General features: G+C 72.4%; 49 protein-coding genes (2 of these 49 only partly in view). 26 read left to right on the top strand and 23 right to left on the bottom strand.

Annotated elements, in window-relative coordinates:
* Nucleotides 1-670, top strand: the 3' portion of a protein-coding gene (locus KK087_RS07495; protein WP_214564718.1) for a lysylphosphatidylglycerol synthase domain-containing protein. 362 nt of this gene lie to the left of the window's left edge; only the last 670 of its 1,032 coding nucleotides appear in the window; the start codon falls outside the window, past its left edge; it ends in the stop codon at nucleotides 668-670.
* A gap of 280 nt (nucleotides 671-950) precedes the next feature.
* On the opposite strand, the gene KK087_RS07490 is transcribed toward KK087_RS07495, so the two are convergent.
* Both KK087_RS07490 and KK087_RS07485 read right to left on the bottom strand, forming a co-directional pair.
* A complete protein-coding gene (locus tag KK087_RS07490) occupies nucleotides 951-2,507 on the bottom strand; it encodes a DUF2142 domain-containing protein (protein ID WP_214564717.1) in 1,557 nt (518 codons plus the stop codon).
* A 15-nt stretch (nucleotides 2,508-2,522) separates the two neighbouring features.
* Nucleotides 2,523-3,023: a GtrA family protein gene (locus KK087_RS07485; RefSeq protein WP_214564715.1), complete on the bottom strand. Its 501-nt coding sequence runs from the start codon at nucleotides 3,021-3,023 to the stop codon at nucleotides 2,523-2,525.
* Nucleotides 3,024-3,137: 114 nt separating this feature from the next.
* On the opposite strand from KK087_RS07485, the gene KK087_RS07480 reads away from it, so the two are divergent.
* The 6 genes from KK087_RS07480 (at nucleotide 3,138) to KK087_RS07455 (ending at nucleotide 9,182) form a co-directional block, all read left to right on the top strand.
* Nucleotides 3,138-4,274, top strand: a complete 1,137-nt coding sequence (locus tag KK087_RS07480; protein ID WP_214528380.1) for a 5-(carboxyamino)imidazole ribonucleotide synthase — start codon at nucleotides 3,138-3,140, stop codon at nucleotides 4,272-4,274.
* A gap of 206 nt (nucleotides 4,275-4,480) precedes the next feature.
* Nucleotides 4,481-6,136 (top strand): glycoside hydrolase family 6 protein, encoded by a 1,656-nt coding sequence (locus KK087_RS07475; protein WP_214564714.1) that lies wholly within the window; start codon nucleotides 4,481-4,483, stop codon nucleotides 6,134-6,136.
* A 106-nt stretch (nucleotides 6,137-6,242) separates the two neighbouring features.
* Nucleotides 6,243-7,340: a glycosyltransferase gene (locus KK087_RS07470; RefSeq protein ID WP_214564712.1), complete on the top strand. Its 1,098-nt coding sequence runs from the start codon at nucleotides 6,243-6,245 to the stop codon at nucleotides 7,338-7,340.
* Between the two features lie 54 nt (nucleotides 7,341-7,394).
* The gene (gene purE, locus KK087_RS07465; RefSeq protein WP_214564765.1) at nucleotides 7,395-7,862 is read left to right on the top strand and encodes a 5-(carboxyamino)imidazole ribonucleotide mutase; all 468 of its coding nucleotides are present in this window, start codon (nucleotides 7,395-7,397) and stop codon (nucleotides 7,860-7,862) included.
* A 42-nt stretch (nucleotides 7,863-7,904) separates the two neighbouring features.
* Nucleotides 7,905-8,177 (top strand): hypothetical protein, encoded by a 273-nt coding sequence (locus KK087_RS07460; protein ID WP_214564711.1) that lies wholly within the window; start codon nucleotides 7,905-7,907, stop codon nucleotides 8,175-8,177.
* A gap of 249 nt (nucleotides 8,178-8,426) precedes the next feature.
* Nucleotides 8,427-9,182, top strand: a complete 756-nt coding sequence (locus tag KK087_RS07455; RefSeq protein ID WP_250896355.1) for a family 16 glycosylhydrolase — start codon at nucleotides 8,427-8,429, stop codon at nucleotides 9,180-9,182.
* Between the two features lie 13 nt (nucleotides 9,183-9,195).
* Here the strand turns inward: KK087_RS07455 and KK087_RS07450 are convergent, their stop codons facing one another.
* From KK087_RS07450 to KK087_RS07425, 6 genes are all read right to left on the bottom strand, one after another.
* Nucleotides 9,196-10,338, bottom strand: a complete 1,143-nt coding sequence (locus KK087_RS07450; RefSeq protein WP_214543559.1) for a glycosyltransferase family 4 protein — start codon at nucleotides 10,336-10,338, stop codon at nucleotides 9,196-9,198.
* A gap of 190 nt (nucleotides 10,339-10,528) precedes the next feature.
* The gene (gene rfbD, locus KK087_RS07445; protein WP_214564709.1) at nucleotides 10,529-11,380 is read right to left on the bottom strand and encodes a dTDP-4-dehydrorhamnose reductase; all 852 of its coding nucleotides are present in this window, start codon (nucleotides 11,378-11,380) and stop codon (nucleotides 10,529-10,531) included.
* 11 nt (nucleotides 11,381-11,391) lie between these two features.
* Nucleotides 11,392-12,378 carry a dTDP-glucose 4,6-dehydratase gene (gene rfbB / locus KK087_RS07440; RefSeq protein WP_110892679.1) on the bottom strand — a complete coding sequence of 329 codons (987 nt, stop codon included), beginning with the start codon at nucleotides 12,376-12,378 and terminating at the stop codon, nucleotides 11,392-11,394.
* Nucleotides 12,375-13,931, bottom strand: a complete 1,557-nt coding sequence (locus KK087_RS07435; RefSeq protein WP_214564708.1) for a glycosyltransferase family 39 protein — start codon at nucleotides 13,929-13,931, stop codon at nucleotides 12,375-12,377. Before KK087_RS07435 ends, rfbB begins: the two co-directional genes overlap by 4 nt.
* Nucleotides 13,928-15,487, bottom strand: a complete 1,560-nt coding sequence (locus KK087_RS07430) for a glycosyltransferase family protein (protein ID WP_214564707.1) — start codon at nucleotides 15,485-15,487, stop codon at nucleotides 13,928-13,930. The genes KK087_RS07435 and KK087_RS07430 overlap by 4 nt, the downstream gene beginning before the upstream one ends.
* A complete protein-coding gene (locus KK087_RS07425; RefSeq protein ID WP_214528364.1) occupies nucleotides 15,477-16,418 on the bottom strand; it encodes a glycosyltransferase family 2 protein in 942 nt (313 codons plus the stop codon). Before KK087_RS07425 ends, KK087_RS07430 begins: the two co-directional genes overlap by 11 nt.
* Before the next feature lie 98 nt (nucleotides 16,419-16,516).
* Here KK087_RS07425 and KK087_RS07420 point away from each other — a divergent pair, with 98 nt between their 5' ends.
* Genes KK087_RS07420 through KK087_RS17890 form a run of 3 tightly spaced genes read left to right on the top strand, consistent with a single transcriptional unit; the run spans nucleotide 16,517 to nucleotide 19,838 of the window.
* Entirely contained in the window at nucleotides 16,517-17,125 is a 609-nt protein-coding gene (locus tag KK087_RS07420; RefSeq protein ID WP_214528362.1) for a dTDP-4-dehydrorhamnose 3,5-epimerase family protein, read from the top strand.
* Between the two features lie 14 nt (nucleotides 17,126-17,139).
* Entirely contained in the window at nucleotides 17,140-18,003 is an 864-nt protein-coding gene (rfbA, locus tag KK087_RS07415; protein WP_214528361.1) for a glucose-1-phosphate thymidylyltransferase RfbA, read from the top strand.
* A gap of 8 nt (nucleotides 18,004-18,011) precedes the next feature.
* Complete coding sequence (locus KK087_RS17890; protein ID WP_214564706.1) at nucleotides 18,012-19,838, top strand: glycosyltransferase family protein; 1,827 nt, start codon at nucleotides 18,012-18,014, stop codon at nucleotides 19,836-19,838.
* Between the two features lie 109 nt (nucleotides 19,839-19,947).
* Here KK087_RS17890 and KK087_RS07405 read toward each other — a convergent pair whose 3' ends face one another.
* From KK087_RS07405 to KK087_RS07385, 5 genes are read right to left on the bottom strand one after another with little or no spacing between them, the layout of a single operon-like run.
* The gene (locus KK087_RS07405) at nucleotides 19,948-20,802 is read right to left on the bottom strand and encodes a glycosyltransferase family 2 protein (protein WP_214528359.1); all 855 of its coding nucleotides are present in this window, start codon (nucleotides 20,800-20,802) and stop codon (nucleotides 19,948-19,950) included.
* Nucleotides 20,799-22,028, bottom strand: coding sequence for a glycosyltransferase family 4 protein (locus KK087_RS07400; RefSeq protein WP_214564705.1), 1,230 nt, complete (start codon nucleotides 22,026-22,028; stop codon nucleotides 20,799-20,801). The genes KK087_RS07405 and KK087_RS07400 overlap by 4 nt, the downstream gene beginning before the upstream one ends.
* On the bottom strand, nucleotides 22,025-23,140 hold the full coding sequence (locus tag KK087_RS07395; protein ID WP_214564704.1) for a glycosyltransferase family 2 protein: 1,116 nt from the start codon (nucleotides 23,138-23,140) through the stop codon (nucleotides 22,025-22,027). The genes KK087_RS07400 and KK087_RS07395 overlap by 4 nt, the downstream gene beginning before the upstream one ends.
* Nucleotides 23,059-24,288, bottom strand: a complete 1,230-nt coding sequence (locus tag KK087_RS07390; RefSeq protein WP_214564703.1) for an ABC transporter ATP-binding protein — start codon at nucleotides 24,286-24,288, stop codon at nucleotides 23,059-23,061. Before KK087_RS07390 ends, KK087_RS07395 begins: the two co-directional genes overlap by 82 nt.
* Before the next feature lie 3 nt (nucleotides 24,289-24,291).
* On the bottom strand, nucleotides 24,292-25,194 hold the full coding sequence (locus KK087_RS07385; protein ID WP_214528355.1) for an ABC transporter permease: 903 nt from the start codon (nucleotides 25,192-25,194) through the stop codon (nucleotides 24,292-24,294).
* Nucleotides 25,195-25,383: 189 nt separating this feature from the next.
* Here KK087_RS07385 and KK087_RS07380 point away from each other — a divergent pair, with 189 nt between their 5' ends.
* Both KK087_RS07380 and KK087_RS07375 read left to right on the top strand, forming a co-directional pair.
* Entirely contained in the window at nucleotides 25,384-25,980 is a 597-nt protein-coding gene (locus KK087_RS07380) for a hypothetical protein (protein WP_214528353.1), read from the top strand.
* Nucleotides 25,980-28,541 (top strand): hypothetical protein, encoded by a 2,562-nt coding sequence (locus tag KK087_RS07375; RefSeq protein ID WP_214564702.1) that lies wholly within the window; start codon nucleotides 25,980-25,982, stop codon nucleotides 28,539-28,541. Before KK087_RS07380 ends, KK087_RS07375 begins: the two co-directional genes overlap by 1 nt.
* 80 nt (nucleotides 28,542-28,621) lie before the next feature.
* Here KK087_RS07375 and KK087_RS07370 read toward each other — a convergent pair whose 3' ends face one another.
* The gene (locus KK087_RS07370) at nucleotides 28,622-29,908 is read right to left on the bottom strand and encodes a glycosyltransferase family protein (protein ID WP_214564701.1); all 1,287 of its coding nucleotides are present in this window, start codon (nucleotides 29,906-29,908) and stop codon (nucleotides 28,622-28,624) included.
* Between the two features lie 138 nt (nucleotides 29,909-30,046).
* On the opposite strand from KK087_RS07370, the gene KK087_RS07365 reads away from it, so the two are divergent.
* Both KK087_RS07365 and KK087_RS07360 read left to right on the top strand, forming a co-directional pair.
* Nucleotides 30,047-32,533 (top strand): glycosyltransferase, encoded by a 2,487-nt coding sequence (locus KK087_RS07365; protein ID WP_214564700.1) that lies wholly within the window; start codon nucleotides 30,047-30,049, stop codon nucleotides 32,531-32,533.
* Complete coding sequence (locus tag KK087_RS07360; protein ID WP_214564699.1) at nucleotides 32,530-33,276, top strand: polyprenol monophosphomannose synthase; 747 nt, start codon at nucleotides 32,530-32,532, stop codon at nucleotides 33,274-33,276. Before KK087_RS07365 ends, KK087_RS07360 begins: the two co-directional genes overlap by 4 nt.
* Before the next feature lie 283 nt (nucleotides 33,277-33,559).
* Here the strand turns inward: KK087_RS07360 and KK087_RS07355 are convergent, their stop codons facing one another.
* Nucleotides 33,560-34,846: an O-antigen ligase family protein gene (locus tag KK087_RS07355; protein ID WP_214528345.1), complete on the bottom strand. Its 1,287-nt coding sequence runs from the start codon at nucleotides 34,844-34,846 to the stop codon at nucleotides 33,560-33,562.
* Between the two features lie 107 nt (nucleotides 34,847-34,953).
* On the opposite strand from KK087_RS07355, the gene KK087_RS07350 reads away from it, so the two are divergent.
* On the top strand, nucleotides 34,954-36,330 hold the full coding sequence (locus tag KK087_RS07350) for a hypothetical protein (RefSeq protein WP_214564698.1): 1,377 nt from the start codon (nucleotides 34,954-34,956) through the stop codon (nucleotides 36,328-36,330).
* A 58-nt stretch (nucleotides 36,331-36,388) separates the two neighbouring features.
* Here KK087_RS07350 and KK087_RS17885 read toward each other — a convergent pair whose 3' ends face one another.
* Nucleotides 36,389-37,768 carry an O-antigen ligase family protein gene (locus KK087_RS17885; RefSeq protein WP_214564697.1) on the bottom strand — a complete coding sequence of 460 codons (1,380 nt, stop codon included), beginning with the start codon at nucleotides 37,766-37,768 and terminating at the stop codon, nucleotides 36,389-36,391.
* Between the two features lie 66 nt (nucleotides 37,769-37,834).
* On the opposite strand from KK087_RS17885, the gene manA reads away from it, so the two are divergent.
* The 5 genes from manA to KK087_RS07320 all read left to right on the top strand — a co-directional run bounded on the left by manA (nucleotide 37,835) and on the right by KK087_RS07320 (nucleotide 44,920).
* On the top strand, nucleotides 37,835-39,043 hold the full coding sequence (gene manA / locus KK087_RS07340; RefSeq protein WP_214564696.1) for a mannose-6-phosphate isomerase, class I: 1,209 nt from the start codon (nucleotides 37,835-37,837) through the stop codon (nucleotides 39,041-39,043).
* Nucleotides 39,044-39,067: 24 nt separating this feature from the next.
* Nucleotides 39,068-40,030, top strand: coding sequence for a UDP-glucose 4-epimerase GalE (gene galE, locus KK087_RS07335; RefSeq protein WP_214528338.1), 963 nt, complete (start codon nucleotides 39,068-39,070; stop codon nucleotides 40,028-40,030).
* Between the two features lie 189 nt (nucleotides 40,031-40,219).
* Nucleotides 40,220-40,552 (top strand): WhiB family transcriptional regulator, encoded by a 333-nt coding sequence (locus KK087_RS17630; protein ID WP_374114433.1) that lies wholly within the window; start codon nucleotides 40,220-40,222, stop codon nucleotides 40,550-40,552.
* Between the two features lie 130 nt (nucleotides 40,553-40,682).
* On the top strand, nucleotides 40,683-43,520 hold the full coding sequence (locus KK087_RS07325; protein ID WP_214543573.1) for a glycosyltransferase: 2,838 nt from the start codon (nucleotides 40,683-40,685) through the stop codon (nucleotides 43,518-43,520).
* A complete protein-coding gene (locus tag KK087_RS07320) occupies nucleotides 43,517-44,920 on the top strand; it encodes a DUF5719 family protein (RefSeq protein WP_214528335.1) in 1,404 nt (467 codons plus the stop codon). Before KK087_RS07325 ends, KK087_RS07320 begins: the two co-directional genes overlap by 4 nt.
* A gap of 22 nt (nucleotides 44,921-44,942) precedes the next feature.
* On the opposite strand, the gene KK087_RS07315 is transcribed toward KK087_RS07320, so the two are convergent.
* Nucleotides 44,943-45,383: a metallopeptidase family protein gene (locus tag KK087_RS07315; RefSeq protein WP_214528334.1), complete on the bottom strand. Its 441-nt coding sequence runs from the start codon at nucleotides 45,381-45,383 to the stop codon at nucleotides 44,943-44,945.
* Nucleotides 45,384-45,442: 59 nt separating this feature from the next.
* On the opposite strand from KK087_RS07315, the gene KK087_RS07310 reads away from it, so the two are divergent.
* Together KK087_RS07310 and ahcY are read left to right on the top strand one after the other, a co-directional pair.
* A complete protein-coding gene (locus KK087_RS07310; protein ID WP_214528333.1) occupies nucleotides 45,443-45,658 on the top strand; it encodes a DUF3499 family protein in 216 nt (71 codons plus the stop codon).
* Between the two features lie 105 nt (nucleotides 45,659-45,763).
* Entirely contained in the window at nucleotides 45,764-47,242 is a 1,479-nt protein-coding gene (gene ahcY / locus KK087_RS07305; protein ID WP_214564695.1) for an adenosylhomocysteinase, read from the top strand.
* 113 nt (nucleotides 47,243-47,355) lie between these two features.
* On the opposite strand, the gene KK087_RS07300 is transcribed toward ahcY, so the two are convergent.
* Nucleotides 47,356-48,225, bottom strand: a complete 870-nt coding sequence (locus KK087_RS07300) for an RDD family protein (protein WP_214564694.1) — start codon at nucleotides 48,223-48,225, stop codon at nucleotides 47,356-47,358.
* Between the two features lie 42 nt (nucleotides 48,226-48,267).
* Between KK087_RS07300 and KK087_RS07295 the strand changes: the two genes are divergently transcribed.
* Nucleotides 48,268-49,266 carry a stage II sporulation protein M gene (locus KK087_RS07295; protein ID WP_214564693.1) on the top strand — a complete coding sequence of 333 codons (999 nt, stop codon included), beginning with the start codon at nucleotides 48,268-48,270 and terminating at the stop codon, nucleotides 49,264-49,266.
* Nucleotides 49,267-49,280: 14 nt separating this feature from the next.
* Here KK087_RS07295 and KK087_RS07290 read toward each other — a convergent pair whose 3' ends face one another.
* From KK087_RS07290 to KK087_RS07270, 5 genes are read right to left on the bottom strand one after another with little or no spacing between them, the layout of a single operon-like run.
* Nucleotides 49,281-50,633 (bottom strand): DUF58 domain-containing protein, encoded by a 1,353-nt coding sequence (locus KK087_RS07290; RefSeq protein WP_214564692.1) that lies wholly within the window; start codon nucleotides 50,631-50,633, stop codon nucleotides 49,281-49,283.
* Entirely contained in the window at nucleotides 50,633-51,649 is a 1,017-nt protein-coding gene (locus KK087_RS07285) for an AAA family ATPase (RefSeq protein WP_439647644.1), read from the bottom strand. Before KK087_RS07285 ends, KK087_RS07290 begins: the two co-directional genes overlap by 1 nt.
* The gene (locus tag KK087_RS07280; protein WP_214564691.1) at nucleotides 51,646-52,869 is read right to left on the bottom strand and encodes a DUF4350 domain-containing protein; all 1,224 of its coding nucleotides are present in this window, start codon (nucleotides 52,867-52,869) and stop codon (nucleotides 51,646-51,648) included. The genes KK087_RS07285 and KK087_RS07280 overlap by 4 nt, the downstream gene beginning before the upstream one ends.
* Complete coding sequence (locus KK087_RS07275; protein ID WP_214564690.1) at nucleotides 52,866-53,507, bottom strand: DUF4129 domain-containing protein; 642 nt, start codon at nucleotides 53,505-53,507, stop codon at nucleotides 52,866-52,868. Before KK087_RS07275 ends, KK087_RS07280 begins: the two co-directional genes overlap by 4 nt.
* Nucleotides 53,504-54,742, bottom strand: a complete 1,239-nt coding sequence (locus KK087_RS07270) for a glycerophosphoryl diester phosphodiesterase membrane domain-containing protein (protein WP_214564689.1) — start codon at nucleotides 54,740-54,742, stop codon at nucleotides 53,504-53,506. Before KK087_RS07270 ends, KK087_RS07275 begins: the two co-directional genes overlap by 4 nt.
* Before the next feature lie 337 nt (nucleotides 54,743-55,079).
* On the opposite strand from KK087_RS07270, the gene mtrA reads away from it, so the two are divergent.
* The 3 genes in view from mtrA to KK087_RS07255 are tightly spaced (at most 5 nt apart) and all read left to right on the top strand, a layout consistent with a single transcriptional unit that may run on beyond the window.
* Nucleotides 55,080-55,754, top strand: a complete 675-nt coding sequence (mtrA, locus tag KK087_RS07265; protein ID WP_017888813.1) for an MtrAB system response regulator MtrA — start codon at nucleotides 55,080-55,082, stop codon at nucleotides 55,752-55,754.
* A 5-nt stretch (nucleotides 55,755-55,759) separates the two neighbouring features.
* Entirely contained in the window at nucleotides 55,760-57,496 is a 1,737-nt protein-coding gene (gene mtrB / locus KK087_RS07260) for an MtrAB system histidine kinase MtrB (RefSeq protein WP_214528325.1), read from the top strand.
* Nucleotides 57,496-57,671, top strand: the 5' portion of a protein-coding gene (locus KK087_RS07255) for an LpqB family beta-propeller domain-containing protein (protein ID WP_214528324.1). The gene runs 1,507 nt beyond the window's last position; 176 of the gene's 1,683 nt are visible here — the first part of the coding sequence; it begins with the start codon at nucleotides 57,496-57,498; its stop codon lies beyond the right edge, outside the window. The genes mtrB and KK087_RS07255 overlap by 1 nt, the downstream gene beginning before the upstream one ends.

Raw genomic sequence — 57,671 nt, 5'->3', positions numbered from 1 at the left:
GGTCTACTTCGCCTCGAAGCACGGCGTCTCCAAGGCTCGGCTCGGCGTGAGCGGGCTGCTCGAGGGTGCCCTGCAGATCGCCGCGACCCTGGCCCTGGCCCTCGTGCTGTTGCTCATCGACCCGCGCACGCACGACCTCGACCCGTGGCTGATCGTCCTGATGATCACGGCGTTCGTGGGCTGCGTCGTCTGCCTGATCCCGCGCGTGTTCGTGTTCCTGATCGGGATCGCGCTGAAGATCCTGCGTCGCAAGCCGCTCGAGGCCGACGTCCGCCCGAACCTCGGCACGGTCCTCGGCGGTGCCGGCCTGTACGTCGCCGGCGCGGTGCTCTCCGGAACGGCCTACTACTTCATCACGCTGGCGGTGTACCCCTCGCTGAAGCTCTCCGACGCCGCGTTCGTGATCGGTGCCGCGAGCATGGCCTCGGCGATCAGCATGCTGGCGGTCTTCGCCCCCGGCGGGCTCGGCGTCCGCGAGGGCGTGCAGGCCCTCCTGCTGGCGCTCGTGATGCCGGTGCCGGTCGCCCTCGTGGTGGTCGTGGTCACCCGCATCTGGAGCCTGGCGGTCGACGGACTCTTCCTGCTCTGCGCCGCAGCCCCCACCTGGTTCCGGCGCAACCGCCCGAGCGACGACCCGTCGGCGGTCGAGGGCGGCGCCCCAGCCGCCTGACGCGACAGCGACTGAGCAGAAGACGTCGGGTCCCACACCGGGACCCGACGTCTTCTGCTCACCGGGTGGGGCACGGGGCGTGCGTGACGGCGGACGGGAGGCCCGGTGCCGGCTGGCACGGGGCCTCCCGTCCGTCTCGTGGGGCGTCCACCCCACGCCGTGCGCGTCCGCCGAGGGGGCACGACATGTCGCCTGTGGCCGCGCCCGGCGGCGGTTCGTGCACCCCCGGCGTCGCGCCGGCGGCATGTCCTGCGCACCCGGCGGCCGGCGGCCGGGCGGGTCAGGCGGCGGGCACCGTCACCGGGAGCGCGCGGCGGTCGGCCCGGGCGACCTGCACGACCGACGCGACGAGCCCCACCGCGACCAGGAGCACGACGACCACGAGCACCGCGGGCGACACCGGCCCGATCTCGGAGTACCGCAGCAGCCCGCGGCCCGTCACCGGGAACACCGCCGCGTTCCAGAACCAGGCCGACGCCACCGCGAATCCGTACACCCCGACGGCGGGCAGCACGACCGCCAGCGCGATCGCCGCCCGTGTCCGGGTCGTTCCGGCCGGCACCAGCCGTCGCCAGGCGAGCGCGCTCAGCACGATGAGACAGACGATCGCAGGGAAGTAGTAGCGGCCCTGGGTGGCGGCGACCTCGGTCGTGGTCAGGTACGAGTGCGCGCTCGTGCGGTTCTGGATGCCGATCAGGAGCGCCGGGAACACCGCGAGGCACAGCGCCACCCGCAGATCAGGGCCTCGGCGGAACGCCCAGCCGACGAGGACCACGAGGGCGACCAGGGTCAGGACGGCGGTGAGCAGGTCACCGATCGTCACCTGGGCGCGGCCCCCGAAGCTGCCCCAGAACGTGCGCGTCAGGGTGCCCCAGCTGACGTCGAGGAAGTGTCCGAGCGTGGGGCTCTCGCCCGGTGGGAAGTCCTTGGGAGGACGCATCGCCGTGTAGCCGTTCGGCTGGACGCGGCCGTACGACACGAGGTTGTGCAGCCACCACCAGGCCCCGATGCCGCCGGAGACCGCCATCGCGACGACCGTGCGGAGGATCCGCTGCCGCAGGGACAGCACCCCGGCCCCGGCGAACAGCACGACCACCGCGACGAACGGCACCGCGGGCAACCCCGTGCCCTTGATCCAGACCAGGGCGCCGAGGACCACCGCCAGTGCGATCGTGGTGCGCCAGCGGGTGTCGCCGGTGAGCAGGCGGGTCGCGAGCCACACGACGATCCCCGCGACGAGCAGCACCGGGGCGTCGTTCGAGAACGACGAACCGATGGACGCGAGCTCGGGGGTCGCGAACACGGCGAGGGCACCGATCAGGGCCGCGCGGGGCGAACGGGTCACGCGGCGCACCGACGCCCAGGCGAGCAACGGCAGCGCGGTCACGGCCAGGACGTCGGCCAGGCGGAGGGCGACGAACGCGTGGTCCCAGCGGAGCTCACCGAAGTCGACGGCCCGGAGCACCGCGGCACCGGCCAGGTAGGCGGTCGGCGGGTGCTGGGTCATCTGGTTGACCGTCGCTGACGGCCCCGGGGCGTTCTGCAGCAGCTCGCTCACCGTCGACCACTCGTCGGACGGCTTCGTCGCCTGCTCGACCTTCGCGGCCTGCACGGCGTTGGTGACGTACAGCTCACCGGGGGCCGCCCACGCGTCGCCGAGGGCCAGGTGCACCGAGGCGTCGATGTGCGCGGTCTCGTCGGGTGCCTCGAAGACGGGCACGATCAGGGCCCACGCCACCAGCCAGAGCCCGAAGGTCGCCGTGATCACCGCGATCGCGACGCGTTCCCAGCGTGCGGTGCGGGGTGGAGCGGGGGTGGTGGTCGTCTCGGCCGTCACCCCACCGATCCTAGGTCAGGCGTCGTGGGGGACCCGCGGTTCGGGTTCCGCGGCGTCGGCGTCGGCGTCGGCGTCGGCGAGCGGTCCGGCTGCGGTCCGCTCGGGGTGGTACACCCACACCTTGTAGAGCCAGAACCGGAAGACCGTGCCGAGCGCCAGGCCGATGACGTTCGCGACGTTGTCGGCGAGCACCGAGGTCAGCCCCATCACGTAGTGCGACACCCCGAGGCAGGCGAGCGCGATGACCATGCCGCCGAGCGAGACGACGACGAACTCGATGCCCTCGCGCGTGGCCACGGCTCGACGCTGCTCACGGAAGGTCCAGTACCGGTTGCCCATCCAGTTGACGAAGATCGCCACCACGGTCGAGATCACCTTCGCCCAGAACGGCCCCGAGTGGACGTCCTCCGGGTTGAGGACCGTGATGCGCAGCACGTTGAACACCGTGGTGTCCACGACGAAGCCGACGGCACCGACGACACCGAAGCGTGCCAGCTGGGCGATGAGGCGCCGCACGAGCCCTCCAGGATCCGTAGAGTTGTGACCGGTCGTGCAGTGCAACGACCCGATCAGCGATTGTAGACAACGCGTTCACACCGCACGGTGGGAACGCCGGAAGGATCACACAGCATGGCGTTGCGCGTCGGGGTCATCGGTGGGGGACAGCTGGCACGGATGATGGTGCCGGCCGCGGTCGAACTGGGGGTCGACATCCGGGTGCTCGCCGAGGGGCCCGGCATGTCCGCCGCCATCGCCGCCACCGCAGAGGGCGACTACCACGACGCCGACACGGTGCTCGAGTTCGCCCGGCAGGTCGACGTCGTGACCTTCGACCACGAGCACGTGCCGCAGGACGTTCTGCGCAGGCTGGTCGACGCGGGCGTGGCGGTCCACCCCGGACCGGACGCACTCGCCGTCGCGCAGGACAAGATCACCATGCGCCGCCGACTCAGCGAACTCGGCCTGCCGGTCCCGGACTGGGCCGCCGTGCACGGCCCGGACGAGCTCCGCGCGTTCCTCGCCGACCACGGCGGCCGAGCCGTCGTCAAGACCCCGCGGGGCGGCTACGACGGCAAGGGCGTGCGGGTCGTCTCCGACGCCGCCGACGTGGACGACTGGTTCATCGCGGTGGCCGAGGCCGGCGGCGACCAGGCCCTGCTGGTCGAGGAACTCGTTCCCTTCACCCGCGAGCTCGCGCAGTCCGTGGCACGCCGTCCCTCCGGGCAGGTCGTCGCCTGGCCGCTCGTCGAGACCGTGCAGCGCGACGGGGTCTGTGCCGAGGTCATCGCCCCGGCCCCGGACAGCGCCGGCCGGATCGCCGACCTGACCGAGTCGATCGCGGTGCGCATCGCCGAGGAGCTCGGGGTCACCGGGGTCCTCGCGGTCGAGCTGTTCCAGACCGACGACGAACGCATCCTCATCAACGAGCTCGCGATGCGTCCGCACAACACCGGGCACTGGACCATCGACGGCGCCACCACGAGCCAGTTCGAGCAGCACCTGCGTGCCGTCCTCGACCTGCCACTCGGGGCCACCGGCTCGTTCGCCCCGGCGTCCGTCATGGTCAACGTGCTCGGCGGGCCCGCCGACGGCGACCTCGCCGCCCGGTACCCCGCAGCGCTCGAGGCCTTCCCCGAGGCGAAGTACCACTTCTACGGCAAGGCTCCCCGGCCCGGTCGGAAGATCGGGCACGTCACGGTGCTCGGCGACGACGTCGACGACGTCGTCTACCGGGCGCGCGCGGCCGCGGCGCACTTCGACGACTGAGGTCGCGTTCCCGACGCGACCGGATGACGCAACGGGAGGCCCGTGGCGACGCCGCCACGGGCCTCCCGTTGCGTCCGGGGTGCGGGGCGCGCTTGTCGGCCGCTCTGCGGACACCCCCTCGGGTGGCACCCGCTCGGGAGGCTGGTGGGGGCGGGCGGCGCGTGTTCCCCTGGAACAGTCCGTGTCCGTCGTCCAGGGGAGTCTCCATGCGCCGCCGTCCGCGCCGTACCGCCGTCTGCGGTGCCGCCGTCGCCCTCGTCGCAGCCGTCGCCGGCCTGCTGCCGACCGCGACCGCGTCCGCCGCGACCTCGGCGTCCACCATCCGCTCGGCCACGTCCGCGTCGCTCTACGGCGCCGGACCGTACCGGTCGCCCACGAGCGAGGCCGCGAAGGCCCAGGCGGCCCTCGCCGCCACCGACCCCGCCGGTGCTGCCGCGGCGAAGACCATCGCCGGCTACCCGGTCGCGACCTGGCTCGGTGACTGGAGCCAGGGCACCCAGCTGACCAAGACCATCAGCACCGCCCTGACCGGCGCCGAGCAGTCCGGCACCACCCCTGTCTTCGTGCTCTACGCGATTCCCGACCGTGACTGTGGCGGGTACTCCGCCGGCGGGTTCGACGAGCGGTCCTACGACGCCTGGGTCGACCAGGTCACCGCGGCGCTCGCGGGCCACCGCGCGGCCGTCGTCGTCGAACCGGACTCACTCGCGATGCTCAGCAATGCCAAGTGCAGCACCACGCTCGACGAGCAGCGCTACCGGATCCTCTCCCGCACCGTCGCCGGGCTGACCGCCGCGGGGATCCCCGCCTACCTGGACGCCGGCAACTCGAACTGGGTGCAGCCGGCGACCATGGCCGCGCGGCTGAACAGCGCCGGCGTGCAGCAGGCCCGCGGCTTCTTCACCAACGTCGCGAACTACTACCCGACCGCCCAGGAGCAGGCGTACGCGCAGAAGGTGTCCGCCGCGACCGGGGGTTCCCACTACGTGATCGACACCTCCCGCAACGGGCAGGGTTGGCGCGGCACCTGGTGCAACGGCCCCGGCGCCGGGCTGGGCACCTCGCCCCGAGTGGTGTCCGACGGCACCGCGCTCGACGCCCTGCTGTGGGTGAAGACCCCCGGCGCGAGCGACGGCACCTGCAACGGCGCCCCGGCCGCCGGCAAGTGGTTCTCGACGTACGCCCAGGCCCTCGTCGCCAACGCCCGCCTGGGTGCTCCGACCGCCGACCTGCGACCCCGTGGCTCGCTCGAGGTCGTCGCCGGTGCCGGTGGCGGCGTCCGCGTGTCCGGCTGGGCCTACGACGAGGACGACCCCACGCAGCCCGTGCGGGTCCGGGCGACCGTCGACGGTGCGTCCGCCGGGGTCACCACCGCCGGACTCGACCGCCCCGACGTCGACGCACGCTCGGGCGTCGGCGCCACCCACGGGTTCGACGTCGTGGTGCCCGCGGCGGCCGGCGCTCGCCGTGTCTGCGTCACCGCGGTGAACATCGGCGCGGGCTCCGACGCCGCACTCGGCTGCTCGACCGTCCGCGCCTACCGGCACGACCCCTACGCCGGGCTCGACTCGGTGACGGCCACGTCCCGCGGCGTCAGCGTGCGCGGTTGGGCGTTCGACGGCGACGCGGTGTCGTCGGCGACCCGGGTGGCGATCACCGTCGACGGCAGGCGGGTGACCTCGCTGGACGCCGGGCGGGAGCGTCCCGACGTCGACCAGACCTGGGGATCCGGCGGTTCGCACGGCTTCGCGGGCAGTGTCCGGGTGACTGCCGGCAAGCACACGGTCTGCGCGATCGCCCACAACACCGGGAGCGGCGTGGACCGCAGGGCGTCCCCGTGCCGGACGGTGACGGTGCGCTGAGGCGCGGTGGTCGTCGTCCGGTGCGAGGTTCCGTGTTCCGTGCGAGGTCCTGGGCTCGCACCAAGCACGGAACCTCGCACCGTGCGGGGTGCGAGAGGATGGGCGCATGCCGCGTGATCTCGTCCGCCGGGCCGCCCGACGTCTGCGCCGTGCCGTCGCGTCGACCCCTCCGCAGCCGGTGCCCCTGCCCGTCCTCGGGTACGTCGTCGCAGGTGGCGGGGGAGCCCACCCGGCCTCGGCCCACGTCCGCGTCGTCCGGCGTGCCGAGCACCTCGCCGCGAGCGGCACCGCGGAGGTACGCCAGGTCGACCCGGCCGTGTTCGTCGACGGGACCGACACGACCCCGTACGCCGCGCTCCTGGTGCAGCGGGACATCCTGCCCCGGAACAGCGTGCAGCCCTTCCTGTCGGCCGCCGCAGCCCGCGGCATCCGTGTCGTGGCCGAGGTCGACGACGACTTCTTCACCGCGTCCGGGCGCGCACGCCTGGCCCGTGCCGAGTACGACCCGGACCGCCTCGCCTCCATCGACGCCCTGGTGCGCGGCGCCGACACCGTCGTCGTGAGCACGCCCGAACTCGCCGACGTGGTCCGTCCGGTGGCGCGGGACGTCGTCGTCGTGCCGAACGCCCTCGATCCGGAGATCTGGACCGCCGGTCCGACCGCTGACGACGACGAGTGGCCCGAGGGGGAGCACCGGGTGCTGTACATGGGCACGCTCACCCACGCCGCGGACCTCGAGCTCCTGCGTGACGTCTTCGCAGACCTCGCCACCGCCGACGGCACCCCGATCCGGCTCGAGGTCATCGGCGTGACCGAGGAGGGCGGCGCCGACTGGTTCCGCCGCGTCGAGGTCCCGGACGGGCACTACCCGGCGTTCTCCCGCTGGCTCGTGGCACACCGGGGGCGCTGGAGTGCAGGGGTCGCGCCGCTCCGCGACGAGGAGTTCAACCGCGCGAAGAGCGACCTGAAGTTCCTGGAGTACACGGCGCTCGGACTGCCCGCCGTGGTGTCCGACCGCCCCTCGTACGCGGTCGCACGGTCGCACGGAGCGGTTGCCGTGCCGGACGACGTCGACGCGTGGCGGGACGCCGTCCGGGCCGCCGTCGAGCGTGGCGGGCCGGACGAACGCGCCGCACGGTGGGTCTCGGGCGAGCGCACGATCGGCCACGACGGCGACACCTGGCGGCGGGTGCTGCTCGGCTAGGCTCGTCGCGTGACCGACACCGCCGCACCCGCACAGCCGCTCGTCTCGATCGTCATGGGGTCGGACTCCGACTGGCCGACGATGCGGGCAGCGGCGGACATCCTCACCGAACTCGGCATCCCGTTCGAGGCGGACGTCGTGTCGGCACACCGCACCCCCGACAAGATGACCCGCTTCGCCCGCGGCGCTGCCGAGCGTGGCATCCGTGTCGTCATCGCCGGCGCCGGTGGAGCGGCACACCTGCCGGGCATGGTCGCATCGATGACGACGCTCCCGGTGATCGGCGTGCCGGTGCAGCTCGCGCGCCTCGACGGCCTCGACTCCCTGCTCTCGATCGTGCAGATGCCCGCGGGGATCCCGGTGGCGACGATGGCCATCAACGGTGCGGCGAACGCCGGCCTGCTGGCCGCACGGATCATCGGCTCCTCGGAACCGGCCGTCGCCGCACGCCTGGCCGAGTACGCCGACGGCCTCGAGCGCCTGGTCGAGGAGAAGGCGGCACGCCTACGGGACTCGCTCTAGCGGTCGTCCCGGCGGTGTCCCTGGCCGCGCTACGGTAGCGGGATGCGCCGTGCCGTCCCCGTCCTCGTCCTCTCGGTGATCGCCATGGTCGCTGCGGTGGTCTGCGGGTTCGCGCTGGTCGCAGCCGGCCCGATGAACCCGGTGTCCGGCTGGTTCGGCCCTGCTGAGATGGGCTTCGTGTCGACGAAGTCGCAGTACGAGTCGATGCTCGCGTCGGTGCACGTCGCCGCGGTCGCCGCGGTCGTCACCGTCGTCGCGGCGGTGGCCGCCGTCGTGGTCGCCGTGGTCGTGCGACGTCGTCGCGCGCGGGCCTGATTCCGCGCAACGACGGCGGCGGACGACCGTCCCGGATGCCTCTGCCCGCACGCCACGCCGACTGACCAGGACTTCTCCCGGGTGCTGGGCCCTCGCGCAATACCCGTGTACTGGGGGTGCGGAGTTGTGTCAACCCCCGGGCGCAGATTGTGGACAGCAACTACCGTGAACGCCGGGCAGCCGAGAGACGGTCGCCCGGCACCCACACCGAACGGGTGCGAACAGTCACGTCAGGGAGTGACAGACCTCATGCAGAAACGCACCACCAGGAGGGCAGCACTCGCCGTCGTGCTCCTCGGAGCAGCACTCGTCGCCGGTCCGCTCGGTCAGGGGACCGCAGCCACCGCGAGCTCGGCACCGCTCGGCGACGTCGGGAACTTCAAGCAGACCTTCCGCGAGCAGTTCAGCACCGCGGCCAGCGCCAAGGGCGCCTTCGCCAAGAAGTACGCCAAGTCCTGGCAGCCGTACCCGGACGGGACCGGCGGCATGTACTACTCGGGTTCGCAGATCAGCTCGCACAACGGGTACATGGACGTCAAGCTCGACGGCAAGCACGGCGCCGCCGGCACCTTCGGCACGCCGACCGGAGCCTGGGGCCACAAGGGCGGCAAGTTCATCGTCCGCGCCAAGGCGACGGGCGGTGCCGGCAACGGCGCGGCCTTCATGCTCTGGCCGTCGTCCGATCGCTGGGCAGACGGGGAGATCGACTACCCCGAGGCCAACTTCGACCAGCAGCCGATGCTGCACCACCACTCGATGATCGCCGGTCAGGAGGCCAACGCGACGAGCCTGAGCACCGGCGTCTCGTGGCGTTCGTGGCACACGTACTCGATCGAGTGGATCCCCGGGAAGTCCGTGCGCTACCGCCTCGACGGCAAGGTGATCAAGACGATCACCTACGACGTGCCGAAGACCGCGCACCGCTACATGTTCCAGGTGGGCGACTGGGGCGACTCGGGGCACCTGTACATCGACTGGGTCAGCACCTACACGTACAAGGGCTGACCCGGTCCGACCGTCAGAGGTCGGCGTGCAGCTGCCAGGTCTCCGCGGCGGAGTCGGACCAGTCGTACATGCGTGCGCGGTCCGGCCCCGCAACGGCGAGCTGGCTGGCCAGGTGCGGGTCGTTCACGACCTGGTACACCGCCTGGGCGAGGCGCGCGGGGTAGGACTCCCGCGGTGACCGCGCGACCGTGACGCCGGCGTCCGACGCGACCTCCGCCACGGCTGGGTCGTCGGAGTGGATCACCGGAGTGCCGAAGCTCATCGCCTCGATCACGGGCAGACCGAACCCCTCGGCCAGGCTCGGGAACACGAACACCGTCGCGCGGTCGTAGACCACCGCGAGGTCCGCGTCGTCGATGCGACCGAGTACCTTCACCCGCTCACGCGACAGGCCCGCACGCTCGGCCGTGCCGTACACGTCGACGTCGCCCCAGCCGTCCGGACCGGAGATCACCAGGGGGACGTCGGCCGGTGCGTCCGGGTGGGCCATCGCCTGGATCAGGGACGACAGTGCCTTGCGCGGTTCGAGTGTGCCGACGGCGAGCACGTAGCGGTCGGGCAGCCCGAGCCGTTCCGCGCGCAGGTCGGCGTCGACCGGCAGACGGAGGCGTCCGCTCGGAGCGCCGCCGATCACGCGGAGCCGGTCGTCGAACCGGTGGATCTCGTTGAGCGCCCCCGCGACGGCGTGGGTCGGCACCACGACGGCGTCGGCGTGCTTCCACGCGCGCTTCACCATCGCCTTGTGGAAGTGGACGCCGCGCGGCGTGAGGGTCTCGGGGTTGGTCCAGGGCACGACGTCGTGGACGGTCACCACGGTCTGCCGACCCGGGTCCTGGAAGCGGTCGTGCTTGACCAACGGTGCGAGCACACTCGGCGCGTGCACCATGCCCTTGGCGATGCCGCCCACGAACCCGCCCTGCCAGGCGAGCGAGAGCTCGCGGCGGGGCAGCGGGAGCCGCTGCAGCTCGGACAGTCCCGGCAGGAGCGTCCGCAGGTGGGCCATCTCGTCGGACCCGACGGCGGAGACCACCCCGGCGACCTCGCAGCCGCTCGGCGCGTGCTCGACCAGGTGGCGCGCGAGTTCCTCGGCGTAGCGCCCGATGCCGCCCGGCACGGGAGCGACGACCTGGTCGACGATGACGTGGAGGGTGGTCATGGTGCTGTGCTCCTCGTCGTGGTTCGTGGGCCCGTGGGCGTGGGGCCGGGGGCCGGCCCCGCGCTCGGCTGCCCGACACTACCAGGGTGATCCCGACGCCCCCTGGGCGCGGTCGGTGGTCGGACAGGAGGCGCGGGTCGGGTCCGCGACGTGCGGAACCCGACCCGCGCCTCCAGGTCGAGAGCCGTGCCTACGCGGTCAACGCACCCGCCGCGACCGCAGCGTGCAGCGCGTCGCGCCAGTCGCGCATCGGCGCGAGTCCGGCGCGTGACCACCCGTCGTGCCCGAGCACGCTGTACGCCGGGCGCGGTGCCGGGCGGACGAACGCGGCGCTGTCCGTGGGCAGCACGCGCTCCGGGTCGAGGCCGAGTTCGCGGTAGATGGCCTGCGTGAAGTCGAACCAGGAACCCTGACCGGCGTTCGTGCCGTGGTAGGTGCCCGCGGGGGCGTCCCCGTCGACGAGTTCCACGATCCGGGCTGCGAGGTCACCCGTCCACGTCGGCTGGCCGACCTGGTCGGTGACGACGCTGACGGTGTCGTGCGACCCAGCGAGCCGGAGCATCGTCGCGGCGAAGTTCGGGCCGTGTGCGCCGTAGATCCACGCGGTGCGGACCACGTACGAGGTGTCCGGAGCGACCGCGCGCACGAACGCCTCGCCTGCGGCCTTGGTACGGCCGTAGGCGTTGATCGGGTCGGTCGGGGCGTCCTCGGCGTAGGGCGCGGTGCCGTTGCCGTCGAAGACGTAGTCCGTCGAGACGGTGACGAGCTTCGCGCCGTGGCGGACCGCGGCCTCGGCCAGGAGCCTCGGCCCGGTCGCGTTGACGGCGTACGCGTCGTCCTCGTGGTCCTCGGCGTCGTCGACCTTCGTGTACGCGGCCGAGTTGATGACGACGTCGTGCCCGGCGACGGCGGCGTCCACGGCCGCCGGGTCGGTGATGTCGAGGTCCGCCCGAGACAGCGCGGTGACGTCGCGGCCGGCCAGCGCGGCCTGGAGGTCCTGGCCGAGCATTCCGGCGGCGCCGGTGATGAGGTACCTGGTCACGGTGTGCCGGTTCAGCTCAGGGCCGCACGCTGCTTGAGCGGCTCCCACCAGGCGCGGTTGTCGCGGTACCACTGCACGACGTCGGCCAGGCCCTGCTCGAACGGCACGAGCGGCTCGTAGCCGAGCTCGGCCTGGATCTTCGAGATGTCGACCGAGTACCGCAGGTCGTGGCCGAGGCGGTCGGCGACGCGGTCGACGTACGACCAGTCCTTGCCGGTGGCGTCGAGGAGCAGCTGCGTGAGCTCCTTGTTGGTCAGCTCGGTGCCGCCGCCGATGTTGTAGATCTCCCCGGCGCGGCCGCGGGTCAGGACCATCGCGATGCCGCGGGTGTGGTCGTCGACGTGCAGCCAGTCACGGATGTTGTTGCCCTCGCCGTACAGCGGCACGTGCTGGTCGTCGATCAGGTTCGTGACGAACAGCGGGATGACCTTCTCGGGGAAGTGGTACGGCCCGTAGTTGTTCGAGCAGCGCGTGATCGAGAGGTTCAGTCCGTGCGTGCGGTGGTAGCTGCGGGCGAGCAGGTCGCTGCCGGCCTTCGACGCCGAGTACGGCGAGTTCGGCTCGAGCGGGCGCTCCTCGTCCCACGAGCCCTCGCTGATGGAGCCGTAGACCTCGTCGGTGGAGACGTGCACGAAGCGCTCGGTGCCGTGGCGGAGCGCGGCGTCGAGCAGGCGCTGGGTGCCCACGACGTTGGTCTCGACGAAGATGCCGGAGTCGCGGACCGAGCGGTCGACGTGGGACTCGGCGGCGAAGTGCACGATCGCGTCGACGGTCGGGACGACCTCGTCGAGCTTCGCGGCGTCGCGGATGTCGCCGTGCACGAAGGTGTAGCGGGGGGAGTCGGCGACCGGGGCGAGGTTCGCTTCGTTGCCGGAGTAGGTCAGTGCGTCGTAGACGACGACCTCGGCGCCCTCCAGGCCGGGGTACGCGTCCTCCAGCGTGCGGCGGACGAAGTTCGAGCCGATGAAGCCGGCTCCTCCGGTGACGAGGATCTTCACGAGTTCTCTTTCCTGACGGTCGGTTCGTGGGTCGGCGGCGATTCTAGCGGGCCGCTGGTGGGGTCGGCGGAGGTGCGCCACACCAGGACGACCGTCGCCACGGCCGCCGCCGCGAAGAGGACGACGACCAGCGCGATCGGGTACGGCCCCGTGAGCGTGCCTCCGGCCATCGCCGAGAGCCCGCCCGGGGTGACCCGGAACTGCGTGTTCTCCCACGCGCCCCGGTACGTCAGCCCGATGCCGTACGCACCGATCGCGAGCGAGCCGACGGCCGCCAGCCGGGCCAGGCGGCGGCGGAGCACCGGACGGACCACGAGCGCGTGCCAGCCCACGGCCTGGGCGAGCACGAGCGCGACGATCGCGACGAACAGGAACCGGCCCTGCAGCCCGTTGCCCTGGTGCGTGCCGAGGTAGTTCCGCCAGTTGTAGGCGAGCGTGGCGACGAGGACGACCGCCGGCCAGACGAGCAGGATCGTCGTCACACGACGGCCGGGGGTGCGCCTGGCGTACGACCAGCCGATGACGGCCAGCCCCACGACCGCGAGGGTGTCGAGGACCACCGGCGGCAGCGGCCACTGGTTCGCTCCGAGTGCGCCGAAGAACGACGCGGTCAGGCCGTCCCACTGGCGCCCGGCGAACGCCCCGGGGTTCGCTCCGCCCGCCGGGTACGGCTGCACGGTGGTGACGGCGCGCAGGGCGTCGGGCAGGAGCGTCCCGCTGACGAGCAGCGTCCGGACCCACCACCAGCCGGACACCGCGGCGGCGGCGACGACCACCACGCCCGCGTGCAGCGCGCGCCGGCCCCACGAGCGGTCCGGGGACAGGACGAACACCAGGACCACGAACGGGACGGCCAGCAGCCCGAGCGCGTTCAGGGTTGCCAGACCGGTCACGGCGACGGCGAGCCCCGCGGTGGTCCACCACGAGCGGTCACCGGTGAGGACGCGCGTGCTCAGCCAGACGAGCACGGCACCGAGGAGGATGACCGGGGCCCAGACGGTGACGCCGGACGCGACCTGCGCCAGCTGCGGCACCGCGAAGAGCAGGACCGGGGCGACGAGCGCGGTCCGGGGCGAGCGGGTCACCCGGCGGACGGCCGCCCACACCAGCACCGGCAGCGCGGTGACGAGCAGGACGTCGAACACACGGAGCACCAGCACCGAGGTCGCCCAGTCGTGCGCGCCGAAGCGGATGACCCGCAGGATGCCGGCGGCGACCAGCCAGTAGGTCGGCGGGTTCTGCGACATCGGGTCGATCGCGGGGGAGTCGCCGGGCACGGCGGCCATGAGCGCGTCGACCGTGGGCCGGTCGACCGCCGGGACCGGGTGCTCGACGATCTGGCGCACGGCGGCGAGGTAGTGCATCTCGCCCCCGTGCGGCCAGCCGAGCCCGAGTGCCAGCCGGAACGCGGCGTCGACGTGCGCGGGCTCGTCCGGTGCGCCGAAGGCCGGCGTGACGAGCGCGAACGTGAGCAGGAAGGCGAGCCAGGCGAGGGTCACCGTGCCGAGCAGGACCCACTCGTGGCGGGCGACGAGCGGTCGTGGCGCGCTCACGCGGTCACCTCCGGACGGCGCATGAAGCGGACGAGCAGCACCGCGGTGACCGTCAGCGCGACCGCGGCGACGGCGACGAGGGTGAAGTTCGTGCCCGCTGGCACCATGCCGTAGCGGTCGAACCGGCCGACCGCGAACTCGTCCACCCAGAAGGCGGCGTCGCGCCCGAAGGCCCGCAGCGCGTAGACGACCCCGTACAGCGCGATGGCCATCGCCGCGATCGACATCCCGACGGCGAGCCGGGTGGCACCGGCGGCGGTCACCGTCACGCGACGCCAGGCGAGGGCGCTCAGGGCGATGAGCGCGATGAGGGTGGGGTAGTAGTAGCGCCCCTGGGTGCCGGCGACGATGGTGCTCCGCACGTACCCGCCCCACCCGCTCTGCAGGTGCAGTGCGATGAGGATGACCGGGAACGACGCGAGCACGATCGCCGGGCGGAGCGACGGGCCGCGGCGGAAGCCCCACACGACGATGCCGACGAGCGAGGCGATGGTCAGCCCGTCGATCAGGACCTGGGCGAGCTGGAACTGGGTGAGGCCGCCGACGCTGCCCCAGAAGGTGCGGGTGACGCCGTTCCAGTAGTCGCGGAGGAACACCTCGGGGCTGGCGGCGGTGCCGGCCGGGAACGCCATCGGTGGTCGGGCACCGGCCATGCCGTCTGGCTGGATGTCGTGGTACACCAGGATGTTCCGCAACCACCACCACCCGCCGACCACGGCGGCGATCCCGAGGGTCCACAGCGTCCGGAGGGCGTTCCGCCAGACGGTCGCGCGGGAGCAGCCCGCGGCCATCACGGCGATGCCCACGAACGGGATCGCGGGCAGGGCGGTGCCCTTGACGAGCAGCATCGCCCCGAGCAGCAGACCGATCCAGATCGTCGTGCGGACCCGGAGGTCACCGGTGAGCAGGCGCACCACGAAGTAGACGAGCGCCCCGGCCAGCGGCAACATGAGCGCGTCGTTCGTGACCGAAGCGCCGATCGAGGCGACCTCGGGGAGGGCGAACACCGCGGCACCCCCGACCAGGGCGGCCCGGGGCGACCGGGTGAGCCGACGGACCGTCGCCCACGCCAGGAACGGCAGCGGCAGGACCAGCAGGGCGTCGAAGAGCCGGAGCGCCATGACGGCGAGGTCCCAGCGGAGGTCCTCGAAGTGCACCAGGTGCAGCACGCCGGCGGCCAGCGCGTAGTACGTGGCGGGGTGCTGCGACATCTGGTCGATGCTCGTCGGGTGCACGCCAGGGAACTCGCGGAGCAGCTCGCCCCACGTCGCGTTCGCGTCGGTCGACTGCCGCATGTTGCTGATCTGCGTGTCGTGCACCGCGTTCAGGTAGTGCATGGCGCCGGGCTCGGGCCAGCCGTCACCGACCGCCAGGTGCAGCACGGCGTCGACGTGGGTCGGTTCGTCCGGGGCCTTGTACGTCGTCGTGACGACTGCCCAGACCGCGAGGACGGCGGCGAACGCCACCGTCATCGCGATCACGAGGATGCGCTCGCGCCGACCGACCGCGGGTCGGACATCGGAGCGCGACACGGCCGGGGCCGTGTCAGTCGCCATACCGCTGCAGTTTCTGCAGGTCGAGCTGCTCCTCGGCCAGCGTGCGGTTGAGGCGGGTGAGGTCGGCCACGACGCCGATGACGATCGACAGGAGTGCGGTGATGAGCAGGACGACGCCGAGGATGATCGACTGCAGGTGGTTGCCGCCGGTGTTCATCGCCAGGAGCACCAGGTACCGGATGAGCGGCCAGAGCCCGAGCGCGCCGAGCACCGCGGCGACCCAGAGGAACAGCGCCATCGGCCGGTACATCAGGTAGACGCGGGCGATCGCCGAGCCCGACTCGAACATGTGCTGGAAGATGTTGTTGAAGAGCCGGGATTCACGGGTCTTCGGGTTCGTCGTGATCGGCACCGACGCGATCGCCAGGCGCTTGTAGCCGGCCTGCACGATGGTCTCCATGCAGTAGCTGAAGCGCGTCACGATGTTCAGTCGGATCAGCGAGTACTTGGAGTACGCGCGGAACCCGCTCGCGGCGTCGGGCAGGTCGAGCCCGGCCGCGCGGCTCGCGACCCACGAACCGAAGCGCTGCATGAGCTTCTTGAAGCCGGAGAAGTGCTCGATGGTGCGCGTCTGCCGGTCGCCGATGACGATCTCGGCTTCCTTGCGCAGGATCGGCTGGACGAGCTCGGCGATCTGCGCCTGCGGGTACTGGTTGTCCCCGTCGGTGTTCACGACGATGTCCGCACCGTGCAGCAGCGCGTAGTCGACGCCGTCACGGAACGAGCGGGCGAGGCCCATGTTCGTGGTGTGGTGCACGAAGTGCTTGACGCCGTGCTCCTTGGCGACCTCGACGGTGCGGTCGGTGCTGCCGTCGTTGATCACCAGGATCTCGATCTCGTCGATGCCGTCGATCTCCCGCGGGATGGAGTCGATGACGCTGGCGAGGGTGTTCTCCTCGTTGAGGCAGGGGATCTGGACGAATAGCTTCACGGGCTCGCTTGGTCTCGTTTCGGGAGTCGCAGCGCAAGGGGCGCGGGGCACAGAACCATGACAGCCTATGCGAACTCACGGCTTGCTAGGCTTCCCCGGTGCAGATCCGCGAACTGAAGATCCCTGGCGCGTGGGAGTTCACGCCCGTCCAGCACGGCGACGCACGAGGAGCATTCCTCGAGGCGTACCGCGCCGACGTGCTCGAGGAGACCGTCGGTCACCCGCTCGACCTCCGCCAGGTGAACATGTCGATCTCCGCGGCCGGTGTCGCCCGCGGCATCCACTACGCCCTCGTCGCCCCGAGCCAGGCGAAGTACGTCACCGCCGTGCGCGGGGCGTTCATCGACTACATCGTCGACATCCGCGTCGGGTCGCCGACGTTCGGACAGTGGGACTCCGTCCGGATCGACGACGTCGACCGCAGGGCCGTCTACCTGTCCGAGGGGCTCGGCCACGCGATCGTCGCGCTCGAGGACCAGTCGACCGTGAACTACCTGGTCAGCGCGCACTACAACCCCGAGCGCGAGAAGGGGATCACCATCCTCGACCCGACGGTCGGGCTCGACCTGCCCGAGGGCCTCGGCGAGCTGGTGCTCTCCGAGAAGGACACCAGCGCCCCCACGCTCGAGGAAGCCGCGGCACAGGGACTGCTGCCGACGTACGAGGAGTGCGTCGCGTACACCGAGTCGCTCCGGACGAAGAAGTAAGGGACGGGACACCGATGAAGGGCATCATCCTCGCCGGCGGTTCCGGCACGCGCCTCTGGCCGATCACCAAGGGCATCAGCAAGCAGCTCATGCCGATCTACGACAAGCCGATGGTCTACTACCCCCTGTCGACCCTGATGATGGCGGGCGTCCGACAGGTGTTGGTCATCACGACGCCGGAGTACAACGACCAGTTCCGGGCACTGCTCGGCGACGGCTCGGCGCTCGGCATGGAGATCCAGTACGCCGTGCAGCCGTCGCCGGACGGCCTCGCGCAGGCGTTCGTCATCGGCGAGGACTTCATCGGCGACGACAGTGTCGCGCTCGTCCTCGGCGACAACATCTTCCACGGCACCGGCCTCGGCACGAACCTCCGGAAGAACACCGACGTGCAGGGCGCGACCATCTTCGCGTACCACGTGGCCGACCCGAAGGCGTACGGCGTCGTGGAGTTCGACGACGACTTCACAGCCGTCTCCATCGAGGAGAAGCCGGCCGAGCCGAAGTCGAACTACGCCGTCCCCGGTCTGTACTTCTACGACAACAAGGTCATCGAGATCGCCAAGACCATCGAACCGAGCGCCCGCGGGGAGCTCGAGATCTCGACCGTCAACGAGCGCTACCTCGAGGCCGGCGAACTCGGCGTCCAGGTCCTCGACCGCGGCACCGCCTGGCTCGACACCGGCACGTTCGAGTCGATGATGCAGGCGTCCGAGTACGTGAAGGTGATCGAGGACCGCCAGGGCTTCAAGATCGGCTGCATCGAGGAGATCGCCTGGCGCAACGGCTGGATCGACGACGCGCAGCTCGCCGAGCTCGCCGCGCCGCTGGTCAAGGGCGGCTACGGCGTGTACCTGCAGCGACTCCTCGGCGTCTAGTCACGCGCGTGGCAGCCGGTTCGGGTTGGTTCGGTCGACGCCGCCGTCCGGACGTGACGGCCTCCGGCCACCCCGGCCTGGAGGCCCGTCCCGCGTCCGTGACGGCGGCGTCCGTCGTTCCCGTGGCCGGGTTCCCGGGCCCGCTGCCGCAGCTGGACCACGACGTGACGGTCCTCGTCACGACCCGGTCAGACCGGCACGCCGAGGTCGCCCGACTCGTTTCGGTCGCCCGTGATGCCTTCGGCCGTGGGGTCGACGTCCGGGCCGTGAGCTACGTCGCGGACGCCTCGCCGATCGACCCGTTCGGCCGTCGGCTGCCCTGGGCCCGACCGGAACCCGTCGACGGCCTCGGCTCGGCGATCAACGCCGGTACCGCTGGCGGCGTGGGCCGGACGCTCGTCCTGCTCGACACCTCGGTCTCGGTCGAGGTGCCGGCGCTGCACGCCCTCGCGGCGGCGGGCTCGGTCGCCCAGGCCCGGGTCCGGATGCCGGACGGCACGATCCGCTCCGGTGCCCGGCTGCTGCGCCCCGGCGCCCTGCCGTGGTCGGACGACCGCGACGGCACCGTGACCGACGATGCCACCGTCTTCGCGGCGGACCAACCCGTGCTCTCGGTGCCGGGGGCGGCGCTGGTGCCGGCACCGCGCCTCCCGGACGAACGCATGACGCTGACGGCTTGGAGCCGCGCGGTCGCCGATGCCCACGGCGGACCGGTGCGCGTCCTCGGCGAGGCGACCCGCTCGGTCGAGGCCGGGCGCACGGTCGACGCGGCGACGGTCGACGCGTTCGCCGCCTGGCGCGACCGCGAGCCCGAGGGCGACGGTGTCCTCGCCGGCCCGCCGTTGCCGCCGTGGGGCGCCCGGCCGGTGTCCCCGAGCGCGCGCGTGACCGGTGGCGGCGACGAACACCTCACCTGGTCGCTCAAGATCGCGGCGCCCGCCGGGCCGGAGGGCGACGGCTGGGGCGACGTGCACTTCGCCGCCGAGCTCGCCGGGGCGCTCGAGCGGGTGGGGCAGCGCGTCCGGGTCGACCGGCGCGACGCCCACGTGCGCGACGACGACGCTGGCGACGACGTCACCCTGGTGATCCGGGGCCTCGACCGGGTGCCGCCGAACCCGGCCTCCGTGAACCTGCTCTGGGTGATCAGCCACCCCGACGACGTCTCGGACACCGAGCTCCGGTCGTTCGACGCGGCCTTCGCTGCCGGGCCGGCCTGGGCCGCGGCAGCCGCTGCACGGTCGGGGGTGCCGGTCCGCACGCTGCTGCAGGCGACCGACCCCGTGGTGTTCCACCCGGGTGGGCGGGCGACGACGAGCCCCGATGCCGACCGGGTGGTGTTCGTCGGCTCGACGCGCGGCGCGGCACGGCCGGTGATCGCCGATGCCGTGGCGCTCGGAGTCGACCTGCGCGTCCACGGCCCGGGGTGGCAGGGGATCGTCCCCGACGCAGCGCTCGGGGAACCGTCGCTCAGCCGGGCCGAGGTCGCGACGGCCTACGCCTCGGCGCGTGTGGTGCTCAACGACCACTGGCCGGACATGGCAGCCGGGGGGTTCGTGTCGAACCGGGTGTTCGACGTGCTGGCGTCCGGGGGAGTCGTCGTGACCGACCCGGTGGCCGGGCTGTCCGACCTGCTCGACGTGCCGACCCTGGCGGTGGCGGGCTCCCGTGACGACCTCGCCGCGCTGCTCGACCCGTCGCACGCCTGGCCGACTGCTGCCGATCGGGCCGCCGTGGCCGAGCGCATCGCCGCCGAGCACTCCTTCGACGCCCGCGCCGCTGTGCTGCTCGCCGCGGCCCGTGCCGAGCGCACGCCCCTGCACCCCCGCCGCCCCTGACACCGTCGGGTGTGCCCGGTCCCGCAAGACACCGGTGTTCGCGCTCGGAACACCCGCAGACCGCGGTGCAACACGTGAACACCGGTGTTTTGCGAACAGGCCGCCCGAGCTACTTGCGTGTGACCCAGCGGGCGCGGAGCGACAGGCCGGCGTGCAGCACGACGCGCAGCGGCCACAGCCACCACGCCCGGTACTTCCGCGACAGGAACCGGTACGCGCTGCGGTGGTGCTCGATCTCCATCCGGCGCCGGTTCGACGACGTCGAGTGTGCCCCGGTGTGCGTGACGACGGCCGTGGGCACGTAGACGTTCGCCGAGCCGGAGCGGCCGACGCGCTGCCCGAGGTCGACGTCCTCGAAGTACATGAAGTACGACTCGTCGAACCCGCCGAGTTCGCGGAACAACGACGTCCGGATGAGGAAGCACGCGCCGGAGAGCCAGCCGGCCTCGCGTTCGACGACCTTCGTGGTGGACCAGTACCGCTGGCTCCAGGGGTTCGCCGGCCAGAACCGCGAGAACGCCGCGTGGCCGAGCCCGGTCCGGAGCGAGGGGAGCTGTCGAGCGGACGGGTAGGTCTCGCCCTGGTCGTCGAGGATCCGGGGCCCGAACGACCCGCCGGACGGCAACCGGTCGGCGGCGGCGACGAGTTCGTCGATCGAGCCCTCGCCGAGCACGACGTCGGGGTTCGTCACGAGCAGGAACTCGGGGCGCACGTCGGGCAGGACGTCGTCGAGGGCACTCAGGGCCGCGTCGATGCCACCGCCGTACCCGCGGTTGCCGCCGGAGGACACCACGACGGCGCCGTACGACTCACCGATCGCCCGGAGCGCGTCGATGTCTGCCGACCCGTTGTCCGCGATGACGACGGCGACGGGGTCCTTCGACGCGCCGGCGACGCTCGCCAGGAACGGGCGGATGGTCTCGCCGGTGTTGTAGGTGACCGTGAGCACCGCGACCCGGATCACCGCGCACCCCCGGCGACGGACTCGTAGGCCTCGACGTGCACGGCTGCCGTGGCCTCCCAGGTGAACGAGGAGGCCCGGGACAACGCGGCCGCCCGGTGCGACGCCACGAGCGCGGGATCGTCCAGCAGCGCCGTCATCGCGGACGCCAGCGCGGTCGCGTCGGGCTCGCTGTAGACGGCCGCGTCGCCGCCGACCTCGGGGAGTGACAGCCGCCGGGTGGTCAGGACGCACGCGCCGGAGGCCATCGCTTCGACCACGGGCAGCCCGAAGCCCTCCCCGAGGGACGGGTAGACGACGAACTCGGCACCACCGAGGAACCCGGCGAGGTCCTCGAGCGGCAGGTAGCCGGCCTCGATGACGAGGTCGGTGGGCTGCAGGGCGTCGAGTCGCGCGATGGCCGACTCGTCCCACCCGCGGGCCCCGGACAGGACGAGCCACGGGGTCTCCGAGCCGGCAGCTGCGCGAGCGGCGCGCACTGCGGCGTAGGCGTCGAGCAGTGCGGTGACGTTCTTCCGCGGCTCGATGGTGCCGAGGAACGCGATCCACGGCGCACCCTCGGGCAGGGTGGCCGCGATGCGGGCGTCCTCGATCGCCGCGACCTCTGGCTCGTGGAAGACCGTGCGGTCGACGCCGAGCGGGGCGACCCGGACGTCGGCGCGGATGCCCCGGACGACGCGGGCGGCCTCGGTCGCGGTCGCGGCGCTCGGCACGACGACGACGGGCCGGGTGCGCAGGGACCGACGGCTCCACCAGGTGAAGAACGTGCGCTTCAGGCGCGAGTGCCACTCGGGGTTCGAGAAGAACGTGGCGTCGTGCAGCGTGACGACGGACCCGCCGCGCCAGCCGAACGGGAACGTGTAGTGCGGGGAGTGCAGCACCTGCGCCCCGAGCCGACGGCCGAGCGCCGGCAGCCCGGTCTGCTCCCAGAGGAAGCGCAGCGGCACCGAGTCGGTCCACGACGGCGCCGTGTGCACGGTCGCGTGCGGCGCGATCGCGCGGAAGTGTGCGGCGTGCACGGGGCGGACGACCAGGTGGACGTCGAGCGACGGATCGGTCAGGTGCGACACGACCCCCTCGACGTAGCGTCCGACCCCGCCGAGGGCCTCCGGTACCGCGGTCCCGTCGACGAGGACGGTGAGCTGCGGCACGCGTGGTTCCTTCCGGGCGGTGACGTCGTGGCCGGGGCCGTCGACGGGGGAGCGTCCAGGATAGCCCGCTGCGCTCATGCGCCCGGGTCCACGCTGCGGCGCGGGACGGACGCGCGCCGCGTCTCGCGGAGCCGCCGCGCGAGGTGCACCGGAAGGGTCCCCGCGACGTCCACCAGCGCGTGCAGGACGAGCCGCGCCTCCCGGCGGGTGCGACCGGAGGCCAGCCCGCGCAGGCCGCGCGCCAGGGTGCGGGCACCCGCCCGTGCGACGGTCGGCCACGGGGCGTGCCAGAGCGCGACGACGATGCGGTTGCGGGCGTTCCGGAAGACGAACAGGTCGCTCTGCACGCCGGACGACGCCGAGTGGTCGTGCTCGACGACCGCGTCGGCCGCGTGCTCGATGCGCCATCCGCGGCGGCGCAGCCGCCAGGCGAGCTCGGTGTCCTCGTAGTACATGAACAGGGACTCGTCGAGCAGGCCGACGTCGTCCAGTGCCGTGCGCCGGAGCGCGGACGCACCGCCGGAGAAGCCGAAGACGTCGACGTCGGCGACGCGGTCGACGGGCGCGAACCAGTCGCGGTCCATGCCGTTGCCGTCGCGGTCGACGCGGACGCCGGTCGAGTTGAGCCGGACCTCGCCGTCCGCCGACGGCGTCCAGCGACGGCCGTCGTGGTCGCGCAGCACGCGCTGGCCGTGGGCGGGCTCCACACCGGCCGGGAGGCCCGTCCAGCGTCCGGCGAGCACGATGCGGCCCGTCACCGCGGCGACCTCGGGCCCGGCGTGCGCCAGGTGGTCGCGGAGCGCCGCGACGAAGCCCGGCCCGGGCACGGCGTCGTTGTTCAGGAGCACGACGACGTCGGCGTCCGTGTGCCGGATGCCGGTGTTGGCACCAGCCGCGAACCCGCCGTTGTCGTCCCGCGCGATGACGGTGGCGTCCGGGAGCGCCTGGCGGAGCACGGCGACCGAGTCGTCGGACGACCCGTTGTCGACCACGATCACCTCGTCGGCCGTGCCCTCGGAGAGCACGGCGCGGACGGCCGCGGTGGTCAGGTCGGCGCGGTTCCAGTTGACGACGACGACCGCGGTGCGCAGCGTGCCGTCGACCGGGGTCAGTCGAGCTCCTCGATCGAGGGCTGCGCGTAGACCGTGCCGACGGCGTTCTCGAAGGCGGGGACCTCGAACGAGTCGCACTCCGGCATGTCGTGCAGGTGGCGGCCGGCGGAGTCCATCATCGACACGTTGATGAAGTACTTGCCGGTGCCGAACGCGGTGTCGGCGATCCGCAGGCGGAGCTTCCGACGACCGTGGAGCGGATGGAGCGTGAGCCCCATGATGCCCGTGGTGGTGCCGTAGACGACCTGGCCGGCGGCGTTGTTGATCTGGACCGCGGCCTCCCAGTCGGCGATGCCGTCCAGGTGCTCGAACTCCATCTCGACCACCAGGTCGTCGCCGGGCATGACCTCGGCGCGGGGCTCCTTGCCGTCGACGCGCACGCTCGCGCCGAGGACCTTGCCGCGACCCACGGCGACGTCGGTGCTCGTCTCGCCGAGCCGGCGCTCCTCGAGGACCTCGCGGAACATGCTCACCGCGGCGACCGGGTCACCGTCGTGCAGCACCTTGCCCTTGTTGAGCAGGACCACGCGGTCGCACATCTCCTGCACCTGGCTGAGCGAGTGCGTGACGATGATGATCGTCTTCCCCGCCTCTTGGAAGGTGCGGATGCGGTCGAGGCACTTGCGCTGGAACGCCTCGTCACCGACGGCCAGGACCTCGTCGACGAGCAGGACGTCGGGGTCGGTGTGCACGGCCACGGCGAAGGCGAGTCGCACGTACATGCCCGATGAGTAGAACTTCACCTGGGTGTCGATGAAGTCCCCGATGCCCGAGAACGCCAGGATGTCGTCGAACTTCTCGTCGGTCTGCTTCCGGCTGAGGCCGAGCAGGCTCGCGTTGAGGTAGACGTTCTCGCGGCCGGACAGGTCGGGGTGGAACCCGGCGCCGAGCTCGAGCAGGGCGGCCAGGCGACCACGCCGCGAGACCGTGCCCGACGTCGGCTGGATGATGCCGCCGATCGCCTTGAGGAGGGTCGACTTGCCGGAGCCGTTCTGGCCGATGAGCCCGACGGTGGAGCCGGCCTGGATCGACACGGTGACGTCGTCGAGGGCCCAGAAGTCCTGGCGGTGCTTCCGGCCGGCGCGGCCGAGCGTCACGATGCGCTCACGCAGGGTGTTGTCCTTGCGCACCGTGAAGCGCTTGCGGACGTGGTCGATGACGATGACGTCGGGACGCTCGCCGGTGTCCCCGGTGGTCGTCGGGGCGACGGGGGTGCTGATGGCCATGGTCTAGAGCTCCTGCGCGAAGTTGCCCTGCAGGCGGGAGAAGATCCGCTGCGCACCGATGAGGAGCACGACGCCGATCACGAAGGCGATCGCGAGACGGAGCAGCAGGTGGTCCGGGTAGACGACCTTCGCCGGGTCGTGGATCCAGATCGCGTTCTGCATGCCCAGGACGGACAGGGTGAGCGGGTTGTTCGTGTAGACCGCCAGGATCCAGTCGACCTTGAGTCGCGCGACGACCATGGAGTACGAGTACACGATCGGGGACGCCCACAGCAGCACCATGAGGCCGACGTCGATGACGAACTGCACGTCGCGCAGGTAGACGTTGAGCGCCGAGAGCACCAGGCCGATGGCGGCGCCGTAGACCAGGATCACCAGGAGCGAGGGGATCAGGTAGAGCAGCCCCTCGTGGAACGGGAACACCCCGATGACGACGGTCGCCGCCAGCAGGATGGCGAACTGGATCGTGAAGTTCACGAGGGCGGCGCCGACGCTCGCGAGCGGGAAGACCTCGCGCGGGATGTAGACCTTCTTGATCAGGCCACTGTTGCCGACGATCGAGCTGGTCGACCCGGCGACGATCTCGCTGAAGAGCGTGTAGGCGGTCAAGCCGGTGAAGACGTAGATCGCGAAGTTGTCGATGCCCTTCGCGGCTCCGAGCACCTGGCCCATCACGAAGTAGTAGATGAGGAGCTGGGTCAGCGGGCGCACGAGCGTCCACACGAACCCGAGTGCCGAGTCCTTGTAGCGGGCCTTCAGGTCACGTCGGACGAGCATGCCGAGCATCTCGCGCTGCCGGAAGACGTCGCGCAGCTCGCGGAAGGTCCCGCGGAAGGCGCTCGTCGGAGCGCCGATCACGACGAGGGGTTCCGCCGCGAGCGCGGTCATGCGGGCTTGGTCGACCATACGTCTCTTCGTTCGTGGGGGCAGGACCGGAACAGCATACTCACCGGGCCCGCGCGGCGGGGTTGGGCGACGGTCGTCGTGCACCCCGAGTGGGGGTGATTCCGGCCGATCCAACCCTCAACCTTCACTTTCGAGTTACCGTTGTTGCAACCCGGACCCTTGTCAACATCCACAGGACGGCCCGTCAGCATGCTCCTCGCATCCAGGCCGATCGCTGCGTTCGCGGTGGTCGGTGCACTCAGTCTCCTCTTGGCCGGTTGTTCCGGTGGTGGCGACGACGCCACCCCGTCGCCGTCCGCCTCGCGCACCCCGAGTGCGACCCCGACCGACGACGACTCGGCGACCACCGCCCCCACCGACACGGCCTCGACGCCGACGGACGGTGCGTCCGACGACGGTGACGGCGGCAGTGCCTCCGACGACGACACCCCCGGCGCGTTCCCGGGCAGCGGCGCGACGAACCAGCCGGACACCGACCCGTCGTCGTTCCCGGCCACGGCCGTCGTCACCTACGCCGGCTGGGACACCGGGTCGAAGACGCTCCAGGCCGGTGGCCTGGTCTCCGGCACCACCGACACGAGCGGGAAGTGCACCTTCACCGCGACGAAGGACGGCGTCACGCGCACCGCCACGAGCACCGCGCAGGCGAGTGCCTCGTCGGTGAACTGCGCGCAGGTGTCGTTCCCCGCGGCGAAGGTGCCGAGCGGCACCTGGTCCGTCACCCTGACCTACGCCGTCGGCTCCGCGTCGACGACGTCCGACCCCCTGACCGCCGAGGTCCCGTGATGCGTCCCACCCGTTCCCCCCGCCCCGACCGACCCGTCCGTCGGTCCTTCCGGAGCTCGTTGGCCCTGGTCGCGTCCCTTGCCGTCGCGGTGAGCGGCCTGACCTTCGGCACCGTGCTCGCGGAGCAGGCCACGACCCGGTCGGCCTCGGCCGCCGTCGCCTCGGACTTCGACCCGGGCAACATCATCAGCGACGCGAACTTCTACAACGGTTCGGCGATGAGCGCCGCCGCCGTGCAGTCGTTCCTGACGAGCGTCGCGCCGAACTGCCGCAAGGCGTCCGGCGGCCCCGCCTGCCTGAAGGACTTCTCGCAGAAGATGAGCTCCATCGGCGCCGTCTCCGGTCGGTGCAAGGCCATCGCCGGCGGCACCAAGACGGCCGCGACGATGATCGCCCAGGTCGGTGCCGCGTGCGGCATCAGCCAGAAGGTGCTCCTCGTGCTCCTGCAGAAGGAGCAGGGCATCGTCACGACGTCCTCGCCGACGTCCTACATGTACCTGCACGCCACCGGCTTCGCGTGCCCGGACACCGCCCCGTGCGACCCGGCGTACTACGGCTTCGGCCAGCAGGTCTACGCCGCCGCCCTGCAGTTCAAGCGGTACCAGGCGTCCCCGACGTCGTGGGCGTACCAGGCGGGCCGGACGAACTCGATCCTGCTCAACCCGAACTCGGCGTGCGGCCGGAAGTCCGTCTACATCCAGAACCAGGCCACCGCCGGGCTGTACATCTACACGCCGTACACCCCGAACGCCGCCGCCATGTCGAACCTCTACGGCTCCGGCGACAGCTGCTCGGCCTACGGCAACCGCAACTTCTGGCGCATGTACACCGACTGGTTCGGTGCCGCGGCCGGCGGCGGCAACCCGTACGGCGACGTCGACTCCGTGACCGCGACCTCCACCTCGTCGATCACCGTCACCGGGTGGGCCGCCGACCCCGACACCACCAACGCCCTGCGCGTGGCGTTCTACGTCGACGGCGCCGGCACGAAGACCGTCACCGCGGACAAGACCCGCAGCGACCTCGCCGGCACCCTCGGCGCGAACAACACCAGGCACGGGTTCTCGGCCGAACTGACCGGGCTGAGCCTCGGCAAGCACTCCGTCTGCAGCTACGCCATCAACCAGGGCCGCGGCGCGAACACCCTGCTCGGCTGCTACACCCGGACCATCACGAGCGCAGCGCCGAAGGGTGTCCTCGACTCGGCGACCGGCGGCGTCGGCACGATCTCGGCGAGCGGCTGGGTCCTCGACCCCGACTCCTCCAAGCCCGGCTCATGGAAGATCCTCGTCGACGGCGTGAGCAAGGCCACCGGCACGGCGGACAAGACCCGCACCGACGTGGCGAAGGTCTACCCCGGCGTCGGCAGCACCCTCGGCTTCTCGAAGACGATCGGCGGCATCAGCGCGGGCAAGCGCGCCGTGACGCTGTACGTGATGGACAAGCCCGGCACGAAGTACGTCAAGGTCGCGTCGAAGTCGGTCGTCGTCGACGCCCCGACCACCGGCAAGACCGGCAAGACCGGAACGGTGCGCGGCTCGTACGACTCCGTCACCGGTGGCGTCGGCACGGCCACGGTGCGCGGCTGGGCGATCGACCCGGACGTCTGGGACCCCGTCAAGTACAAGATCCACGTCGACGGCGTGAGCACGAACAGCGGTGTCGCGGACGCCACGCGCACCGACGTCGAGGCGACGCACCCGACGTGGGGCTCGGACGTCGGCCTGACGCTCCGGCTCACCGGCCTGAAGGCGGGCAAGCACACCGTGCGGGTCTACTTCCAGGACCTGCAGGGCGGCAAGTACGTCAGCTTCGGCACGAAGACCGTGACCGTGAGCGCCGCCTCGACGGCCGAACCCGACGCGTCCGGCACGACCGGCAAGACGGGCAAGACCGGTTCGGTCAAGGGTGCGTTCGAGTCCGTGGTCGGCGGCGTGAACAGCGCCACGGTGCGCGGGTGGGCGATCGACCCCGACGTCTGGGACCCGGTCGCGTACAAGATCCACGTCGACGGCGTCGCCATCGCCCCCGGTGCGGCGAACGCCAAGCGGACCGACGTCGAGGCCGTGCACCCCGCGTGGGGCTCCGACGTCGGACTCTCCCTGAAGATCCCGGGGCTGAGCGCCGGCACCCACACGGTGCGGGTGTACTTCCAGGAGCTGCCGAGCGGCACGTACAAGAGCTTCGGCACGAAGAGCGTGACGGTCACCGACCCGCCGACCACCGGCAAGACGGGCAAGACCGGCTCGGTCAAGGGCCTGTACGAGTCGGCCACCGGCGGCGCGGGCACCGTCACGGTGGCCGGCTGGGCGATCGACCCGGACGTCTGGGACCCGGTCAAGTACAAGATCCACCTGGACGGCGTGGCCGTCTCGCCGGGCACCGTCAACGCGACCCGCACCGACGTGCAGGCCGTGCACCCGGACTGGGGTTCCGACGTCGGCCTGTCGCGGAAGCTCACCGGGGTGAAGAAGGGCACGCACACCGTGCGCGTCTACTTCCAGGACCTGCCGAGCGGCACCTACAAGAGCTTCGGCACCAAGACCGTCACCGTGCAGTAGACGGTCACCACGACGGACGGGAGGCCCGGTACCAGCTGGTACCGGGCCTCCCGTCCGTCACGTGGTCGCGTCGACGGCCGTCAGCGGCGCACGCGCCGCGCCATCAGGCCCACACCGTGCAGCAGGCGGTACTCGGGGGAGCGGGTGAGGCCCTCGAAGCGGGCCGCGATCTGGTCGCGCTCCGCCTCGGCCAGTCGGCGGGCGGTGTCGTACGCGCCGACCTGCTGCTCCGACGCGACCAGGCGCGCGTTGATGTCGTGCACGCCGGCCAGGTGGACGTCACGGTCGTGCTCCGCCTGCCGGAGCGTCTCGCGCTGCGCGGTCGCCCAGCGGAGGAACGCGCTCCGCCCGCCGCTCCGACCCGAGGCGGCTGCGACGGCGGCGTCGAGCGAGGGGCCGACCTGTTCGGCACGGCTGCGGAAGGAGTGCCGGTCGACGACCACGGCGCGCAGCCGGGCGACCAGGGCGGTGCGCTCCTCGCGGGGCATGGCGAGCACGCGCTCGAGCGAGTCGGCGTCCTCGAACACCGGCACGTCGGACAGGCCGAGCTCGTCGAGCCCGAGCGCGCAGTCGGTGACGGGCAGCGCGCCCGACGCGAGCGACTCGTACAGGCGGGAGTTCAGGGTGCCGTACTCGGCGGCCGGCTCGATGACGTCGTCGACGACGAAGCCGGCGGCACGGTAGACCTCGGGCAGGGCGAAGTAGGACACGGCCGGACGGAGCTCGACGCCCGCGGAGGCCTCGACGTGGTCGACGTTCGCGGCGAACCAGACGATCGGCTCCGCCGGGGCGACCTCGGCGAGCACGTCCTGCACGCGCCGACGGACGCCCCAGAAGTTGACCGTCGTGACGGCGCGGTCGGTGCGCTCGCGCGGTTCGGGCACGTCCGTCGTGAACAGCTCGGTGTCGACGCCGATGGGCACGACCTCGACGGGGCCGGTGTAGGCCGCCGCGATCGCGTCGCGGGCGGTGCCGGACGACGTCCAGACGGCGTCGAACTCGTCGAGGTACGGCAGAGCGGCCCACCGGGCGGTCCAGTTGCGCACCCACGCCACCAGGGCGGTGCCGGCGGGCACGTACCCGGGGACGAACGACTCGATCATGCTGACCACGACGGCCGTGTCGGCGGGGAGCTCCTCACCCCAGCGCTCGAGCGGCCACATCGCGACACCCCAGCCCTCGGCCCGGAGCGCCCGCGCCAGGCCGAGCGCGACGAACAGGTCGCCCTTGCCCTCGGCCGGGTCGGCGGTCGACACCGCGAAGCGGATCGTGCCGCGGGGGCCCTCGGCGTGCTCGTCGGCCGCGAGGGCCGCGTAGTCCTCGCGGAGGGGAGAGGACATGGGGGTGCTCGGGATCACTGCGGTCACGCACGCCATTCTGCACGAATCCGCAGCGCCGACAGGGAGTCGCTGGGCGCGCCTTGTAGGGTGTCATCGGCCCGCGGCACCTCGCTGGCCGAGCCATCGATCCGCGCCCGGTGCGCGGCAGCTGCTGGAGGAACTCGCGTGACAGAGCGCAAGCCGGGAGTCGTGTCCGTCATCCTCGTGAACTACAAGGGCACGGACGACACCCTGACGAGCATCGCGGAACTCCGCAAGCAGGACTGGCCGCAGGACAAGCTCGAGGTGATCGTCGTCGAGAACGGTTCGGGCCCCGAGCACCTCGGACGTCTGAAGGCCTCGACCCTCGACTTCACCCTGATCGACGCCGGCGCGAACCTCGGGTTCACCGGCGGCTGCAACCTCGGCGTCGAGAAGTCCTCCGGCGAGGTCGTGGCGTTCCTCAACAACGACGCCCGCCCGGACACCGGCTGGGTGCGCGAGGCGATGGCCACGTTCGCCTCCGGTGCCGACATCGGCGCCGTCGCCTCGAAGGTCCTCGACTGGGAAGGCGTCAACGTCGACTTCACCGAGGCCGCCATGACCTGGTACGGCATGGGCTACAAGCCCTTCGCCGGGTCGCCGGACACCGGCCGGTGGGAGAGCGAGACCGACGTCCTGTTCGGCACCGGCGCCGCGATGTTCATCCGCGCCGAGCTCTTCGAGCAGCTCGACGGCTTCGACGACCGCTACTTCATGTTCTACGAGGACGTCGACCTCGGTTGGCGGCTCAACCTGCTCGGCTGGCGCTTCCGGTACCAGCCGAAGTCGGTCGCGTTCCACAAGCACCACGCGTCGATGAACAAGTTCGGCGACTTCCGCGAGACCTACCTGCTCGAGCGGAACGCCCTGTTCACGCTCTACAAGAACCTCGGCGACGAGCAGCTCGCCGCCGCCCTGCCCGGTTCGCTGGCACTCGCCGTCCGCCGTGCCGTGGGCCGCGGGGAACTCGACTCCACCGAGCTCGACCTGCGCAACCCCGGCGACGACAGCGTGCCCACCATCCCGGTGCCGAAGACGAGCATGGCCGGCATCTACGGCGTCGACCAGTTCGTCGAGCAGCTGCCGTCGATGACCGAGTCCCGCCGGCAGATCCAGGCGACCCGCGTCCGGTCGGACCGCGAGCTCCTCCGCCTGTTCGGCAACCGCGACGAGCCCGCGTACCCGATCGAGAACTACCTGGCCGGCTACGACAAGATCGTGCACTCCCTCGGCGTGCTCGAGGTCGGCACCCGCCGCCGCGTCCTCATCATCACCGGCGACTCGATCGGCGCGAAGATGGCCGGTCCGGCGATCCGCGCGACCCAGATGGCGAAGCAGCTCGCGTCCGAGCACGACGTCCGCGTGGTCAGCCTGACCCGCTCGTCGCCGATCGACCCGTCGTACGAGGTCGTCACGGTCCCGCACCGCCACCCGCGCCAGATGGTCGAGCACGAGGGCTGGGCCGACGTCATCATCGTGCAGGGTCACGCGCTCCGGCTGTTCCCGGTGCTCGAGTCGACCAGCAAGATCCTGGTCGTCGACGTCTACGACCCGCTGCACCTCGAGCAGCTCGAGCAGGGCCGCAGCGACGACGTCGACAAGTGGAACCGTCAGATCCTCGACGCCTCGGACACCCTGAACCACCAGCTCGAGCTCGGCGACTACTTCATCTGTGCCTCGGAGCGTCAGCGCATGTTCTGGCTCGGCCAGCTCGCCGGCTCCGGCCGCGTGAACGCCCGCACGTACTCGCGGGACGCCGACCTGCGCTCGCTCATCGGTGTCGTGCCGTTCGGGCTGTCGTCGACCCCGCCGGTGCACGACCAGCAGCGGGTCAAGGGCGTCGTGCCCGGCATCGGCAAGAACGACAAGCTCGTCGTCTGGGGCGGGGGGATCTACGACTGGTTCGACCCGATCACCCTGGTCCGCTCGATCGCGCAGCTCGCCGAGCGCCGTCCGTCGGTCAAGCTCTTCTTCATGGGCGTGCAGCACCCGAACCCCGACGTCCCCGAGATGGACATCGTCGCGAAGGTCCGCGCCGAGGCCGACGCCCTCGGTCTCACCGGCAAGCACGTGTTCTTCAACGACCAGTGGATCCCGTACGAGGAGCGCGGCGCCTACCTGCTCGAGGCCGACGCCGGCGTCTCGACGCACTACGAGCACCTCGAGACCACCTTCTCGTTCCGCACCCGCATCCTCGACTACCTGTGGGCACGCCTGCCGATCGTCACGACGGCCGGGGACTCGTTCGGTGACCTCGTCGCCGAGGAGAAGCTCGGCATCGCGGTGCACGAGCAGGACATCGACGGCCTGGCCACCGCGCTCGAGACGGCGCTCTTCGACAAGAAGGCCCGCACCGAGTTCATCGGCAACGTCGACCGCGTGCGCGAGCAGTTCACGTGGGAGAACGTCCTCGCCCCGCTCGTCGAGTTCTGCCGGAACCCGATCCGCGCTGCGGACAAGTCGGTGCGCGACACCGCGTCGTCGATCGAGCCGCACAAGATGCGCGTCCGCGTCCCGGAGCGCAAGAAGCTCTCCGGCGTCCGCTACGACCTCGGCCGTGCGGTGCACTACCTGCGCACCGAGGGCCCCCGGAGCGTCGCCGGCAAGGTGAAGCGGCGCCTGAACCGGTGACCCCGGGGGAGACCACCGCCCTCGTCATCGTCCCGACGTACGACGAGGCGGAGAACATCCGTGCGATCACCGCCGCCGTGCTGGTGGCGGTGCCCGGTGCCCACCTGCTCGTCGTCGACGACGGCAGCCCGGACGGCACCGGGGACATCGTGCGGTCCCTGGCGGCCGCGGACGACCGGGTGCACCTGCTGCAGCGCTCCGGCAAGCTCGGGCTCGGCACGGCGTACGTCGCCGGGTTCCGGTGGGGTCTGGAGCGCGGCTACCCGCTGCTGGTCGAGATGGACGCCGACGGCTCGCACCCGGCCGACCGGTTGCCGGCCCTGGTCGACGCCGTGACCGCTTCCGACGACGTCCTGCTCGCCATCGGGTCCCGCTGGGTCCCCGGTGGGTCGGTGGTCGACTGGCCGCTCCGGCGCCAGGCGCTGAGCCGGGGCGCAAACACGTACGCCCGGCTCGTGCTCGGGCTGGACGTGCGGGACATCACCGCCGGGTACCGCGTGTACCGCTCGTCGGCGATCGCGCGGATGGACCTCGGTTCGGTGGACTCGAAGGGCTACTGCTTCCAGGTCGACATGACGCTCCGCGTGGACGCCCTCGGCGGCCGCATCGTCGAGGTGCCGATCCGCTTCCGTGACCGCGTGCACGGCGTCTCCAAGATGAGCCGGTCCATCGTCCTCGAGGCGATGCTCCGCGTCACCCAGTGGGGTGTGCAGCGCCGTCTCGGTCGCCGCACGCGCCCCTGAGACGCACCACGGGCCTCCCGTCCGGCGCTGGGGCGCGCCGTCCCGCCACTTCGTGAGCAGGAACGGTCGGGTCGCGTCCGCAGGGGCGACCATTCCTGCTCACGAAGCGCGGCGCGTCCGGAACGTTCGGCGCGACGGCCTGGAGGCGCGGTGCGGGGCCGCAACGAGCCTCCCGTCCGGCGGTGGGGCGCGCCGTCCCGCCACTTCGTGAGCAGCAACGGTCGGGTCGCCTCCGCGGAGGCGACCATTCCTGCGCACGAAGTGCCACGGCGCGCAGCCCGCGCTACACGCGCGGCAGGTGGCGGCGCCACGAGCGCCGACGCGCGGCGATCACGAGCACCGTCACGAAGAACATCAGCCCCGCACCGTGCAGCAGGTAGCTCTCGGCCGTACTGGTGACGGCGAGCAGCACGAGCACCGCGGCCGGCCACACGTAGGCCACCCCGGGGAACGTCGTCGCCGTCACCCAGGCGCGCGCGAACGCGAGCAGCGCCGTGATCCCGAGGAGGAGCGTGCCCGCGAAGCCGATCTGCAGCCAGGCGTCCACGAAGGCGTTCAGCCCCGAGGTGAAGCGGACCCCGGCGGGGTCGATCAGCGTGACGTAGGGCACCACGGGTTCGGTCGGCCACGTGCCGACCCAGCCCCAGCCCTGGATCGGGTAGCGCTCCACCAGGACCCGGATCTGCGACCAGAGGTCGGTCCGGGTCGCCGTGCCGCCGGCGGCCCCGATCTCGGCGAGCAGACGGTGCCGGGCGAGCACCCCGACGGCGAGCGTCAGCAGGACCGCCGCCCCCAGGACGCCGTTGACCACCGGTCTGGTCGCCGGCCGCGCGTGCCGGAGTGACCAGAGCGCCAGGGCCGTGACGGCGAGCGCGATCATCGCGAGTCCGGTGATGGGGGACTGCACGAGCATCAGGGCGATGACGGCGAGCGAGGTCGAGGCGATCGCACGCCAGACGGTGACGGAGCGGGTGAGGAACTCGACCACGAATGTGACGAGGGCCATCGCGGCGATGAAGCCCATGAAGTTGCGCGTGCCGCCGATGCCCTGGATCGGGCCGCCGTACGCGATGTCGCCGCGGATGCCGAACGCCGGGAACGGGACGTCGAGGACCAGGCCGGACAGGACCTCGAGCCCGAGGGCGGTCACGAGCAGGATGCGGAACGCGTCGCCCGAGGCCCGGATCACCTGCACCAGGTCGCGGCCCAGCGCCAGGTACAGCCCGAGGCCGATGAAGCAGACCGTCTGCACCAGGCCGCGGAGCGCCACCCACGAGTACTCGCTCCACAGCACGCTCAACGCGCAGTAGCCGACGAAGGCCAGCAGCGAGAGGGGGAGGACCCCGTGCCACTCGATCCGGTACCGCTGCCCGAGCAGGCTCAGGCCCGCGAGCACGAACAGCGTCACGAGCACCGCCCACGTCCCCGCCCGACCGACCAGTGCCTCGACGGTGGGCTGGCCGAACCCGAACAGCACGATGACCGTCGCGAGCGCCTGGCTGAACCGTCCACCGGCCGAGAAGCCGATCCAGGCGGAGAGGTACCGGCGCCCGAGCACGTTCCTGCTCACCCGACCGTCCGTCACCCGTCCATCTTGGCGCACGACCTTGTGACCGGCCCGCCGCATCGCGGTGTGGCTGTATCGACGATGCGCGATCACCGAACTATCCTCACCGGATGGACCTCGCGCGCAGGGTCGCCGGCGTCCCCCTCGTCGCGGTGGTCGTCGGTCTGCTCACGACCGCGCTGGCCTGGTACCGCCTCGGTCCCGTGCCGCGGAACACCGTCTGGGCCGAGGACGGCGGCGTGTTCCTGCGCGAGCGGATCGCGACGGGCCCGCTCGACACCCTGCTGCACCCGTACGCCGGGTACGTGCACCTGCTGCCCCGGCTGATCGTCGACCTCGGGTACGCGCTGCCGCCCGAGCGCTACGCGCAGGTCGTGGCGCTGGCCTCGTGCACCGTCGTCGGCGGGGTGTGCGCCCTGGTGTTCGTCCTGTCCCGCGACGTCGTCCGACCGTGGCCGCTCCGGCTGGTGCTCGCCGCCGTCCCCGTCGTCCTGCCGCTCGCGCCCTACGAGATCAGCGGCAACGCGGCCAACCTGCACTGGTACCTGCTCGTCCTGGTGCCGTGGGTCTTCGCCTTCCGCACCCGTTCGTGGTGGGCTGCGGCGGCGCTCGCCGCCGTGGCGGGCGCGGCCGTGCTCACCGAGCCGCTGACGGTGCTGTTCACACCCCTGCTGCTCCTGGCCTGGATGCCCGGTGGCCGCGGCCGCGGCCGCGCCCACGTCCGCCTCGCCGGGGCGGCCGGACCGTGGTCCGCTCTGCCCGTCACCCTCGTCGTGCTCGTCGGCCTGGCGGTGCAGGGCGTCACGACCCTGACGCACCCGCGCGAGGTCGCCCCCGGGTCGCCCGCGGTCCGGGACGTGCTCGCCGGGTACCTGCTCGGCCCCGTCGGAGGCGCGTGGGACCCGCGCGTCGGCGCCGTCCTGACGGCCGTCCTGGAGCACGGCTGGGCCGTCGTGCTCGTGCCCGCCGTCGTGCTCCTGCTCGTCCTGGTCGCGGCCGTCGTCGTCGGTCCGCCCCGCACCCGGTGGATGGTGGTCGCCCTGTCCGTCGGCTCGGGCGCGGTGTGGTGGGCGGCCCTGCTCGCCAACGACGACGCCGGCGTCCGCTGGTCGGCCCCGGTGGCCGCGATGGCCGCCCTGCCGCCGCAGCGCTACGCCGCCGCGGCCGGCCTGCTGCTGGTCAGCGCCGCGGTGGTCGCCGCCGCCGCGCTCGTCGACGCGCCCCGGTGGTCGCATGGCACTGGACGGACGGGAGGCGCGGGTCGCCTCGTCGGGGCCGTCACCGGGTGGTGCGTGGTCACCGCCGTCGTCGCGTCGGCCGTGCTGCACGTCGCGCCGGCGGAGACCCGGCGGAGCGAGGGCCCGGTGTGGGCGGGACAGCTGCCGACGGCGGTCGAGGCCTGCGACGCGGACCCGTCACTCGAGGTCGCCCGGGTGCGGTCGAACCCGTGGTCGTCCCCGGTGGCGTGCTCGTGGGTGTCGCGCTGAGGTCGTGTCCGTCGGTGCGCGGTGCGCGGTGCGTGGTGCGGGTGCGGTGGGGTGCGCGTCAGCGCGTGCCGGCCCAGCGGAACTCGCGCTTGGTGCGCGGCGTCCGCGGGCCGTCGCCGGTGGAGACGGGCTCCTCGCCGGTCAGCACGATGCGGGTCTTGATCGCGAGCAGGGCGAACAGCACCCAGTTCCCCTGGTAGAGCAGGCGGGACTCGGCGACGGACTGCACCAGCAGGGCGACGACGACCAGGAGCGGCAGGAGCGACACCGGGTCGAAGGACCGCGGGCGGAGTGCGGCGTCGTACCCGATGCGGGTCGCGCAGGCCCACGAGCGGGACAGCGTCGTGACCACGTAGATCGCGAAGAGCACCAGGCCGATGATCCCGGTTTGCATCCAGACGTCCAGGTAGGCGTCGTGGGCCTGCAGGTAGGTCACGCCCTTGCGGTGCGCCAGGTCGGCGAGCGTCGGGATGCCGGGCCACCAGTACCCGATCCAGCCCCAGCCGCCGACCGGGTGCTGGTCGATCAGGCCGAGGACCTTGCCCCAGATCTCGCCGCGGCCGGTGGCGTCCGAACCCTTCCCGAGCAGTTCGGACACCGGGCCGCGCAGCACGGACGCGGCGACGGCGACGACGACCGCGCCGACCGCGAGCAGCAGGTAGCGCGGGGTGCGGCGCTCGGTCGGCACCCGGCGCATCCACATGGCGACCAGCGCGACGACGGCGACGACGACGGCGGCGGCGAGGACCGTCGACGAACGGGTGAGGACGAGGCCGAGCACGGCGACCAGGAGCCAGCCGACGGCCTGGTTCCGACGGATCCGGCCCTCGGCGAACTGCACGGCGACGACGATCGCCACCAGCAGGGCCACCATCGCGAGCAGGTTGGCGTTGCCCGGCAGGCCCTGGATCCGGCCGCCGGTGAAGAGCTCAGCCCGCGAGAAGTAGAAGGCGTCGGGGACGTCGCGGTCCCCGTAGTCGGTCCAGATCGGCGCGATCGGGTGGCGGACGAACACCGCGACGACGGCCTCGAACACGAGCGACAGCATGAGGACCCAGCGGAGCGCGAGGCTCAGGGCGTCGGTGATCCGGCGCCACGTCAGGGTGGAGGCGATCGTGAACGCCACGGCGGCACAGATGACCTGCACGGTCAGGCTCGAGATCGTGGCGAAGCGCCAGTGCGACCAGATCAGCGTCACCAGGCACCAGCCGAGGAACGCCCAGAGCGCCCACGGCGTGCGGACGAGCGGCGGCTTCGCCCGGACCAGGATCGTGATGCCCCACGCCGCGACCAGTGCCCACAGGACACCGGCGCCGACCCACGTCAGGGTGTTCGGCAGGGCGTCGCCCGCGAACAGCACGAACAGGGTGGTCGCCCCGAAGGCGAACGCCTCGCGCTCGGGTACGGTCCCGCGCGCCAGCGGCCAGGTGTTCGTCACGACGCCAGGGTACCGGCCGGTCGCCGTCAGCAGGACTCCCTCGGGAGCGCCGGTAGGCTCTGGCCCATGTTCCTCGGCATCACGAACACCCCCCGCGACTACGCCTGGGGCTCGGTCACCGCGATCCCGGAGCTCCTCGGACGCACCGTCACGGGGGCCCCGCAGGCGGAGCTGTGGCTCGGCGCCCACGCCGGCAGTCCCAGTGTCGTCGTCAACCCGGCGATGGTCGGCGGCGCGGACACGCTCCGCGACTGGATCGCCGACGAGCCGGAGACCGCACTCGGTCCGGACCGCACGGGGCTGCCCTTCCTGTTGAAGGTGCTCGCGGCGGCGGCACCGCTCTCGCTGCAGGCGCACCCGACGCCGGAGCAGGCGGAGGAGGGCTTCGCCCGCGAAGAGCGCGAGGGCATCGCACTCGACGACCCTGCACGCAACTACAAGGACCCGTTCCCGAAGCCCGAGCTCGTCGTGGCCCTGAGCGAGCGGTTCGAGGCGCTGAGCGGCTTCCGCCCCGTCGAGGAGACCCTGGCCGAGGTCCGAGTGCTCGACGCCGGCAGCGGGCGGCTCGGTCCGCTCGAGGTGCACCTGCTGCACGGGCTCGAGGACACCGTCCGCTGGCTCGAGACCGCCGACGAGTCCGCGCTCGCCGTGGTGCAGGCCGCCAGCGACCTCGCCGTCGCCCTCGACGACGACCTGCTCACGCCGAACACCGCGACGGTCCGCGACCTCGCGACCAGCTGGCCCGGCGACCCCGGCATCGTCGTCTCCCTGCTCATGCACCGGGTGACCCTCACCGCCGGGCAGGCCATGTACCTGCCCGCCGGCAACATCCACGCGTACCTCGACGGGCTCGGCATCGAGCTGATGGCACCGTCGGACAACGTGCTCCGCGGTGGCCTCACGCCGAAGCACGTCGACGTGCCGGAGCTCCTGCGCGTGCTCGACTTCACCGCGTACCCGGCCCCGGTCCTCGAGCCCGAGCGCGTCGCCCCCGGCGTCGACCGGTTCGCGCCGGACGGCGTCGGCTTCGCGCTGCTGCGGGTGGACGGTGACGGCCGCCCGGTGGGCATGAGCACCGGCGGTGTCGCACCGCTGGTCGGACCGTCGATCGCCATCTGCACCGAGGGCGTCGTGACGCTCGTCGGCGCGCAGTCGGCCACCCTGCTCCGCAAGGGGGAGGCGTGCTTCATCACGCCGGACGAGGGCGACGTGACGGTCGAGGCGGACTCGCCCGACGGCATCACCTCGACGGTGTTCATCGCCACCGGGGCGTAGCCGTCGTCCGCTAGCGTGGCGGGCATGAGTTGGCTGGTCACCGGCGGTGCCGGGTACATCGGGTCCCACGTCGTCCGAGCACTGCGCTCGGCCGGCATCGACACGGTCGCGTTCGACGACCTCTCGAGCGGCTTCCGCGCGTTCGTCCCGGACGACGTGCCGTTCGTCGAGGGCACGATCCTCGACGGCGAACTCGTCGCACGGACCCTCCGCGAGCACGACGTCACCGGTGTGGTGCACGTCGCCGGGTTCAAGTACGCCGGCGTCTCGGTCGAGCGCCCGCTGCACACCTACGAGCAGAACGTCACCGGCATGGCGACCCTGCTCCGCGCGATGGCCGAGACCGGCGTGACCAAGGCGGTCTTCTCGTCGAGCGCGGCCGTCTACGGCACGCCGGACGTCGAGACCGTGGTCGAGTCCACCCCGAAGAACCCGGAGTCGCCGTACGGCGAGTCGAAGCTCATCGGGGAGTGGCTCCTGCGCGACATGGAGGTCGCTGCTGGTTTCACCACCACCTCGCTCCGCTACTTCAACGTGGTCGGCTCGGGCGAGCCCGACCTGTACGACGCCAGCCCGCACAACCTGTTCCCGCTGGTCTTCGACGCGCTGCTCGCCGGTCGGACCCCGCGCATCAACGGCGACGACTACGACACCCCGGACGGCACCTGCGTGCGCGACTACGTGCACGTGGCGGACCTGGCGCACTCCCACGCGGTGGCCGCGCGGAAGCTCGAGGCGGGGGAGCCGCTCGAGCGCGCCTACAACCTCGGCAGCGGCGACGGTGTGAGCGTCCGCCAGATCATGGACGCGATGGCGGCTGGCACCGGGATCGCCTTCGATCCCGAGATCGCTGCGCGCCGCCCCGGCGACCCGGCCCGCATCGTCGCGACCGGTGAAGCCGCCGCCCGCGACCTCGAGTGGGCCATGCGCCACTCCCTCGACGAGATGGTCTCGAGTGCCTGGGAGGCCCGCCGCAGCGCATCCTGAGCGCGTGAGGACGTGTCAGGTGTCCCCCGCAAAGTCGACAGAACCGGCGCGACACGCCCAAACGGGGGACATGACACGCTGGGGCGGTCAGCACCTTCTATGATCCGCGACTTGACTCAGGCGAATGACACCGCTGTAATTACAGGCAACGACTTCAATTGTTGTGGTCCCGTTATCGAGACGTCAGGGGTGATCAGGGTGAACGGTTCCGACTTCCACGCCGGAGTTCCGGAAGACTGGCACGTCGACCCCGTGGCGCTCGGCGTCCCGGGTGTTCGGCGGCCGGAGACGGACGACGAGGAGAACCCGCTCGCCTGGCAGGTCGACTCGCTCTGCGCGCAGACCGACCCGGAGGCGTTCTTCCCCGAGAAGGGCGGCTCGACGCGCGAGGCGAAGAAGATCTGCACCTCGTGCGAGGTCCGGGCGCAGTGCCTCGAGTACGCGCTCGAGAACGACGAACGCTTCGGCATCTGGGGTGGCCTCTCCGAGCGCGAACGCCGCAAGCTGCGGAAAAGGGCGTAGCCGCCCCACCCCGTCCGGGAGGCGCGTGGAGCGCCCGTCCCGCACCGCGCAGTGAGCGCACCCACAGCTTCACGCCGCGCCGCCGTCCGCAGCCGACACCGCGCCTCCAGACCGTAGAGTGACGCCCGTCATGCAGCCCAGAGTCACCGCGATCCTCGTCGCCGCCAACGGGGCGGACCACCTCGACCGGACCCTGGACGCGCTCGCCGCCCAGACCCGGCACCCCGAGAACCTCGTGGTCGTCGACGTCGGTACGACCGACGGATCGACCGCAGAACTGTCCTTCGGCGGGTCCGCACAGCTCGTCCGGCTCCCCGCCGGCAGGGCGTTCGGCGACGCCGTCCGGCAGGGTGAGCGCAGCGCGCCGCCCGCCGCGACCGACGAACCGGTCGACGAGTGGCTGTGGATCCTCGGTCACGACAACGCGCCGGCGCCCACCGCACTCGCCGACCTGCTCTCCGCCGTGGAGATCGCACCGTCGGTCGTCGTCGCCGGCCCGAAGCTCGTCGCGGACGACGACCCCTCGCTCATCCGTGCGTTCGGCGAGAGCATGACCCGCTTCGGCCGGTCCATCGTCCTGGTGCAGGACGAGCTCGACCAGGGCCAGCACGACCGGAACACCGACGTGCTCGGCGTCGCCGCCGGCGGCATGCTCGTGCGCCGGTCGGTCTGGGACGACCTCGGCGGCTTCGACCCGGCGCTGCCGGACGTCGACGCGGCCCTCGACTTCTGCGTGCGGGTCCGCCTCGCCGGACACCGTGTCGCCCTCGTGCCGGGGGCCAAGGTCACCAGTGCCGGACCGATCGAGGAGTTCGGTCGCAAGCGCGTGTCCGAGGCGCGGCGCGTCCGGATGCACCGGCAGGCGCAGCTGCACCGCCGGATGACCTACGCGCCCGCCGGCCTCGTCTGGCTGCACTGGCTCACCCTCGTGCCGTTCGCGATCGCCCGGGCACTCGGGCACCTCGTCGCGAAGCACCCCGCCGCCGTGGTCCCCGAGCTCTCCGCCGCCTTCGCCGTCGCGTTCGGCGGCGGGACCGGGCGCGCACGCAAGAACCTCGCCCGCACCAGGAAGCTCGGCTGGGCGGCGGTCGAACCGCTCCGGGTGAGCTGGCGTCGGGTGCACGAGCACCGCACCACCTCGCGCGACGTCGAACTCGCCCGCGTCGAGGACGCCCCGATCGCACGGGCGTCCTTCCTCGGCGACGGCGGGATCTGGGTGGTGCTGGCCGCCGCCGTGCTCAGCGTCGTGACGCTCTACCCGCTGCTCGGCTCCCCGGCCCTGACCGGTGGGGGACTCCTGCCGCTCAGCGCGACCCCCGGGCAGCTCTGGCAGAACGTCGGCTACGGCTTCCACTCGCTCGGAACGGGCTTCACCGGGCCGTCCGACCCCTTCGCCGCGGTCCTCGCCGTGCTCGGCTCGATCGTGTTCTGGTCGCCGTCCACCGCGGTCGTGCTCGTCATGCTCGTCGCGTTCCCGCTGTCCGCACTGGGCGCGTGGTTCGCGGTGCGCAAGGTCACGACCCGCACCTGGGTGCCGGTGATCGGTGCATCGCTCTACGCGATCGCCCCGTCGCTCGTCGGCGCGGTGACGACCGGCCACCTCGGCGCCGTGATCGCGCACCTGACCCTGCCGTGGCTCTTCGTCGCCGTGCTCGAGGCACACCGCTCGTGGGCGTGGGCGTCCGGGGCGTCGCTCCTGTTCGCCGTCGTCGCGGCCTCGGCGCCGTCGCTCCTGCCGGTCCTGCTGATCGGGTGGCTCGTGGCGCTCCTGGTCGGCTGGCGTCGGGCGCACCGTCGCGTCTTCATCCCGGTGCCGACCGCCGTGCTGTTCCTGCCGCTGATCCTGGCGCAGGCGGCACGCGGCAACCTGCTCGCCGTGTTCGCCGACCCCGGCGTCCCGTCGGCCACCCGCGCGCCGTCCGCGCTCCAGCTGGCCATCGGGCAGCCGCTGCCGGACTGGAGCGGTTGGCTCCCCGCGACCTCCGGGCTGGCGCTGGACGCCAGGGTCCTGCCGGTCGTGATGGCCGTCCTGGTGCTCCCGGTGGCCGTCGCCGCGATCGGCGCGATGCTCGGACACCGCTGGGCGGTCGCCGGCTCGGCGCTCGTCATCGCGCTCCTCGGCTTCGCCACGGCATTCGCCGCCACCCACGTCACCGTCACGGGCGTCGGCTCGACGACCACCATCGTGTGGCCGGGCAGCGGTCTGTCCGTGTACTGGATGGCCCTCGTGGTCGCGGCGTGCATCGGCATCGACGTGCTGCCGAAGGCCGCCCCGGTCACCGGGCTCGTCGCGACCGTGCTCGCCGGGGTCGCGGTGGCACCGGCCTTCGCGGCGTTCTACCTCGGAACCGCCACCATCCAGCCGACCACCGGCCGGGTGCTCAGCGCCTACGTGAACGCCGAGGCCCAGGCGAACCCCGACGTCGGCACGCTGGTCGTGGTCCCGCAGGACGACGGTTCGCTCGCTGTCACGCTCGAGCGCGGACAGGGCTCCACGCTCGACGACCAGTCCACGCTCGACGCCACCGCCCTGCGCCTGAGCGAGTCCGGCGCGCGCCTGACGACGCTCGCCGGCAACCTGGCGAGCCGCAGCGGCTACGACCCCCGACCGGCGCTCCGCGAGCTCGGCGTGAGCTTCGTGCTCATCGACGAGGCCGGCGACGACCCCGAGGCGCAGACGGTGCACGACCGCGCGGCCGGCGCGATCGGCCAGAACGCGCTCTTCACGAGCATCGGCGAGACCACCAACGGGCAGCTGTTCCACTACGACGGCGAGGTCGACCACACCCGCTCCGGCTCCGCGGCGACCCAGGCCACGCACGTGCTGTACCTCGTCGTGCTCGGCGTGGTCTTCGGCGCAGCGGCCCTGCTCGCGGTGCCGACGGCCCCGCGCCGTCGCCGTGCCACCTCGAACGTCATCGAGGCCGAGGAACCCGCCACCACCTTCGACGAGGAGCGCGACGAATGAGCACCACCCCCTCCTCCGTCCGACGCTGGGTCGTCCGCGGCACCGCCACGGCCGTCGCCGTCGTCGTCGCGGCGGGTGCCGTCACCGCGGCGCACGCCATCGGTACCGACTCCGACCCGGGTCGCCCGGCGGGCCGCACCGTCACGCCGGTCCCCGCCGCCGCCGAGCGCGTCTGTGCCGGGAGCGCCCTGCGCCTGTCCGACGACGCCGGCAACGACGCGACGCAGGCCAGCACCGTCGGCACCGCGACCGTCGCCACGGCGACCACCGGCTCGACGGTCGAACGGTCCTCGCTCGACGCCTCGACCACCGGCGGCAGTGACCCGCGGCTCCTGACCGCCCCGGCCGGGGAGACCACCCCGCAGGTCGCCGGCAGCAGCCTGCAGAGTGTCTCCAGCGGCGACCTCGTCGGCGCTGGCGCGGCCTCGTGCGACGACCCGACCCAGTCCACGTGGCTCGTCGGGGGATCGACGGAGACCGGTCGCACCAGTCTGATCACGCTCTCCAACCCGACCGACGTGAACGCCACGGTCGACCTCGCGATCTTCGACGGCAGCGGGACGGTCAACGCCCCGGGCACCACCGGCATCGTGGTGGCGCCGAACACGCAGAAGGTCGTCCCGCTCTCGGGCTTCGTGTCGGACGCCGCGTCGACCGTCGTGCACGTGACGTCGTCCGGTGGGCAGATCGTCGCGCACATGCAGGAGACCGTCGTCCGCACGCTCACACCGGGCGGCTACGACATCGTCTCCGGCGGCGCCGCTCCGTCGCGCGCGCAGGTCATCCCCGCGGTCGCCCTCGCCGACGCCCAGGCCGCCCAGCGCGGTGACGACGCGGCCGACGCGGCCCCGATCGTCCGGCTGTTCGTCCCCGGCACGAAGTCGGCCCGGGTCACCCTCGGCATCAGCACGGCCGACGGCAGCGGCACGACCGTCAACGCCACCGCGGAGCCCGGGGTCGTCACGGACGTCGCGCTCGACGACTTCCCGGACGGCCGGTACTCGTTCACCGTCACCTCGACCGAACCCGTCGTCGCCGGCGCCCGCAGCACCACGCCGACCGAGGGCAACGGCACCGACCTCGGGTGGTTCGCCTCCGCGGAGCCCCTGGGCGACGAGACGATCACCGCCATCGCCCCGGGTGAGGGCGTCCGGCTGAACTTCGTCAACCCGACCCGCGAGGACCGTTCCGTCACGGTGCGTTCGGGCGACGAGCGCCGCACCCTGAAGGTCCTGTCCGGCGCGACGGTGACGCTGCCGGTGCAGACCGCCAAGCAGCTCACGCTGACGGGGACCGAGGGCATCGTCGCCGGGGTCACCTACCGCGGCGCCGACGGCATCGCCGGGTTCCCGGTGCGACCGGCGACCGACGTGTCCACCCCGGTCCGCGTCTACCCCTGACCTCCGACGCGGCCGGCCCGGCTCACCAGTGCCGGTAGCGGTCGGGCGCCAGGTCCCAGGGGTCCTTGCCGATCAGCTCGCCGACAGCGCGGAACACCGCGGTCTCGATGATGATGCGGCGGTCCGAGTCGTCCTTCTCGGGGCTGCGGTTCACGCGTTCGACGGGGATCCGGAAGACGGTCACGCGACGGGCGTCACGGTCGATGCGCCACCGGGGCATCTCGTCCGGCACGGTGGTGTCGCTCGGCATGTCCGCCACCTGGAAGACCACGCCGGCGAGCTCGTCCGGCCAGAGGCCGAGCAGGTAGTGCGCACTGTCGCCGACGGTGCGGTCGAAGGCCTCTGCTCGCGTGGTGATCGGTGCGAGCTCGGGTCCGGTGACACTCGAACGTCCGCCCCGGCCGTGCCGCGAGCGGCCCCGACCGCGATCGACCGGGGTGACGAGGCGAGGCTTCCGACGCATCCCCACATCGTACGCGGGGACGGGTGCGCGCCGGACGCTCCGCTAGGCTCCCTGACGAGATGGACGTACGGATCTGCAGCAAGGTGGCGTGTGCCAACAGCGCTTCGTCGACCCTGACGTACGACTACGCCGACTCGATGGTCGTGATCGGCCCGCTCTCGACCCGGGTCGAGCCGCACGGGTACGACCTCTGCGCGCGGCACGCGGCGTCCCTGCGTGTGCCGGGCGGCTGGCGGGTGGTGCGGCGCGAGCCGCTGCCCCGCGACGCGGACTGACGGGTCGCGTCCGCGACGCACCCGCGGCGGTCGGACGGGAGGCCCGGGGAACGTGACCGACGTCGGCTCGTGATCCGCGCCTCCCGGCATGGAAGACTGATGCGCATGCCCACCGAAGCCCAGATCGCAGCTCCGTACCGCGTCGCCGACCTCGCCCTCGCCGAGGCGGGCCGCCACCAGATCCGCCTCGCCGAGAACGAGATGCCGGGCCTGATGGCCCTGCGCGAGGAGTTCGGTGCGTCGCAGCCGCTCGCCGGCGCGCGCATCGCCGGGTCCCTGCACATGACGGTGCAGACCGCCGTGCTCATCGAGACGCTCGTCGCCCTCGGCGCACAGGTGCGCTGGGCGAGCTGCAACATCTTCTCCACGCAGGACGAAGCCGCGGCCGCCGTCGCCGTCGGTCCCACCGGCACCCCGGACGCCCCAGCCGGCGTCCCGGTGTTCGCGTGGAAGGGCGAGACGCTCGAGGAGTACTGGTGGTGCACCAGCCGGATCTTCGACTGGAGCGACGAGGCCGCCGAAGCCGGCGCCGACTGGACCGGGCCGAACCTGATCCTCGACGACGGCGGTGACGCCACCATGCTCGTGCACACCGGGGCCGACGCCGAGGCCGCCGGTGCCGCGCCCGTGCCTGAGGCCGACGCCAGCACCGAGTGGAAGATCGTGCTCGACACCGTCGCGCGGTCGCTCGAGACGTCATCGGACCGCTGGACCCGCATCGCCGCGGACATCCAGGGCGTGACCGAGGAGACCACCACAGGCGTGCACCGCCTGTACGAGCTGTTCCGGAACGGCGAGCTGAGGTTCCCGGCGATCAACGTCAACGACTCGGTCACGAAGTCGAAGTTCGACAACAAGTACGGCATCCGGCACTCGCTGCCCGACGGCCTGAACCGGGCGACCGACGTGCTCATCGGCGGCAAGGTGGCCTTCGTCGTCGGGTACGGCGACGTCGGCAAGGGCGCTGCGGAGGCGCTCCGCGGACAGGGCGCACGCGTCATCGTCAGCGAGGTCGACCCGATCTGCGCGCTGCAGGCGGCGATGGACGGCTACCAGGTCGCCCGCCTGGCGGACGTCGTCGACACCGTCGACATGGTCATCACCTGCACCGGCAACCTCGGCGTCGTGGGCGTCGAGGAGATGCTCGGCCTCAAGCACCTGGCGATCGTGGCGAACGTGGGCCACTTCGACAACGAGATCGACATGGCCGGGCTCGAGGCGCTGCCCGGCGTCGAGAAGGTCGAGATCAAGCCGCAGGTGCACGAGTGGCGGCTGCCGACCGGGCGCTCGATCCTGGTGCTGTCCGAGGGGCGGCTGATGAACCTCGGCAACGCGACCGGACACCCGTCGTTCGTGATGAGCAACTCGTTCACGAACCAGGTGCTCGCGCAGATCGAGCTGCACACCCGGCGCGACGAGTACCCGACCGGCGTGTACGTGCTGCCGAAGCACCTCGACGAGAAGGTCGCGCGACTGCACCTCGACGCCCTCGGGGTGCAGCTCACGTCGCTGCGTCCGGAGCAGGCGGCGTACATCGGCGTCCCCGTCGAGGGCCCCTTCAAGCCGGACCGCTACCGCTACTGAGCGGTTGGTCGCGCAAGACACCGGTGTTCGCGCGTTGAACCCCCGCACGCGAGTGTTCGGAGCGCGAACACCGGTGTTCTGCGAGCAGCCCGCGCCGCGCAGCCCGCGCCGCGTCAGCGCGGGAAGCCCGGCGGGCGCGCGGACGCCGTCGCCCCCGCGGCGCTGAGCAGTTCGGCGCGCGCACCCAGCGCCCGCACGTCCCGCCGACGCCGGAGCACGACGACCCCGGCGAGGAAGACCTCGGGCGGCACCGGCGGCACCGGGTGCGCGAACGCCGACACCTCGGCCGCCAGGGCCTGTGCCGCCGCCGCTCGCAGCTCCGGACGCATCAGCGCAGCCCCGCGGAAGAACGCCCCGAGCCGGTTCTCCAGCCGCTGCGGCAGCGCCGAGACGTCCGCGACACCGGCCCACGCCGTCAGCTCCGGCGGCAGCAGCACCTCGGGGTCGCGCTGCTTCGGCAGCCGCTCGTGCTGCACGATGGTGCCGGCCAGCAGGTCGCCGAGGCGCCGCGGCCGGGTGCCGAACAGGGCGACGAGCAGTGCGACCGAACCGAAGGTCATCCAGAGCTCGAACAGGCCGACGAGTGACCGGGTGAAGGCGTGCCGGAAGCCGATCGCGCCGCCGTCGACCCGGACGACACGGGTTCCGGTGGCGAAGCGTCCGACGCTCCGACCCTTCGTCACGGTCTCGACCGCGGCGGGGACCAGCACCAGCACGACGACGAGCAGCACGATGTTCAGCGCCGCGCCCCAGGCCGGTTCGAGTCCTCTCGGCCAGAGCCGTGAGACCCCGAACACCGCGAGCACGAACAGGACGAGGACGCACAGTCCGTCGAGGAGCGCGGCCGCGAGTCGCAGCACGAGTCCGGCGGGTTGGACGTCGAGCGCGACGCCCTCGCCCACCACGAGTTCGTCGGCGGTCTCGTCGAGTTCGCGCGAGAACCGGGCGTCGGCGAGGTCACGCGGCGTGCGGGGCTTCGGCATGGGATCATTCTGTCGGACATCGCGCGACCTGAGGGGGAACACGTGGACCTGGATGCGTACACCGAGGTGCACCGCGACCGGTGGCGGGAGCTCGACCGTCTGGCGCGTGCCCGGCACGCGTCCGGTGCGGACGTCGACCGGCTCGTCGCCGGCTACCAGGAGGCCGCGACCGACCTCGCCCGCATCCGGGGCGCCGCACCGCGCACCGCGACCGGCGACCGGCTCTCGCTCACGCTGTTCCGCGCCCGCCTGCGCTTCACCGGCACCCCCGTCGACCCGCTGACCGCGGTCGCCCTGTTCTTCACCCGGCAGTTGCCCGCGGCGCTCTACCGGATCCGGTGGGTCACCATCTGGGTCGCGCTCGCCACGGTCACGATCGGCGCGATCGTCGCCGTGTGGATCAGCACCACCCCCGGTGCGACGGCGACGTTCGGCACGCAGGAGGCCCTGCGCCAGTACGCCACGCAGGACTTCGTCGACTACTACTCCGACCGCGGCCTCGGGGCGTTCACCGCGCAGGTCTGGACGAACAACGCGTACATCGCCGCGACGATGGTCGCCTTCGGCATCACCGGCGTCTTCGTGCCGTTCTCCATCATGCAGAACGCCGTCAGCCTCGGGGTCTCCGCGGCGATCATGCACTCCCAGGGACGCCTGGCCGACTTCTTCCTGTACATCTCCCCGCACGGGCAGCTCGAGCTCTACTCGGTGTTCCTCGCCGGCGGTGCGGGCCTCATGATCTTCTGGTCGTGGGTGGCGCCCGGGCCCGGACGCACGCGCGCCCAGGCCCTCGCCGAGGACGGCCGGGCACTCATCACCATCGCGATCGGCCTGACCCTGACCCTGCTGCTGTCGGGCATCGTCGAGGGCGTGGTGACGCGGCAGGACTGGCCGTGGCCGATCAAGATCGGCATCGGCACCCTCGCCCTGGTCGCGGTGCTCGCGTACCAGTGGGTGCTCGGCGGTCGCGCGTACGGGGCGGGCGAGCGCGGCGACCTCGAGGAGTTCGAGCGCGGCTCCACCGCCCTCGTCGCCGGGTAGCGTCCGTGGGGCGTTCAGAGCCGGCCGGTGGCCTTCGCCCGGATGTACGCGTCGGCGACGAGCGGCGGGACCTCCGCCGGCGTGCCCCGGACGACCTCCGCTCCGGAGCGTCGTGCGACGTCGGCCGCGCCGTCCGCGTCGAGCAGGGTGCGTTCCGCGGCGGCCCGTCGGTAGACGTCGCGCTCCGCGCCGGTCGGGAGGCCCGGCACCCGTCCGCCCCGGGCGGTGCGGATCGCGGTGGTCGGGTCCACCCCGCCGCGCGCCATCCGCTGCACGTCCGGGTCCTCGATGCTCGTCACGACGACCGCGTGCCGGCGGGAGAGCCGGGGGAGCACGGCGAGCAGGTCGCCCGAGGCGCCGACGGAGTCGAGGCTCGAGGCGAGCACGACCAGGGCCCGCGACGTCGTGATGGAGTCGACGAGCGCCGGCACCGTCGCCCAGTCGGTCGCGGCGAGCCCCGGTTCGGCCATCGCCAACGCCTCGCCGAAGCGCTGCACGACGTCCGAGCGGGAGGCGCCGTGCACCCGGTCGTGTGCCGTGTCGTCGAGGACCACCAGGTCGACCCGGTCCCCGGCGGCGGCCGCGAGGGCACCGAGGAGCAGCGCCGACTCGATGAAGGAGTCGAGGCGCGGCTCGTCGCCGACCCGACCGGCGCCCGCGCGGCCCGCGTCCACCACCACGACGACCCGCCGGTCGCGTTCCGGTCGCCAGGTGCGGACCACGAGGTCCTGCCGCCGCGCCGTGGCACGCCAGTCGATGGACCGGACGTCGTCGCCGCGGACGTAGTCGCGCAGCGAGTCGAACTCCGTGCCGTGCCCGCGCAGCTGCAGGGTCGTCTCGCCGTCGAGCTCGCGGAGCCGTGCCAGCCGTGACGGCAGGTGCCGACGGGAGCGGAACGGCGGCGTGACGACGAGTTCGCCCGGTGCCGCCACGACGCGCTGTCGTGCGGCGAGCCCGAGGGGACCGAAGGCGCGGACGGCGACCCCGGTGGTGCGGCGCCGACCACGTCGGAACGGCGTGAACCGCATCCGGGCCGTGCGTCGTTCGCCTCCGGGCACCGTCATGCGGATCCGGCGGGGTCGGTGGCCCGCCGAGGGCTCCCACATGTCGCGGACCACACCGCGCACCGTCCGGGACCCGTCGTTGGCGAGCACGAGGGTGCCGTCCGCGGTGCTGTCGCGTCGAGCGAGCCGCGGCATCCGGCGCTCCACGCGGACCCGCCGCAGGTCGGCGGCGAGCAGGACGTCGAGCACCGCGGCGAGCAGCACCACCCCGACCCACGCGACACCGGCCCACCCGCTGCCGAGCAGCACGGTGGGCACGATCGCGACGGCGAGGAGCGCCACGAACCGGCCGGAGACCGCCACTAGATCGGCACCCGCACCTGCTCGAGCACTTGCTGGAGCACGCCGTCGGCGCCGACGCCCTCGAGCTCGGCGTCCGCGGCCACCCGGAGGCGGTGCCGCCAGACCGGCAGGGCCATGGCCTGCACGTGGTCCGGGGTGATCGCGTCGTAGCCGGTGAGCCAGGCCCAGGCCTTGGCCGCGGCCAGCAGGGCGGTCGCACCGCGGGGGCTGACCCCGACACGGACGGACGGCGCCTGGCGGGTGGCTCGGGCGAGGTCGACGATGTACGCGAGCACGTCGTCGCGGGCCCCGACGGCGCGGACGGCACGCTGCGCGCGGACGACCTCGTCGACGCCGACCACCGGCGTGATGCCGGCCGATCGCACGTCACGCGGCACGAACCCGTCGGCGTGGCGTCGGAGCACCTGCCACTCGACGTCGCGCGGCGGGATGTCGAGCGTCAGCTTCATCAGGAACCGGTCGAGCTGCGCCTCGGGCAGCGTGTAGGTGCCCTCGAACTCGATCGGGTTCATCGTCGCGGCGACGAAGAACGGGTCGGGCAGTGCCCGGGCGTCGCCGTCGACGCTCACCTGGCGTTCCTCCATCGCCTCGAGCAGTGCCGACTGCGTCTTCGGGGGCGTGCGGTTGACCTCGTCGGCCAGCAGGACGTTCGTGAAGACGGGCCCCTCGCGGAACGGGAACGTCCCGGTCGAGGCGTCGTAGACGAGCGACCCGGTGACGTCGCCGGGCATCAGGTCGGGCGTGAACTGGATGCGTTTCGTGTCGAGGGTCATCGCGGCGGCGAGGCTGCGGACGAGCAGGGTCTTCGCGACACCGGGGACACCCTCGAGCAGCACGTGGCCCTGCGCGAGGAGTCCGACGATCATGCCGGAGACCGCGCCCTCCTGTCCCACGACGGCCTTGGCGACCTCGGTGCGGACCCGTCCGAACGCGTCGCGCAGGTCGGTGCCGGACGGGTTCGTGTGGTCGGGCTCCGGCGCGGTGTGCTCGGTGGTGGCAGGGGGCAGGTCGGTCACGGTCGTGCTCCTGGTCGGTCGGGGTCAGAGGTGGGTCGGTCGCCCGAGGTCGCGCGACGGACGGCGCGTTCGAGGTCGTCGAGCGCGGTGGCGCCGTCGACGAGGGCGCGGTCGTCGTCGGTGGTCCCGCCGACGAGCACGGAGCCGACGCGGGTGCGCGGGATGCCGGTGGCCTGGGCCGCGGCCCGGACGACCTCGTCGACGTGCGCCGAGCGGGGGAGCCCGAGCATCCTCCCGATGCGACGGACGGCGGCGACGCGCAGCGTGTCCAGCGCATGGGTGCGGTCTCGGGTGCGGGCGTACATCCGGGCGCGGCCCTCGGTGGTCTCGGCAGCGCGGACGACCACGGGCAACCGCTCGACGACGAGCGGACCGAGTCGTCGGCCCCGCCAGACGCCCGCCGCCACGGCGACGAGGGCGAGCAGGACGAGGGCGCTCGGTACCCACGGTGGGGCGAGCTCGCCGAGGGTCGGTGCGGCGTCGGGGGTGCCGACGGCCGGCGTGTACCAGGTCAGTCGCTCGTCGGCGCCGAGCAGGCCGAGGGCGAGCGCGGCGTTCCCGGCGGTGGCGATGGTGTCGTTCCGGAACGCCGAGGTGGTGCCGAGCAGGGTGACGTCGCCGCCCGGGGTGGTGGTGCGCACCAGCCCCCAGACGCGCGAGCCGCCCGTCCCCGTCGGGGCGCACCGCTCGGCGCCGGCGTCCTGCACGGTGTAGCCGGAGCCGCCGGTCGACACCCGGGCCGCGGCGGCCGCCGCCGGGATCGAGCACGCGGCCGTCGAGACCGTCGCGTCGCCGTCGACCGGGACGGCCGGGTCGACGTCGAGCCCGAACGACTCGAGCCCGGCGCCGCTCGTGGCGACGATCACGACGTGCCGGGCCGTGCCGGCGATGCGTTCCGCGACCGCGGGGTCGAGCACGCCGTCCGAGTCGTCGATGAAGACCGTGCCGCCGTCGATGCCGTCGGCGGTGTCCGTGACGGAGACCGCGGTGCCGCGCTGTTCGAGCACCCGCACCAGCGCCGCCGATCCGCTGGCGGTCGTCGAGGTCGGGTCCAGTGCGCGGGGTGCACGGGGGTCGGTGCCCTGCACGACCGCGGTGAGGGCGGCGAGGACGACGCCGACCAGGACGATGACGGTCCAGAACCCGACGCGGAACCGGCGTCCCTCGTGCACGCCGGGGGCCGGGGCAGCGACCGGACTGGTGGCGGTGTCGGTCGTCATGCCGGCACCACCTGGCCGTCGGGACGTGCGGGGCGCGCCTCCCGGACGGCGCGCTCGGTGTCGAGCACGCGGCGGGCAGCGGCCTCGTCGGCGTCGGCGCCGAGGTACCGGACCGCGTCGAAGGTCGTGGCCGCGTCGTGGAGGGCCTCGGCCGACGCCGGGAACGGCACGGCACCGCGCGCCGCGATCGTGCGGGCGGTGGCACCGGGCACGTCCGGCACCAGGTCGCGCTCGCCGAGCCCCCGGGCGACCGCGCGGAACCCGTCGAGCACCGCTGCCGTCCAGTCGGCGCGTCGGACGGCGGCCTGGGCCGCCTCGAGGAGCGCACGGGCGGAACGCAGGTCGTCGGCGTCGAAGACCCCGCCGGTGTCGCCGTCACCGGTCCGGGCGCGGCGACGGGGGAGTCCGCGCGCGACGACGACGAGCACGACGACCGCGACGAGCACGACGATCGCGATCACCAGGGCGGTGCGGGCGGCGGCGGGGGAGTCGAGGCCGTCGGCGCGGAGCGACCCGAGCCAGTCGAGGAACGAGCGGGAGGCGCGGTCCCACCACGTCGCCTGTGCGCCGTCGTAGGCGGACCGGTCGAGTTCGCGTTCGAGCAGGCGGCGCGCCTCGTCCGGGTCGACCGTCGTCACGCGGTGCCGTCCGGCGGCGTCTGCCCCGGACCCTGCTGCCAGGAAGGCTGCTGCGGCTGCGGCTGCGGCTGCTGTTGCTGCTGCTGCGTGGGCTGCCAGGGCTGCTGCTGGCCGGGCTGCTGCTGCCCCGGCCACTGCTGCTGACCGGGCCACTGCTGCTGCCCCGGCCACGGCTGCTGTGCCTGCCACTGCTGACCACCCCACTGCTGCTGCGGCGGCCACGGCCCACGGGCGACCGGCTCGGACGGGGCGAACGGGTCGGTCGGCTGCCCCGAGTCGAGGTGCGAAGCGATCCGCTGGTCGAGGGCCTCGGTCCGGATCCGCCGGTCGATGGCGAGGAACGTGGTGATCGACGCGCTCAGGACGTCGGTGATGCACTGCACCGCGATCGCGAGGAGGCTCCCGATCGCGATCGCGATGACCGCGCCGGCACCGGCGCCGGAGGGGGCGTCCGTCTGCCCGAGCGGGTCGAACGTGCCACCGATGAGCACGGCGCCGATGGTGAGCGGGATCGACGCGATGGACGCCGCGAACCCGAACATGAGCTGCACGAGCAGCAGGATCCCGAAGGTCCGCCAGAAGGCCCCGCGGGTCAGGCGCCACGACTGGGCTGCAGCGGCGAAGACCGACCGGCCCTCGAGCGCGATCGTCGGGACGGTGAGCACGAAGCGGGTCCCGAGCCACACGACGACCACGAGGAGTCCGAGCACGAACAGGACGAGCGCCAGCACGAACCACCCGGTGCCGGAGTCGGCGGCACCCATCGCCGCGAACACCCCGAAGAACACGAGCCCCGCGACGATCGCGATGACGACGCCGGCACCGACCTGCACGAGCATCCACGCGACGACGGACCACCGGCGACCGGCGAGCAGCGCCCACAACCCGCGGAACGTGGCGCGGCGTCCGAGCACCCGCTGCCCGGTGTCCGCGGCGACCGGGGCCACGAGGAACCCGCGACCGAGGTAGGCGAGGAACGGCAGCACGACCGAGATCAGCGCCGTGAGCGTCAGCGTGCCCGCGAGCACCGAGTCGGCACCGTTGCCGCCGTCGAGGGCCGAGAACATGCGCGACTGCAGTGCCTGCTGCCCCAGGGTGCTGGCGAGCGTCGAGAGCAGGCCGAGCACACCGCTCAGCAGCACGCTCCAGAGGAGGAGCACCCGTGCGTTCCGGCGGAAGACCGTGAACGCTCCGGCCAGGACGTCACCGAGGCCCAGCGGGCGCAGCGGGATCACCGGACGCGAGCCGCCGGACGGACTACCCGGTCGACCCGGACCGGGACCCGGCCCCGGGGCGGGCGGCGGCTGCACGGAGAAGCGGGGCGGGCCTCCAGGCTGGGGTCCCGCTCCCTGCGCCGGTCCGGACGCGGGCGGCGTCTGCCCACCCTGCTGTCCACCACCCGGTGTGTGCCAATCGGACATGACTCCAGCCCCCTCGTCGTGTCGGACCGCGCCAGCGGTGCGCGGTCCACCCCCATCCTGGCGGAAAACCCGGCGCGGCGGGGCCTCGGCTATCGTGTGGGGACACGTGCCGACCACGGCATCCACGCACGCCACCCGGAGTCCAGATCACATGACACCGCGCATCCTCGTCGTCGACGACGACCAGGCCCTCTCCGAGATGATCGGCATCGTGCTGCGCTCCGAGGGGTACGAACCGGAGTTCAGCGCCGACGGCAACGACGCCGTCGACGCGTTCCACGCCACGAAGCCGGACCTCGTCCTGCTCGACGTCATGCTGCCCGGCATCGACGGCATCGAGGTGTGCAAGCGCATCCGTGCCGAGAGCGGCACGCCCATCATCATGCTCACCGCGAAGAGCGACACCGCGGACGTGGTCCTCGGGCTCGAGAACGGCGCCGACGACTACGTCGTGAAGCCCTTCAACCCGAAGGAGCTCGTCGCGCGCATCCGCACCCGCCTGCGGCCGAGCGCGTCCGACGCGACCGTCCTGCACGTCGGCGACGTCACGGTCGACGTCGCCGGGCACGAGGTCCGCCGCGGCGACACCGTGATCGCGCTCACCCCGCTCGAGTTCGACCTGCTCCGGGCGCTCGCCGAGAAGCCGAACCAGGTGTTCACCCGCGAGATGCTGCTCGAACAGGTCTGGGGCTACCACTACAAGGCCGACACCCGTCTGGTGAACGTCCACGTGCAGCGTCTCCGCGCGAAGATCGAGCACGACCCGGACAACCCGAAGACCGTCACGACGGTCCGCGGCGTCGGGTACCGCGCCGGAGGAGCCTGAGCACCGTGCCGCCGCCCTCGACGCGTCCGTCGCGCCCGTCGCGCGGTGCGAGCGGCACCGGCAGCAGCGGAGCCGGCGGCGGTGCCACCGTCTCCATCGGCGTGGTCGGCCGCGGCCGTCGCCGGATGCGGCGCTGGCTCCGACGGGGTTGGCGTCCGATCGCGTTCCTGTGGCGGCGCTCGCTCATGTTCCGCTCGGTGGCCATCACCGTGATGACGACCGGGCTCGCGGTCGCCATCATCGGCACCGCCGTCATGGTGAGCATCTCGACCAACGTCTACTCGCAGCGGCGCGACCAGATCGAGTCGGAGTCGGCGCGGGCCACCATCGTCGCGCAGGGCATCTTCGACGCCGCGACCGCGGCCGAGGACAACAACCAGTCCGAGCTCGAGACCCTGCAGAACGAGGCACAGCAGGCGATCCTGTCGAACACGACGAGCCCCGGCGGCACGAGCATCGCGATCGAGCGGAGCCCGGACCAGTCCACCCCGCAGACGCTGCAGACCATCGCCAGCCAGGACTTCCCGGACGCGGTGATCACCGACGCCCTCCGGCGGGAGGTCGCGCAGAACACCGGCCGGCTCAGCCTGCAGCCCGTCGAGCTCGACGACGACGGCCGCCGCGTGCCCGGGCTCGCGGTCGGGTCGACCCTGCAGATCCCGAGCGCCGGCCAGTACGAGCTCTACCTGGTCTACGACCTCTCCGACGCGCAGCAGACCCTCGACTTCGTGTCCCAGACCCTGTCCATCGGCGGTGTGGCGCTCATGGTGCTCATCGCCCTGGTCACCTCGCTCGTCGTCCGGCTCGTGGTCGTGCCGATCCGCGGCGCCGCCGAGACGAGCCGGAAGATCGCCGCGGGGCGTCTCGACGAACGCATCCCGGTGCGCGGTCAGGACGACCTGGCCACCCTCGCGCGGAGCTTCAACGGGATGGCCGAGGCGGTCAGCCGTCAGATCACCCAGCTCGCCGAGCTCTCCCGCGTGCAGCAGCGGTTCGTCTCCGACGTGTCGCACGAGCTCCGCACCCCGCTCACCACCATCCGGCTCGCCGGTGACATGCTCTACGACTCCCGGCACGCGTTCGAACCGTCGGTCGGCCGGTCCGCCGAGCTCCTGCACACCCAGGTGGAGCGCTTCGAGCTGCTCCTCGCCGATCTGCTCGAGATCTCCCGGTACGACGCCCAGGCGGTCCAGCTCGACACCGAGCCCGTGGTGCCGGCGTCGCTCGCCGCGGACATCGTCGACGAGTTCCGGCCGCTCGCCGAACGCGCCGGCATCGAGCTACAGCTCGCGACGCCCGGCGGCCACACCACGATGCGCCTCGACGCCAAGCGCGTCCGTCGCATCCTCCGCAACCTCGTCGGCAACGCCATCGAGCACGGCGACGCGAAGCCCGTGCAGGTGGTGGTCGACAGCGACGCCCGCACCGTCGCCGTCGCCGTGCGCGACCAGGGCGTCGGGATGCCGCCGGAGGACGCCGCACGGGTGTTCGACCGCTTCTGGCGAGCCGACCCGAGCCGCAAGCGCACCATCGGCGGGACCGGGCTCGGGCTCGCGATCAGCCTCGGCGACGCAAAGCTGCACGGCGGTCGGATCGACGTCTGGTCCCGACCGGGCGAGGGGTCCACGTTCGTGCTCACCCTGCCCCGCAACGAGCAGGGCACCACCGCCACCTCGGCCATCCCGCTGCCCGAGCTCGACGAGTCGTACGACGGCCCCCGAGCCGTGCGAGAGGAGTCCTGATGCGCCACCGGATCCGCCACGTCCTCGCCGTCGCGCTCGCCGCGGTGAGCCTGCTCGCGGTCAGCGCCTGCGCCGCCATCCCGACCGACGGCGCCGTGCGCACCGGGCAGACGATCAAGGACGAGTCGCTCTCCGGCGTCGACTTCCGGCCGGACAAGCCGATCACCGGGTCCGA

This window comes from Curtobacterium aurantiacum, assembly GCF_018598555.1.
Classification (GTDB): Bacteria; Actinomycetota; Actinomycetes; order Actinomycetales; family Microbacteriaceae; genus Curtobacterium; species Curtobacterium aurantiacum.
Note: the sequence above shows the minus strand (reverse complement) of the source record. Positions and strands in the feature narration are given on the sequence as shown.

Excerpts from the sequence above, each read along its gene's own strand:
- KK087_RS07350 (WP_214564698.1), top strand. The coding sequence starts at position 34,954 with ATGGACCTCGCGCGCAGGGTCGCCGGCGTCCCCCTCGTCGCGGTGGTC.
- KK087_RS07460 (WP_214564711.1), top strand. The coding sequence starts at position 7,905 with ATGCGCCGTGCCGTCCCCGTCCTCGTCCTCTCGGTGATCGCCATGGTC.
- manA (WP_214564696.1), top strand. The coding sequence starts at position 37,835 with ATGTTCCTCGGCATCACGAACACCCCCCGCGACTACGCCTGGGGCTCG.
- KK087_RS07480 (WP_214528380.1), top strand. The coding sequence starts at position 3,138 with ATGGCGTTGCGCGTCGGGGTCATCGGTGGGGGACAGCTGGCACGGATG.
- rfbA (WP_214528361.1), top strand. The coding sequence starts at position 17,140 with ATGAAGGGCATCATCCTCGCCGGCGGTTCCGGCACGCGCCTCTGGCCG.
- KK087_RS07375 (WP_214564702.1), top strand. The coding sequence starts at position 25,980 with ATGCGTCCCACCCGTTCCCCCCGCCCCGACCGACCCGTCCGTCGGTCC.
- KK087_RS07400 (WP_214564705.1), bottom strand. The coding sequence starts at position 22,028 with ATGAGCGCAGCGGGCTATCCTGGACGCTCCCCCGTCGACGGCCCCGGC.
- KK087_RS07385 (WP_214528355.1), bottom strand. The coding sequence starts at position 25,194 with ATGGTCGACCAAGCCCGCATGACCGCGCTCGCGGCGGAACCCCTCGTC.
- mtrA (WP_017888813.1), top strand. The coding sequence starts at position 55,080 with ATGACACCGCGCATCCTCGTCGTCGACGACGACCAGGCCCTCTCCGAG.
- KK087_RS07455 (WP_250896355.1), top strand. The coding sequence starts at position 8,427 with ATGCAGAAACGCACCACCAGGAGGGCAGCACTCGCCGTCGTGCTCCTC.
- KK087_RS07430 (WP_214564707.1), bottom strand. The coding sequence starts at position 15,487 with ATGGCGACTGACACGGCCCCGGCCGTGTCGCGCTCCGATGTCCGACCC.
- KK087_RS07475 (WP_214564714.1), top strand. The coding sequence starts at position 4,481 with ATGCGCCGCCGTCCGCGCCGTACCGCCGTCTGCGGTGCCGCCGTCGCC.
- KK087_RS07280 (WP_214564691.1), bottom strand. The coding sequence starts at position 52,869 with ATGACGACCGACACCGCCACCAGTCCGGTCGCTGCCCCGGCCCCCGGC.
- KK087_RS07390 (WP_214564703.1), bottom strand. The coding sequence starts at position 24,288 with ATGGCCATCAGCACCCCCGTCGCCCCGACGACCACCGGGGACACCGGC.
- purE (WP_214564765.1), top strand. The coding sequence starts at position 7,395 with ATGGGGTCGGACTCCGACTGGCCGACGATGCGGGCAGCGGCGGACATC.
- KK087_RS07325 (WP_214543573.1), top strand. The coding sequence starts at position 40,683 with ATGCAGCCCAGAGTCACCGCGATCCTCGTCGCCGCCAACGGGGCGGAC.
- KK087_RS07310 (WP_214528333.1), top strand. The coding sequence starts at position 45,443 with ATGGACGTACGGATCTGCAGCAAGGTGGCGTGTGCCAACAGCGCTTCG.
- KK087_RS07315 (WP_214528334.1), bottom strand. The coding sequence starts at position 45,383 with ATGCGTCGGAAGCCTCGCCTCGTCACCCCGGTCGATCGCGGTCGGGGC.
- KK087_RS07450 (WP_214543559.1), bottom strand. The coding sequence starts at position 10,338 with ATGACCACCCTCCACGTCATCGTCGACCAGGTCGTCGCTCCCGTGCCG.
- KK087_RS07470 (WP_214564712.1), top strand. The coding sequence starts at position 6,243 with ATGCCGCGTGATCTCGTCCGCCGGGCCGCCCGACGTCTGCGCCGTGCC.
- KK087_RS07320 (WP_214528335.1), top strand. The coding sequence starts at position 43,517 with ATGAGCACCACCCCCTCCTCCGTCCGACGCTGGGTCGTCCGCGGCACC.
- KK087_RS07380 (WP_214528353.1), top strand. The coding sequence starts at position 25,384 with ATGCTCCTCGCATCCAGGCCGATCGCTGCGTTCGCGGTGGTCGGTGCA.
- KK087_RS07300 (WP_214564694.1), bottom strand. The coding sequence starts at position 48,225 with ATGCCGAAGCCCCGCACGCCGCGTGACCTCGCCGACGCCCGGTTCTCG.
- galE (WP_214528338.1), top strand. The coding sequence starts at position 39,068 with ATGAGTTGGCTGGTCACCGGCGGTGCCGGGTACATCGGGTCCCACGTC.
- ahcY (WP_214564695.1), top strand. The coding sequence starts at position 45,764 with ATGCCCACCGAAGCCCAGATCGCAGCTCCGTACCGCGTCGCCGACCTC.